Raw genomic sequence first — 57,671 nt, 5'->3', positions numbered from 1 at the left:
GTTGAACTCGATCAGCTTGCCCATGGGGTCGAGCATCGACGGCGGCATGACCAGCCAGCCCAGGCGCCAACCCGTCATGAGGAAGCTCTTGGAGAAGCTGTGCACCACCACCAGGCGGTCCTCGGGCTCGGCCAGGTCAAGGAAGCTCGGCGCGCACTGCTTGGGCGACTCGCCGTAGTACAGGCGCTCGTACACCTCGTCGGCCAGGATCCAGGTGCCGGTGCGGCGGCAGTGCTGCAGGATGGCCTCCTGCTCGGCCTGGCTGAGGGTCCAGCCCGTCGGGTTGTTCGGGGCGTTGACGATCAACAGCCGCGTGGTCGGTGTGATGGCGGCCAGCAACTCCGGCAGGTCCAGTTGCCACAGGCCCGCGCCCTCGCCGCTCAGCGTCGGCTTGAGCGCCACCGTGCGCACCACGCCACCCATGATCAGCGGCTGGGCCAGCAGGTTGGGCCAGACCGGCGTCACCGCCACCACATCGTCACCGGGTTCAACCAGGGCCTGGATGGCCAGCATCAGCGCATTCACCCCACCCGAGGTGATCGCGACGCGCTCGGGCCCCACCGGGCGGTGCAAAGCACTGGTGTAGTCGGCCACCGCCTGACGCAACTCGGGCAGGCCCAGGTTGTGGGCATAGAAGGTCTCGCCTTGGGCGATCGAATCGATGGCGGCCTGGCGCACCGCGGCGGGCGTGACTTCGTCGCTCTCGCCAAACCAGAAGGCCAGCACGTCGGGCCGCCCCAGGCCGGCATTGGCCACTTCGCGGATCAGGGAGGCTTCGAGCTGGAGGATGGCGGGTCTCATGAATCGGGTCCTGTGGGGCGCGCCGGGGCGGCGCAAATGAACAAATCAGCATGTTAGCGGAGCCTTCTAGCATGGGCTCGCCCACCAGGAGAAGCCATGACCTGCAACCCGCACCCATCGGTCCCATCGCTGCCAGGCCCGCGCCACCGGCCGCGCCTGAGCCCCTGGCTGTTGCTCGGCGCCTGGGCACTCGCGGCCACGCCCCTGGCGGAGGCGGCGGTGCCCGCGAAGGCGCCTGTGGTCTCGCACGCAGCCTCGCGCGCAGCCTGGCTCGCCGCCGGCCCCGCAGCCCGTGGGGCCACCATCACCGGGATCGCCAGGCCCGTGCCTCGCCCAGAGGGCCTGGTGTCCGGCGCAGGCCGGTTCAGCGCCCAGGCACCGGGGTTGGCAAGCCAGGCCAAGGCGGCCCCCAAAAAAGGCAAAGGCCGCTCAAAGGCCAAGCCGGCTCCGCCTTCGGGCAGTGAAGAGTCCCGCAGCGAGCGCGATCGACGCTTGCTGCGCGAATGCGCCGGACGGCCCAATGCCGGCGCCTGCGAGGGCTACACGCGCTAAGACCTGGGCGCAGCCGGTTGGCGCGCGCCAGCCGCTCAACCGCGCCCGAGCGACCTGCCCGCGAGCAGTGGCGGGGCCCCGCCCACGCCGGACCTCAGGGGCGAACCATGCGGCAGCTGGTCGCCATCTCGGCCTTGCTGGCCGGGATCTGGCGGATCACCTTGAAGCCGTAGCCCGAGCCCTCGACGTCAAAGCGCACCCCGGGGCTGCCCTGCTTGTCCATCACCCCCACCGTCAGGCCCTGCTGGAACTGGTGGTCCGAGGCGCGCATGGTGCCCGATTGCCCCGACAGCGACACCGTGCTGCCCTCGAGCTTGCTGGCCACCGCACCGGCTTCGGTGCTGCCGGCTTTCTCCAGCGCCTGCGCCAGGGCCTCGATCATGAGCTGCATGCGCATGTGCACATAGTCGTCGGCCGGCTTGGGGAAGCGCTGGCGGAACGACTGGTAGAAGGCCTCGCTCTGCGCCCCCGGCACATTGGGCAGCCAGTCGGCCACCGCCACCACGCGCCCCACGCCGGCGTCGCCGATGGCCGCCGGCGCCCCCAGGGCGTTGCCGTAGTAGGTGAAGAAGCGGCCGTCGTAACCGACTTCGCGGGCCGCCTTGATCAGCAGCGTGAGGTCATTGCCCCAGTTGCCCGTGATCACCGCCTGGGCCCCGCTGGCCTTGATCTTGACCGCATAGGGCGCAAAGTCCTTGACCCGACCCAGCGGATGCAGCTCATCGCCCACGATGTGCACGTCCGGCCGCTGCTCCGCCAACTGGCGGCGGGCCTCTTTGAGCACCGCCTGGCCAAAGCTGTAGTCCTGACCGATCAGGTAGACGCTCTTCACCGCGCGGTCCTCGCGGATCACCTCCATCAGGGCAGCCATGCGCATGTCAGCGTGGGCGTCGAAGCGGAAGTGCCAGTAGCTGCAGCGCTCGTTGGTCAGCGCCGGGTCGACGGCCGAGTAGTTGAGGAACAGCACCCGGCGCGACGGATCGCGGTCGTTGTTTTTCTGGATGGCATCCAGCAGCACGGCCGCGGTGGCCGAGGAGTTGCCTTGCAGCACCACCCGGCAGCCATCGTCGATGGCCGAACGCAGGGCCGACAGGGCTTCCTCGTTCTGGCCTTTGCTGTCGTAGCGGTCCAGTTGCAGCAGGCGGGCGCCGCCCGGCAGCTTGACCCCACCGCGCGCATTGACGCGCTCGACCGCCCACAGAATATTGCGATACACCGCCTCACCCGCGTTGGCAAACGGGCCACTGAGGCCCTCGATCAGCGCCAATCGAATCGGCCCAGTGGCATTCGCCGACTGCGCCTGGGACAACGGTGCGAGGCCGGCAGATAACGCCAGCGCCGCCGTTTTCAAGAGGGATCTGCGCAGATATTCCATGAAGAAAATTCCTTGAAAAAAAACGCAGGGATCACACCTTCGATCCATGCGGGGCTCAATTCGAGCGCCGCGCAGTGTAAAGGACCCGTCCCATGATCTTCGCGCCCGTCATCCGCCATTCCGCCTACCTGCCCGGCCTGCGCGTCACCGACCGCCACCTGGAGCGCTTTCTCGGCCAGGCACTGCAAAAAGCCCCTGCCCGCGCTGCGGAAATCCCAGCCCGTTTCGAACAAGACGAACAGCACTGCACCCTGCAACTCGACGTGCCCGGTCTGAGCCGCGAGCAATTGCAAATCGAGTTGACCCACAACACGGTGCGCATCAGCAGCGTGGCCGACGCACCGCGCCAGTACCAGGCCGCCTACGAACTGCCACAGGACATCGAGGCCAGCCAGAGCCGCGCCCGCCTGGAGAACGGCGTGCTGTCCATCACGCTGGCCAAAAAGGCCCCGCTCGACCCCGTCACGCGCTTGACCATCGAGTGAACCCAGCCTGAACCCAGCGGGTGGCCGCGGTGACCTACGGATCGCGCGCCCCGACGCGCACCGGGGCGCCCCCCAAGGCAGGTCCCCAGGCTGGCCGCAACGCAGAGGCCATCGCTGAAAGCAACGCCAAAGGCTTCAGGACAAAGGTTCGCCGAGGCCTCTTGAGCCCACCAAGGCCCACCGACCCTGCAGGGCCACCCAGCACCCAAACCGCCCAACCCAGGCCTCCGGATGGAGGCCTGCTTTTTTGGGGACCGGCCGCCGAAACCGAGGCGCCTGGGGTGAGCGCTTCACAGCGGCGGCGGCCTTGGTTCACCCAGCTCCGCCCGCCCCTTGGTGGCGCAGCAGAGGCATGCACCGAAGCCGGGCACCGGGGTGGCCACAGGGTCTTGGCCGCGTCGCCTTCAGGCCCCGACCGACCGCCCCCAGAACCAAGGGGCATGAAGGGACGGGAAGGGGCGCAAATGATAGTTATCGAAACGGCGCCGCACATTGATCAGCCCGCCAAGCCCCGCTGCGACCAAGATGAAAAAAGACGCAAAAAACCCCGGCCGCGCAAGCGCCGCCGGGGTTCGGTGACAGGCGTATCAAAACGGGCCTCAAGAACGGGCCACACCCGCGGGCCCGGGGGGCGCCACAGCCTGGCGCCCACAAGCCGTTGAGCGCCCTCAGACGGTGGTGTCGCCCAGGGCCGCGCTGGTGTGCGCGCCGTCGTCGTCGTTGAGCAAACGGTTCAACAGCTTGGGCAGGTCCGTCACCAGATTGGGCTTGTAGACCAGCGGGATGTCGCGCAAGGCGAACGCATAGGGGCGCCGCTGCTCTTCATCGAGCGAGGTGACAACCACCAACTGGCTGCGGTTGAGTTCGGGGTGGGCCCGCAAGCTGGTCAGCAAGGTGGCGCCATCGATGCCCGGCAACAGCAGGTCCAGCAGCAAGACATCGGGCTGCAACTGGCCGTACATCGCCAGGCCCACGATGCCGTCGTCGGCCAGGTGCAGGGCCACTTCGGGGAAGTGCTGCTGCATCATCAGCGACACCAGGTTCTGGTAATGCGCAGAGTCTTCAATGAACAGGACGCGGCGCGGGTTGGCCGGGCTGCCGCGCTGAGCACCGCGGCGACCGGCGCGGCGATTGGCCAGCCATCGGTCCACCGAAATGCGCGATATACGCCTGTGCCCACCGGGGGTTTTCCAGGCCTCCAACTCACCCCGGTCCACCATCATTTGGACCGAACGGACCGCCATGCCCAATTCACGAGCCACCTCGATCGTGGTGCAGTGCTCGCCTGGGGGAGGCGCTGGGGAAAATGTGTTTTCGGAGCTCATGAATCAATTCTACCGAATTTGCCAATTAAATTGTCAAGTTCAACAAAGTGATAGTTGAAAAAATTAGTTTTTCACTATGACATGCCAAATGGCAAAAGATTCAATGGGCTCAGCGGTTTCAAATCAAACCCCAACGGCTTCAAATCAAGAGACGCCGATGCCACCCCGCGCACCGAAACGCCCAAAGCGACACGCCCGCCGCCCCAAGGCCCCAAGGCCCCAAGGCCACGAGGCCGGCCCGACCAAGGGCCGCCGGGGCGCGGTGGGGCCAGCGCCTCAGCCGCTTGAGCCCCGTCAGCGTCACGTGTCGATCGCGTCCAACGGCCAGCGCGGCCGCACATCAAAGCTGTAGCGGTGGTCGGCCACCGCGTGGCCCGACTGCAGGCGCATGGCGGCGGCCATGGCGATCATGGCGCCGTTGTCGGTGCACAGGTGCAACTCGGGGTAGTGCACCCGCACGCGCGCCGCCGCGCACGCGGCGTTCAGCTGCCGGCGCAGCTCGCGGTTGGCGCCCACGCCCCCGGCCACCACCAGCCGGCGCAGGCCCGTCTCACGCAGCGCGCTCATCGACTTCTTGAGCAGCACCTCGACGATGGCCGCCTGCGTGCTCGCCGCCAAGTCGGCCTGGCGCGCCGCCAGATCGTCGCCGAGCTTGCGCGCCTGGGTCAGCACGGCGGTCTTGAGGCCCGCAAAGGAGAAGTCCAGGTCGCCGCTGTGCAACAGCGGTCGGGGCAGCTTGAAAGCCGTGGCGTCGCCCTGCTCCGCCAGGCGCGACAGCGCGGGCCCACCGGGGTAACCCAGGCCCAGCAGCTTGGCCGATTTGTCAAAGGCCTCGCCCGCTGCATCGTCGATGGTCTCGCCCAGGATGCGGTAGTCGCCCACCGCATCGACACGCATCAATTGGGTGTGCCCACCCGACACCAACAAGGCGACAAAGGGGAACTCGGGCGGGTCGGCGCTGAGGAAAGGGCTCAGCAAATGCCCCTCCAAATGGTGCACACCCAACACCGGCTTGCCCAGCGCAGCGGCCAGCGCACAGGCCACGCCCGAGCCCACGAGCAAAGCGCCCGCCAGGCCCGGCCCGCGGGTGTAGGCCACCACATCCACCTCGTCCAGGCGGCGGCCGGCCTCGGCCAACACCTGGCGTGCCAGCGGCAACACCCGTCGAATGTGGTCGCGGCTGGCCAGCTCAGGCACCACACCACCGTAGGCCTGGTGCATCTCGATCTGGCTGTGCAGCGCGTGGGCCTCCAGGCGTGGCACGCCCGTGCCGTCGGCATGGACCAGGGCCACGCCCGTTTCATCGCAGGAGGACTCGATGCCCAGCACCAAACCAGGGGCGCGGGCAGCTTCGACAGGGGTTAACAAGGGCTTCGTCATCGGGCATGAAGTGTAGCCAGTGCCCTGCGCAGCAGCGCCCGAGGGGGCAACGCCCCCTCGGCCATCAGGCCCGCCAGGGGCCGGACGCCCGACCGACCGCCCCGCGCCGAGCCAGGCCAACGCCCCGCCCAGCGGGCGGGATCTTGCACAATAGCGCCATGACCGAATCACTGCGCATCGTGGTGGTCGCGCCGGACTTGGCGGTCGAAGACCCCGGTGATGAGCACGCCATCTCACAGGCTGAGCGATCGCGCAGCCTGCGCATCGGCTTGCTCGAAAACGGCTTCAACCTGGTGGCCACCCTGCCCGCCGATGTGTTCCTGGCCGAGCGCCTGGGCCAGCTGCAACCCGACCTGATCATTGTCGACGCCGAAAGTGAAGCGCGCGACGCACTGGAACATGTGGTGATGGCCACGCGCGAAGCGCGGCGTCCGATCGTCATGTTCACCAACGACAGCGACACCTCGCATGTGCACGACGCGGTGGCCGCCGGGGTCACGGCTTACATCGTGGCGGGTTTGTCGGCGCAGCGCATCCGCCCCATCCTGGACGTGGCCATGGCCCGCTTTCGGCATGAGGAGCACCTGCGTCGCGCCCTGGCCGACGCCCAGTCCGAATTGCGGGAGCGCAAGGTCATTGACCGGGCCAAGGGCCTGCTGATGGCGCGCCAGCAACTCACCGAGCAAGCCGCTTACGACAAGCTGCGCCGGGCCGCGATGGACAAAGGCCTGCGGGTGGCCGAGGTGGCGCAGCGCATGCTTGACGTGGCCGACCTGCTGGGCTGACCCCGGCGCGGGCGCTGGCCCACCCGGGCGCCCGCCCCAGGCGACACAGTGCAGCGCACAATTCAGGTGCACCCCAGGCGCAATGCTGGTGCGCCGCGCGCGCCACCCACCCCCTTCGCCCTGAAACCAGCGTCGCCAGGCCCTGCCAAGACCTGGCACAAGGTTTGCATAACAGGGTGCAATGACCAACGATGGTCACCAGTTCATTCAGGTCCAATGGCGGGCCAGAGTGGTCTGAAGGACAAAGGCGTCCCCACCCCGTGCTGTGCCCTTTCGGCGGCTGACAGCGCGGGCGTGAGGACGCCTTTTTTGCTTTTCTGTTCTGCCCTAAGGAGTGCCCCATGACCCAAGTGTTGAAAACCAGCCTGAGCCGACGCGCTGTCCTGCAAACCGCTGCCGTGGGTGCAGCGGGCCTGACCCCTGCCCTGCGCGCCCTGGTGCACGCGGCCGGTTCGGACAAGCCTGAAAAGGAAGAAGTCAAGATCGGCTTCATCCCGCTGACCGACTGCGCCAGCGTGGTCATGGCCTCGGTGCTGGGCTTCGACAAGAAGTACGGCGTCAAGATCGTGCTCAGCAAGGAAGCCAGCTGGGCCGGGGTGCGCGACAAGCTGGTCAACGGTGAACTGGACTTTGCCCACGTGCTGTATGGCCTGATCTACGGCGTGCACCTGGGGCTGGGGGGCCCCAAGAAGGACATGGCCAACCTGATGACGCTGAACAACAACGGCCAGGCCATCACCCTGTCCAAGAAGCTGGCCGACAAAGGCGCAGTGGACGGCGCCAGCCTGGCCAAGCTGATGGGCAGCGAAAAGCGCGAATACACCTTTGCCCAGACCTTCCCCACCGGCACCCACGCCATGTGGCTGTACTACTGGCTGGCCAGCGTGGGCATCAACCCCATGAAGGATGCCAAGGTCATCACCGTGCCGCCGCCGCAAATGGTGGCCAACATGCGCGTGGGCAACATGGACGGCTATTGCGTGGGCGAGCCCTGGGGCCACCGCGCCATCATGGACGGCATCGGCATCACCGCCGTCACCACCCAGGACATCTGGAAGGACCACCCCGAGAAGGTGCTGGGCACCACGGGCGACTTCGTCAAGAAGAACCCCAACACCTGCCGCGCCGTGATGATGGCGGTGCTCGAGGCCAGCCAGTGGATCGACGCCAGCCTGCAGAACAAGCTCAAGATGGCCGAGACCATCGCTGACAAGTCCTACGTCAACACCGGCGTTGACGCCATCAACCAACGCATCCTGGGCCGCTACCAGAACGGCCTGGGCAAGACCTGGGACGACCCCAACCACATGAAGTTCTTCAACGACGGCGCGGTGAACTTCCCGTACCTGTCGGATGGCATGTGGTTCCTGACCCAGCACAAGCGCTGGGGCCTGCTCAAGGACCACCCCGACTACCTGGCCGTGGCCAAGCAGATCAACCAAATCGACCTCTACAAGCAGGCCGCCAGCGGCCTCAAGATCAGCGTGCCGAAGGACGCGATGCGCAGCAGTAAGCTGATCGATGGCGTGGTCTGGGACGCCAAGGACCCGAAGAAGTACGCCGAGTCCTTCAAGGTCAACGCCTAACCCCCGCCCGCAGGAGATCGCCATGGTCAGCGCCGTGTTCCACCACCCCGTCGAGACCGCCACCCCGGTGGTGGTCAGCCCCAGTCCAACCGCCAGCGCCAGTGCGCCGAAAGAAGCCCGCCCCATGAGTCCCACCCCAAGCATGCCCTACGACTGGCGCGGCTTCTGGCTGCGCGTGCTGCCGCCCGTGATGGGCCTGGGCCTGCTGATCGGCCTGTGGGCGATCGTGTCGATCTCCACCGCCAGCGCGATCCCCTCGCCGCTGGAAACCTTCAAGCAAGCGGTCGACGTGTTCAGCGACCCGTTCTACCGCAAAGGCCCGAACGACCAGGGCGTGGGCTGGAACGTGCTGTTCTCGCTGCAACGCGTGGCGCTGGGCTTTGGCCTGGCCGCGGCCGTGGGCATCCCGGCAGGCTTCCTGATCGGGCGCTTCGAGTTCCTGTCGCGCATGTTCAACCCGCTGATCAGCCTGCTGCGCCCAGTCTCGCCGCTGGCCTGGCTGCCCATCGGCCTGCTGGTGTTCAAGGGCGCCAACCCGGCCGCCATCTGGACCATCTTCATCTGCTCGATCTGGCCCATGATCATCAACACGGCGGTGGGCGTGCAACGCGTGCCGCAGGACTACATGAACGTGGCCCGCGTGCTCAAGCTGTCGGAATGGAAGATCTTCACCAAGATCCTGTTCCCCTCGGTGCTGCCCTACATGCTGACCGGTGTGCGCCTCGCCGTGGGCACGGCCTGGCTGGTGATCGTGGCGGCCGAGATGCTGACCGGCGGCGTCGGCATCGGCTTCTGGGTCTGGGACGAGTGGAACAACCTCAACGTCAAGAACATCATCATCGCGATCTTCGTGATCGGCATCGTGGGCCTGCTGCTCGAGTACGCCCTGGTCAAGATTGCCACCGCCTTCACGTTTGACGAAGTGAAGAGCTGACCCCCACCCCACCGGAGACCGGCCATGAACACCAGCAAGTACATCGAAATCCAGGGCGTGGAACAAACCTTCCGCACCCCCAAGGGCGCCTTCCCGGCGCTGCGCAACATCGACCTGAACATCGCCAAGGGCGAGTTCGTGGCCTTGATCGGCCACTCGGGGTGCGGCAAGTCCACCCTGCTCAACCTGATCGCGGGCCTGACGCAGCCCACCCAGGGCGTGCTGCTGTGCGCCAACCGCGAAATCAAAGGCCCAGGCCCCGAACGCGCCGTGGTGTTCCAGAACCACTCGCTGCTGCCCTGGCTGACCTGCTACGAAAACATCTTCCTCGCGGTGGAACGCGTGTTTGGCGGCAAGGAGAACAAGGCCCAGCTCAAGGCCCGCACCGAAGCGGCCCTGGCCCTGGTGGGCCTGACCCCGGCCGCACAAAAGCGCCCCGGCGAGATTTCTGGCGGCATGAAGCAACGCGTGGGCATTGCGCGCGCGCTGTCGATGGAGCCCCAGGTGCTGCTGATGGACGAGCCCTTCGGCGCCCTGGACGCATTGACCCGGGCCAAGCTGCAGGACGAGCTGCTGGAGATCGTCGCCAAGACCCAGGCCACCGTGGTCATGGTGACCCACGATGTGGACGAAGCCGTGCTGCTGTCCGACAAGATCGTGATGATGACCAACGGCCCGGCCGCCACCATCGGCGAGGTGCTGTCGGTCGAGCTGGAGCGCCCGCGCTCGCGCGTGGCCCTGGCCGAAAGCGCCCAGTACCTGGGCTACCGCAAGGCGGTGATCGACTTCCTCTACACGCGCCAGGCCCACGTCGAAAAGACCGCCGCCTGAGCCACCCCAGCGCTGGCCCAGGGCCCAGCGCCCAGCACGTCGGCGCCCCCGCGGCATGGCGCGTCTGGCGAGCACGCCTCACCGCGCGCCGAGTGCCCCTCGCCCCACGCCGCCCTCGAGGCCGCAGCGCCGGCGCCTGCCCCAGGCAGGCCGGGCCTGCGGCCTTTGATTTGGCGGTGGCCCGAGGGGGCCGGGCGGCCACGCCGCCATGGCGCGACCGCACCAGCCCATGGCCCCAGCGCATGGCCAGCCTACCCCACCACCCGCCCCCTCACCCCCTTCTCCCATCACCCCCGTCTGCCCCGCACCAAGCTGAGCGGGCGCGGCGCCTGCCCCCTCCCACCCTCCGGCCCCCGCGTCGGCCTCGAGCCGGCCCCGTCGTTTTGGTGCACCCCCATGGCCACGCCTTGTTTTGGTGCATCAACGGCCCCCAGCCGCGCCATTCAACCCACCGCCAGGGGGCCGCGCGGCCGGTGCGTCTGGCACAGGCATTGCTTAAACCCCTGCACGGCCAAAGGCGGCCGGGTGTTCCAAAGGGGCGATGAGGCTGCTTTGGGACCAAGGACGAAGGCGTCCCCACTTGTTCTGGCCCCCGGGCCGGGCACGGTGAGGGCGCCTTTTTTGTTTTCCGAACCGCCTGCGGGTGGTTCCTGCGACGGAGGCTCACGATGAGCAAGCTGAAACTGGTGATGGTGGGCAACGGCATGGCCGGTGTGCGCACGCTGGAGGAACTCCTCCAACTCGCCCCAGACCGCTACGACATCACCGTGTTCGGGGCCGAGCCCCACCCCAACTACAACCGCATCATGCTGTCGCCCGTGCTGGCCGGCGAACAGACGCTGGACCAAATCGTGCTGAACCCGCTGAGCTGGTACCAGCAACACCACATCACCCTGCATGTGGGCAAAAGGGTGGTGTCGGTGGACCGGGCCACGCGCACGGTGCGCGCCGACGACGGCACCGAAGCCCGCTACGACCGCCTGCTGCTGTGCACCGGCTCCAAGCCCTTCATGCTGCCCGTGCCGGGCCACACGCTGAAGGGGGTCATGGCCTACCGCGACATCGCCGACACCCAGGCCCTGATCGAGGCCGCCGCCCGGCCCGGGCGCGCCGTGGTGATTGGCGGTGGCCTGCTCGGCCTGGAGGCCGCCAACGGCCTGCGCCAACGCGGCATGGACGTCACCGTGGTCCATGTGGGCCCGTGGCTGCTGGACCGCCAGCTCGACGAGGCCGCCGGCCGCCTGCTGCAAGGGGCGCTCGAAGCGCGTGGCCTGCGCTTTTGCCTGCAGGCCCACACCGAAGCCCTGCTGGGCGATGCCGAGGACCGGGTGCGGGCGCTGCGCTTCCAGGACGGCCGGGAGATCCCCGCCGACCTGGTGGTGATGGCGGTCGGTATCCGCCCCAACACCGAACTCGCCGAGCAGATGGGCCTGTTGGTGCAGCGCGGCATTGTGGTGCACGACACCCTGCAAACCGTCACCGACGCCCGCATCTACTCGGTCGGCGAATGCGCGGCCCACCGCGGCACCGCCTACGGCCTGGTGGCGCCGCTCTACGAACAGGCCAAGGTGGCGGCCAACCACCTGGCCGAATGGGGCATGGCGCGCTATGCCGGCTCGCAAACCTCGACCAAGCTCAAGGTGACCGGCATTGACCTGTTCTCAGCGGGCGACTTCATGGGGGGCGAGCACAGCGAAGCCATCGTGCTCAACGACCCCTACCGCGGCATCTACAAAAAGCTCGTGATCCGCGGCGACAAGCTGGTGGGGGCCTGCCTCTACGGTGACACCGGCGACGGCAGCTGGTATTTCGAGCTGCTGCGCGAAGGCCACCCCCTGGGCCCCTTGCGCGACCAGCTGATGTTCGGCCCTCCGGCCGCCGCCCTGACCGCGGCGCACTGAGCCGCCCCCTGCGCCCCAGCCCCTCCCGCACCGACCCCACCGCCCTTCACGGCCCCTCACTGCTCACGCAAACCGCCCCACCATGCCGCTTCGCCCCAGCCCCCCCGGTTTCCTGCTGACCCGCCGCCTTGGCCTTGGGCTGGCGCTGGGCCTCGCCCTGCCCGCCCAGGCCCAGATCGCTGACCTCGCGGAGGCCATCAACCTTGCGGGCCGCCAGCGCATGCTGTCGCAACGCCTCAGCAAGGCCTGGCTGGCCCGCGCCCAGCCCAACGCCCACCCGCAGGCGTTGCCGGTGCTGCAGCGCTCGATCGAGCAGTTTGAGCGCCAACTCAACGACCTGCAGGGCTACGCCCCCAACGCGGCCATCCGCCAGACCTACGCCGACCTGGACAGCGCCTGGAACGCGTTTCGCCAGCAGCTGCAAGAGGCCCCCGCGGCCCGCCCGGCCGCGCAGGCCCTGCTGCAAGCCGATGCGCGGGTGCTGACGCTGGCCCACCAAGGCACCCAGCAGCTCGAAGCGCTGGCCACGCGTCCCACCGGGCGTTGGGTCAACGTGGCCGGGCGCCAGCGCATGCTGTCCCAGCGCATGGCCAACTTCTATTTCGCCGCGGCCTGGCAGCTCGAGGTGGCCAGCGCCCGCGAGGAGATCAAGTTGGCGCGGCAGGAGTTCCTCAGCGCCGCCAGCGCGCTGCGCCAGGCGCCAGAAACCAGCCCACGCATCGCCGACGAACTGGCCCTGGCCGAGGGCCAATGGGTCTTCTTCGACGCCGCGCTGAAGGCCGAGGGCAACAGCCCCAAACAACTACACGAGGTCTTTGTCAGCAGCGAAAACCTGCTTGCGGTGATGGACCGCGTGACCCGCCTCTACGCGGCCCAAAAGGCCTGAGCCTCCCCCTCTGCGAGACCGCCCATGAACCTCAACGACGCACCCCGCGAAACCCGCTCCACCTGCCCCTACTGCGGCGTTGGCTGCGGCGTCATCATCGAGTCGCGCGGCGACGCCATCACCGGCGTGCGCGGCGACCCGGCCCACCCGGCCAACCTGGGGCGCCTGTGCACCAAGGGCTCGACCCTGCACCTGACGGCCAGCCCCCAGGTCAACCAGCAGACCCGCCTGCTGCAGCCCCTGCGCCGCCTGCAGCGCGGTGGCCCGGCGCAGGCCCTGGCCTGGGACCAGGCCCTCGATCTGGCAGGCCAGAAGCTGGCCGACACGGTGCAGCAACACGGCCCCAATGCACTGGGCTTTTACCTGTCCGGCCAATTGCTGACCGAGGACTACTACGTCTTCAACAAGCTGGTCAAAGGCCTGCTGGGCAGCAACAACCTGGACACCAACTCGCGCCTGTGCATGAGCAGCGCCGTGGCCGGCTACAAGGCCACCCTGGGCGCCGACGCGCCGCCGGCCAGTTACACCGATGTGGACCACGCGCACTGCCTGTTCATCACCGGCAGCAACACCGCCTGGGCACACCCGATCCTGTTCCGACGCATCGAAGACGCCAAACGCGCCCGCCCCGAGATGAAGATCGTGGTGGTCGACCCGCGCCGCACCGACACGGTGGAACTGGCCGACCTGCACCTGGCGCTGCAACCCGGCACCGACGTCATGCTCTACCACGGCATGCTGCACCTGATGCTGCGCGAGGGCTGGACCCAGCCCGCCTACATCGCGGCCCACACCACGGGTTTTGAGGCCCTGGTCGAGCTGGTGCGTGACTGCACGCCCGAGCGCACCGCCGAGGTCTGCGGCCTGCGGGTCGAAGACCTGTGCGAAGCGACCCGCCTGTTCGCCACCTCCCCGGCCACACTGAGCCTCTACTGCCAGGGCCTGAACCAATCCAGCAGTGGCACCAGCAAGAACGCCGCGCTGATCAACCTGCACCTGGCCACCGGCCAGATCGGCCGCCCGGGGGCGGCCCCGTTCTCGCTGACAGGCCAACCCAACGCCATGGGCGGGCGCGAGGTGGGCGGCCTGTCCAACCTGCTCAGCGCCCACCGCGACATGGGCAACCCAGCCCACCGGGCCGAGGTGGCCGCCCTGTGGGGCGTGGCCGACGTGCCGGCGGTGCCCGGCAAATCGGCCATCGAGATGTTCCAGGCCGCGGCCGACGGCGAGATCAAGGCCTTGTGGATCGCCTGCACCAACCCGGCGCAGTCGCTGCCCGACCAGGCCACCGTGCGACGCGCACTGGAGCGCGCCGAGTTCGTGGTGGTGCAAGAGGCCTTTGCCACCACCGCCACCACCGCCTATGCCGACCTGCTGCTGCCCGCCACCCCCTGGGGTGAAAAAACCGGCACCGTGACCAACAGCGAACGCCGCATCAGCCGCGTGCGGGCCGCGCTGCCGCCGCGCGGCGAGGCACGCCACGACTGGGCCATCGGCGTGGCGCTGGCGCAGCGCCTCGAAGCCCGGCTGCGCCCGGGCCAGCCCACGCTGTTCCCTTACGACACCCAGGACGCGCTGCTCGGCACCGAGGCCATCTGGCTCGAGCACCGCGAGTCCACGCGCGGCCGCGACCTCGACATCACCGGGCTCAGCTACGCCCTGCTCGACACCCTGGGCCCCCAGCAATGGCCCTGGCCCGAGGGCGCCCGCGCAGGCCGGGTGCGGCTGTACGAAGACGGCGTTTTTCCGACCCCGGACGGGCGCGCCCGCTTCCACAGCGCCGCGTTCCGGCCGGTGGCCGAGGCCACCGACCGCGAGCACCCCTACGCCCTGAACACCGGCCGCCTGCGCGACCAATGGCACGGCATGAGCCGCACCGGCACCCTGGGCCGCCTGTTCGGCCACGCGGCCGAGCCCGCGCTGCAAATGAACCCCCAGGACCTGGCCCGTGAAGGCTGGGCAGAGGGCAGCCTGGTGCGGGTGCAATCGCGGCGCGGCAGCGTGGTGCTGCCCGTGCAGGCCTGCGCCGAGCAGGCGCCCCAGCAGGTCTTCATCCCCATGCACTGGGGGCAGGAGTTTGTCAGCGGGCGCGACGCCGACGGCCAGCCGCACCTGGGCGTCAACGCCCTGATGCCCTCGACCTTTTGCCCCCAGTCCAAGCAGCCCGAGCTCAAGCACGCGGCCGTGCGGCTCAGCGCCGCCAAGCTGCCCTGGACCCTGGTGGCCATGGCCTGGCTGCCCGCGGGGCAGGTGCTGAGCACGCGGGAGGCCCTCAAGGCGCTGATGGGCGAGTTCGCCTTCAGCAGTTGCGTGCCCTTCAGCGACCGCACGCCGCTCGAACAGGCCGACCAGCAGGCCACCGGGCTGCTGTTCCGCGCCGCCGCCCACCAGGCGCCGCCCGCCGCCCAGTTGCTGGCGCTGGAACAAGCGCTGGGGCTGGACCCGCAGCAGTGCCTGCATTACGCCGACCCGCAGCGCGGGCAGCGCCGGACCATTCGGGTGCAAACCCTGGGCGGGGCGCGTTGCGTGACGGGCTGGTTACTGGCGGGCGACACCCGTGCCCAGGCCTGGCTGCGGCCCCTGCTGCAAGACGCCCAGCCAGTGAGCGTCGACGGCCAGCGCCTGCTCAGCCCCGGCGCCGAGCCCCCTCTGGCCCAGGCGCCCCGCAGCCCGCTGGTGTGCAGCTGCTTCGGGGTGACCGAGCAAGCCATCCGCGGTCAACTGGCCCAATGCGCCGGAACCGAGGACGAGCGGCTCAAACAATTGCAGGGGGCGCTGAAATGTGGCACGAATTGTGGTTCATGTGTGCCGGAGCTCAAGCGACTGGTCCGGTGGGTCCGGCCCAGCACCGAGGCGGCTGAATTGGCCTTATAGCCAGAAGTCAGTTAGCTTCAGTGACAATCCGCGGCTCTGCTTCAAAGACAAGAACACAGACAAGTCCATGGCAATCAGTCAATACATCAAGGAAATCGGTCGCGGCAAGGAGGGGGCGCGTGCGCTCAGCCGCGAACAAGCCGCCGATCTCATGGGACAGGTGCTCGATGGCAGCGTGACCGACCTCGAAGTGGGGGCCTTCTGCCTGGCCATGCGCATCAAGGGTGAAACCCCTGCCGAGATGGCGGGTTTCCTCGATGCCACCCATGCCCGCATCGCGCGCGTGCCGACCACCCTCAAGCCGGTGGTCGTGCTGCCCAGCTACAACGGTGCGCGCAAGCTGCCCGTGCTGACGCCCCTGCTGGCCCTGCTGCTGGCACGCGAAGGCGCTAGCGTGCTGGTGCACGGCACGCCCACCGAGGCCAGCCGCATCACGGCGGCGTCGGTGCTGTCGGTGCTCGGCACGCCCTCGCTGGTGGCCATGCGCCCGCTGCACGCCGGTGAAGTGGTGTTTGCGCCCACCGGTCTGCTGCTGCCCGGCCTCAAGCGCCTGCTTGAAGTGCGTCGCGTGGTCGGCCTGCGCAACCCGGCCCACAGCCTGGTCAAGCTCATGAGCCCTTGCGAAGGGCCCAGTGTGCTGGTCAGCAGCTACACCCACCCCGAATACGCCGACTCGATGGCCGCCACCCTGGCACTGACCGGACAACGCGCGCTGCTGCTGCGCGGCACCGAAGGCGAGGTGGTGGCCGACGCGCGACGCACCCCGGAGATGACGGGCTACCTGCACGGCCAGACCCTGGCGCTGCAGCCGGCCCAGGCCGGCCCGCTGGCCCAACTGCCCGAACTGCCACGCGACATCAGCGCCGAGTCCACCGCCAGCTACATCCAGCTGGTGCTGGCTGGCAAACTGCCCGTCCCGGCGCCGATTGCGCGCCAGGTCCAACACATCCTGCACCTCGTCGAACAACCATGACCCACGCCCTGTCCCAACCCGGCCAATGCACCCTGGTGGGCGCCGGCCCGGGCGACCCCGAACTGCTGACCCTCAAGGCGGTCAAGGCGATCCAGGCCGCCACCGTGCTGCTGGTCGATGACCTGGTCAGCGACGACATCGTGGCGCTGGCCGCGCCCACGGCCCGCATCGTGCATGTCGGCAAACGCGGCGGCTGCAAATCAACCCCGCAGGCCTTCATTGAGAAACTCATGATCGCCGCCGTTCAGGACGGCGACAACGTGGTGCGCCTCAAAGGCGGTGACCCCTTCATCTTTGGCCGCGGCGGTGAAGAAGTCGAACACCTGCGTGCCGCCGGCATCGAGGTGCGGGTCATCAACGGCATCACCGCCGGCCTGGCCGCCGTGACCTCGCTGGGCGTGCCACTGACCCACCGCGAACACGCCCACGGCGTGGTGTTTGTCACCGGCCACGCCAAGCCCGGCGACCACGGCACCGACTGGCGAGCCCTCGCCGCCACCGCCCACAGCGCCAAACTGACCCTGGTCATCTACATGGGGGTCAGCGACGCACAGCACATCCAGGCTGAACTGCTGCAAGGCCTGCCCGGCCAAACCCCGGTCGCCATCGTCCAGCGCGCCAGCCTGCCCAGCCAGCGTCAGGCCGTCACCACCCTGGCCGAGCTGTCCGAAACGCTGCAGCGCGAAGGCCTGGGCAGCCCGTCGGTGATCGTGGTGGGCGATGTCATCCAGGGGGTCCAGGCGGCCCGGTTGGCGCCTTCCGAAGCGCGGCGACACGGCACGGTCTGAGCCCCGGCGAGCGCTGCGCCACCGCCCCCGGCGGCCGGCCCCTCACCCGGGCGCACGCCCAGGCAAGCCCCGGCGTTCAGACCGCCGAGCCACCCTGCCCAAGGGCCCTGGCTGGCGCGGCAATTGCTTGATGTCAAGGGTGTTCACAAGGGATAGAAAGACCAAGATGACTGCTCCGACGCTGCACGGCACTTCGGCCTTCCACCCCCGTGCCTCGGCACCCCAGCCTGGCAGCGCGACCGCCGCCAAAGCCCCGGCCGCGGGGGAGATTTCGCTGGTCAACCTGGCGGCCCGCCAGCGCATGCTGTCGCAGCGCATGATCCTCCAGACCGTGCTGGCCTCGCAGGGGCGTGCCGCCCAACTGGCGGCCGCGCGCCAGTCCTTCAACCTGTTCAAGACCAGCCAGCAGAAGCTGCGCCAAACCGGCCGCGAGTTGCCCCCGGAGCTGGCCCAGATCGTCCAGAAAGCCTACGAAGGCCCCCAGGGCGCCGGCCCGGTGGTGGACGACTTCATCCAGCGGCTGGAACAAACGCTCGAACAGATCGAGCGCCAGGACCGCCGCCTGCCCGACACCCTGGCCCAGTTGGTGGAAAGCACCGACACCGTGCTCGATGCCCTGAACCGCGCCACCACCGCCTTCGACCAGGTCACCAGCGCCCAGTCGCAGGCCATGATGCGCGAGCTGACCGGCATCGTGAACGCCATCCAGACGGTGGCCCGTGAGGCCAAGGTGGTCAGCTTCAACGCCCAGGTGATGGCCGCGCGCGCCGGCCAGCACGGGCGCGAGTTCGCGGTGGTGGCCAACGTGCTGTCGGGCATCACGGCCGAGATCGACAACCTGTCGCTCAAAGCCATCACGCTGGCGGGCCCCAAGAAAACCGGCACCTGAGCCTGCCGTCCCCTGAGCCCGCCCCCCCCGCGCCAGCCCCCACCGAAAGCTGCCCGCCGGACCGCGCAGACCGACCCTGGCGATAATCGAGCGCCGCGGCCCGCCTGCGCCCTGCCCAACGCCGCCCGCCGGCCCCTGGGTGCGGAGCCGACGCGGGGCCCGCCTTGGTGCCCATGCACCAAGCCAGTGCGTTTGGCTTTTTCTCCAGGAACCGTGTTGTGAATGTTGATGTTGTGATTGTGGGCGCCGGTGCGGCCGGCCTGTTTTGTGCCGGGGTGGCCGGGCAACTGGGCTTGAAGGTGCTGCTGCTGGACCACGCGCCCAAGGTGGCCGAGAAAATCCGCATCTCGGGCGGCGGGCGCTGCAACTTCACCAACCGCGACGCCACACCGGCCCAGTACCTCAGCGCCAACCCGCACTTCTGCCGCAGCGCCCTGAGCCGCTACACGCCGCAGGACTTCATTGCGCTGGTGCAACGCCATGGGGTGGCGTACCACGAGAAGCACAAAGGCCAGTTGTTCTGTGACCGCTCGGCCGAGGACATCATCGACCTGCTGCTCAAGGAATGCGCCGCGGGCGCCGCCGGCGGCAGCGTGACCCGCTGGCAACCGTGCGCGGTGCGGCAGATCCGCTACCACGATGGCGCCGCCGCCCCCGACGCGGCCACGCCCGCTGCAGGCCGCTACGAAGTCGACACCGACCAAGGCACCGTGCACTGCCACAGCCTGGTGGTGGCCACCGGCGGGCTGTCGATCCCCAAGATCGGCGCCACCGATTTTGGCTACCGGGTGGCGCGCCAGTTCGACCTGCGCCTGGTCGAACAGCGCCCGGGCCTGGTACCGCTGACCTTCGACGGCGCCGCCTGGGCGCCCTACGCGCAGTTGGCCGGCCTGGCCCTGCCCGTGGCCATGGAAACCGGCAGCAAAAAGGCCAAGGGCCTGTTCCTCGAAGACCTGCTGTTCACCCACCGTGGCCTGTCGGGCCCCGCGGTGCTGCAGATTTCGAGCTACTGGCAACCGGGCACCCCGATCCGCATCAACCTGGCCCCCGAGCATGACCTGCCGGCCCTGCTGGCGCGCGCCAAGGCCACCTCGCGCAAGTTGCTGGGCAATGAGCTGGGGCAGCATGTGCCCTCGCGCCTGGCCGAGGCCTGGGTGCAGCAGGACGCTGCCTGGCAGCGCCCGTGCAGCGATGTCACCGACAAGGCCCTGGGTGCCTTGGCGGAGCGCCTGTCGCGCTGGGAACTGGTACCCACCGGCACCGAGGGCTACAAAAAGGCCGAGGTCACCCTCGGCGGGGTCGACACCCGCGACCTGTCGCAGCAAACCCTGGAATCACGCCAGCCAGGCCTGTTCTTCATCGGTGAGGTGGTCGACGTGACGGGTTGGCTGGGCGGCTACAACTTTCAGTGGGCCTGGGCCAGCGCCCACGCCTGCGCCCAGGGGCTGGCCGCCCGTCAGGGCAAGCTGTGACCGCCCAGGGCGCTGGCGCCCGGCCCTGCGATGGCCAGGCCAGGGCGGCCAAGGCGCTGCGCCGGCGGGCCCGGATGCACAAAAATCTTGTTTGCGCAAGCGTTAACGCTATAATCGCAGGCTTTGCTGGCAAATGCCCCGCCGGCCGATAATTTTCAAGGCGGGGAACCTTAGCTTGTGGGCCCGATCTTCCCCAGGCACCTCATTGGAAAACATTACGTAATGACCACCATCCGTGTTAAAGAAAACGAGCCCTTCGACGTCGCTCTGCGTCGTTTCAAGCGCACCATCGAAAAACTGGGTCTGCTGACCGACCTGCGCGCCCGCGAGTTCTACGAAAAGCCGACCGCTGAGCGCAAGCGCAAGAAGGCCGCTGCCGTCAAGCGCCACTACAAGCGCGTGCGCAGCATGCAGCTGCCCAAGAAGCTGTACTGATCGCAGCCGGACTGCTGGCCTCCAGCAGCCCCAACAACCCGCGCTCGGGACGCCAGGCGCGGGTTTTTTGCTTTTTGAACACCGATTTCAACCGGAGAACACCATGTCCCTCAAGGAACAGATCACCGAAGACATGAAGGCCGCCATGCGCGCCAAGGACTCGGAAAAGCTGGGCACCATCCGTCTGCTGCAAGCGGCCATGAAGCAGCGCGAAGTGGACGAGCGCATCACGCTGGACGACGCCGCCATCGTGGCCATCGTCGACAAGCTGATCAAGCAGCGCAAAGATTCGATCGCCGCCTTCGAACAGGCCGGTCGCCAGGACCTGGCCGACAAGGAAGCGTCGGAACTGGTGGTGCTGCAGGCCTACCTGCCGGTGCGCCTGAGCGCCGACGAGATCAGCGCCGAGGTCAAGGCCATCGTGGCCGAACTGGGCGCCAGCGGCCCCGGCGACATGGGCAAGGTCATGGGCGCGGTCAAGACCCGCCTGGCAGGCAAGGCCGACATGGGCCTGGTCTCGGCCGCCGTGAAGGCCGCGCTGGCCGGCTGAGCCCCAGCCCCTCCAAGCCCCTCCAAGCCCCTCCCAGTCCCCCCACCACCCAGCGCCCTCTGGCGCTGTGCCCGCCCGGTGCCGTCCGGGCACAACGGACACTGCGGGCACTGCGGGGATCGCACCTTCCAAAGCCCCCAAACCGCCCGCAACCCCACCCGGCCCGGGCGGTTTTTTCAGCCCGGGTCCACGCCTCGCCCTGCCAACCCGCCATCGGGCGCCGGTGCTTGTGGCCTTTTTGGCCGTGTCGTGCGTTGAGTCAGGACAGCTCTGCGAAACCACCATGCCCGTGCCCTGCCCCCCCCCGCAACCAGCCGCCCTGGCCAGCCCTTGGTGCGCCCCCCTGCGACGGCCCCTGCCACGGGCGTCAGCGGCACCGGCCCCCTCGGCTTCTGGAGCCCCCTCAGCCCCGACGGCCCGCGGGTCGGGCGGGGGCAGGCCTGGCCAGGGGCAGGCCCGCCGGGTCGTGCAGGGGCTGCTCCTGCTGCTGGCCACGCTGTGGGCCCTGCTGGCGGAGGCCCAGGAAGGCCCAGGGCGGGTCGCCTACCCCAGCCTGGTCGAGGGCTCGGTGCTGCTCAGCGATGCGGCCCAACCCGATGGGCGCCACCTGCCCCCCAACCAGCCCCTGGCGCCCGGCAGCCGACTCCAGCTCAGCCCGGGGGCGCGGCTCGAACTGAGCCAGGGCAGCAGCAGCTGGCGCGCCGAAGGGCCGGCCCAGATCGAACTCAGCGCACTGGACGACCTCAGCAGCCAGACCCAGTTGCGGCGCGGCCGGCTCGATGTGCGCGTGCGCCGCTTCGAGGCCGGCGAGCGCCTGGAGATCGACACCCCCAACTTGGCAGTGCTGGTGCAACAGGCCGGTGCCTACCGCTTTGACGTGGACCCCGACAGCGGCCAAACCCGCGTCACCGTGACCCTGGGCAGCCTGGTGGCCTATGGCGAGCAAGGACAGGCGCTGACGCTGCCGGCGGGGCTGCAATGGACGTTCCAGGGCCGACAGCTGGGCCAGACTGGCCGGCCCGTGGTGCCGCGCATCGACGCCTTCGACCAGTGGACCCAAGGCCGCCAGCAACTCGAGGACCAGTCGCTGAGCGCCCGCTACGTGCCGCGCGACCTGATTGGCTACCAGCAACTCGACGGCTGGGGTGAGTGGCACAACGACCCCAGCCTGGGCCCCGTGTGGTATCCCCAACTCAACAACCCCGACTGGGCCCCGTACCGCTACGGCCAGTGGCAGTGGATTGAGCCCTGGGGCTGGACCTGGGTGGATGAGGCACCGTGGGGTTTTGCGCCCTTCCACTACGGTCGCTGGGTGGTGTCCAGCCGCGGTTGGGGCTGGGTGCCGGGTCGCTACGAACGGCGCCCCAGCTACTCGCCCGCGCTGGTGGGCTTCATCGGCCAGCCGCAACGGGGCGGGCCGGGCCACCACCGGCAGCCCGGCGTGCCCTGGGTGCCGCTGGCCCCGGGCGAGCACGGGCGCCCGGGCACGCCGGTGGGCCCGCGCCCGGGCTCAACGCCCCCCGGACGCGACCGCCCGGGCACCGACTCGGGCTACGCCCACCAGAACCGCCCCGGCGGCATGACCCAGCAGCCCCAAAGCGGCGGCCCGGGCTGGCAACGCCCCAGCGGCAGCGTGAACGACCCGATCCCGATGCCCAAGCCCTTCATCCAGGTGCAACCGGGGCAGGCGGGTCAGGCGAGCCCGTCCCCCACGCGCCCTTCGGTGGGCTCGGAGGGCGGCGGACCGTCGCTGGCGCCCCAGCCCGCGCTGAGCCCCCCGGCCCAGCCTTGGCCGCGGCCCAACACCAGCGGTCAGGTCACGGCCGTGCCCAACACCGCGCCCCGCACCGAACAGGAGCGGCAGGAGCGCGCCCAGGCCCAACAGCGCGAGCAATTGCAGCGCCTGCAGCCCAACGCGGTGCTGCTCGAGCGCCAGCGGCAGGAACAACAACAGTGGCAACAGCACCAGTGGCAACTGCAGCAACAACAACAGCTCTTGCAACAGCAACAGCAACAGCAACAGCAACAACAGCAGTGGCAATGGCAGCGCCAGCAGCAGGCCGAACAGGAGCGGCAACGCCAGGAGGCCCAACAGCGGGAGCAGTGGCAACGCGAGCAGGCGCAGCGTGAACAGCAATTGCAGGTGCAGCAGCAGTTGCAGCGCCAACAGCAGGAGCGCGCGCAGTTCGAGCGGCAGCAGCAAGAACGGCTTCAACAGGAGCGCCAGCACCAAGCGCAGCAAGCCCCTCAGCTGATCACCCAGCCCCCCACGTTCCAGCAACTGCGGGCCCCCGGTGCAGGCCGCGAAGGCGGCCCCGGCCTGCGACCGCAGCAGGGCCCGGGCTCAGCCCCGGTCGGCACCCCGGTGGGGCCACGGCCCACCCCCTCAGCGCCCAACACGCAGTGAGCGGTGGGGCCCTGGCGCCATCGCCAGAGGTCGGGTCGGACGGCACCCGGTTGCACAGGGCCGGGGCGGGCCCTTGCGGCCAGACGGTCCGGCGGCCTCAGCTGCCGGCGACCTTCATGCGCCCGATCAGCACCGAACCCACGGTCTTGGAGCCGTAGGTGTAGGTGTCGGCGCCCACGGCCTCGATGGCCTTGAACATGTCTTTGAGGTTGCCCGCGATGGTGATTTCTTCCACCGGGTAGGCGATCTGGCCGTTTTCGACCCAGAAACCGCTGGCCCCGCGCGAGTAGTCGCCGGTGACGTAGTTGACACCCTGGCCCATCAGCTCGGTCACGAACAGCCCCGTGCCCAGCTTTTGGAGCATGGCGTCGAGGTCGTCGCCCGCCTGGGTCAGGCGCGAGGTGAGGCTCAGGTTGTGCGATCCGCCGGCGTGGCCGGTGGTCTTCATGCCCAGCTTGCGGGCCGAGTAACTGGTCAGGAAATACCCCTCGACGCGGCCGGCATCGACCACGGTGCGGGCCCGTGTGCGCACGCCTTCCTCGTCAAACGCCGAGCTGCCCTTGCCGCGCCGCACGAAGGGGTCTTCGCGCACGTCGATGTGCTTGGGGAAGATGCGCTTGCCCAGCGAGTCGACCAGGAAGGTGCTCTTGCGGTAGAGCGCGCCGCCACTCACGGCCTGCACAAAACTGCCCAGCAGGCCCGCCGCCAGCGGCGACTCGAACAGCACCGGGCACTGGGTGGTGGCGATCTTGCGCGACTTGAGGCGGCTCAGCGCGCGCTGGGCCGCATAACGGCCCACCGCCTCGGGGCTGGCCAGCTCATCGGCGCAACGCATCGAGCTGTACCAGGCGTCGCGCTGCATGTCGGCGCCCTTGCCCGGCAACGAGGCGATCGGCGCCACCGACAGGCTGTGGCGCGAGCTCGCGTAGCCGCCGCGGAAACCATGGGTGTGGGCGCTGAAGAAATGCGACTGCTGGGCCGACACGCCAGCGCCTTCGCTGTTGGTGATGCGGCGGCTGGTCTTGAGCGCTGCGGCCTCACAGGCCCGCGCCAGGTCGGCGGCCTGTTCGCTGGTGATGGCCCAGGGGTGGAACAGGTCCAGGTCGGGCTGCTCGGTGGCGATGTCGGCCTCATCGGGCAGACCGGCCACCGGGTCTTCGGCGGTGAAGCGGGCGATGTCATAGGCCGCCTGCACGGTTTGCAGGATGGCGGGCTCGGAGAAGTCGGAGGTGCTCGCATTGCCGCGGCGGTGACCGATGTAGACGGTCACGCCCAAGGACTTGTCGCGGTTGCGTTCCACGTTCTCCAACTCGCCCTTGCGCACGCTGACACTCAGGCCGCAGCCCTCGGAGGCCTCGGCGCCAGCGTCGGTGGCACCGATCTTTTTGGCATGCGCCAAGGCGGTGTCCACCAGGTGTTCGAAGGTTTCGCGGGAGTAGCTGAAGCCGTTGCCGGCCGGTGTCTGGGGTTTCTTCATAGCGGGAGCTATGATACTTGCCGCTTAGGGCCCCCTGTGGTCCTCGTCCCGGATACCCCCAACATGTCACGCAAACCCAAAAAAGGCTACTACGTCCGTGGTCAGTTCGTTGCCGAAGGCAGCGAGCTCGACCTGCAGCTCAAAGCCGAGCTCAAGGGCACCGATGAAGCCAGCAAAACCGATCTGAAACGCGAGAGCGCCGCCCTGCAAAAGCTGGGGGAGGACCTGCTCACGCTGCGCGCCGACCTCATGGCCAAGCTGCCGCTGTCCGACAAGCTGGTCGAAGCGCTGGCCGAGGCCAAGCGCATCACCAACTTCGAAGGCAAGCGCCGCCAGATGCAGTTTGTCGGCAAGCTGATGCGCCTGCTCGATGAAGACACCGTCGAGGCCGTCAAGGCCGCCCTCGAAGTGCAACGCAAGGGCTCGGCCGCCGACACCGCGGCCCTGCACCAGGCCGAGCTGTGGCGCGACCGCCTGATTGGCGTCGAAGACGCCCTGGCCCAGTGGCTGGAGGCCTACCCCGACACCGACACCCAGCAGTTGCGCGCCCTGATCCGCCAGGCCCGCAAGGACGCGGTGCCCACCGACCGCGCGGCCGTGTCGCAGGGTCTGGCCCCGCGCCAGAGCCGTGCCTACCGCGAGCTGTTCCGTTTCATCAAGCAACAGATGAACCCGGACGCGGTCGACGAGGCCGAGGACGACGCCAGCGATGACTGAGGCCGCCGCCCTGCCCCCCCCCGAGCCGGTGCGCATTGGCATCGTCTCGATCAGCGACCGCGCCTCCAGTGGCGTGTACGAAGACAAGGGCCTGCCGGCGCTGCAGGACTGGCTGAGCCGCGCGCTGCACAACCCGATCGAGTTCGTGCCTCGCCTGATCCCGGACGAACAGGCGGGCATCAGCGCCACCCTGATCGACCTGGTGGATCAGGCCGCCTGCTCACTGGTGCTGACCACCGGCGGCACCGGGCCTGCGCTGCGCGATGTCACGCCCGAAGCCACGCTGGCCGTGGCGCACAAGGAAATGCCCGGCTTTGGCGAGCAAATGCGCCAAATCAGCCTGCGCTTTGTGCCGACCGCCATCCTGTCGCGCCAGGTCGCGGTGATCCGGCACCAAAGCCTGATCATCAACCTGCCCGGCCAGCCCAAGGCGATTCAGGAGACCCTCGAAGGCCTCAAGGCCAGCGACGGCAGCGCCCTGGTGCCTGGCATTTTTGCCGCCGTGCCCTACTGCGTGGATCTGATTGGCGGCCCCTACCTGGAGACCCGCGACGAGGTCTGCAAGGCTTTTCGGCCCAAGACCGCGCAGCGCCCGGCGCGCTGAGCCCCCCCCCCCCCCGCTCAGCCGGCACCGGCCTGAAAACAAGCCGACAAGCGATCCGAAAAGCGACCTGGTCCCCAGGTCGCTTTTTCATTTGCCGACCAGGTCGTTGAGTTTGCCGGCCTCGAAGCAGCCCTCGCGCTGCGCTTCCTTGGGCACGCAATTGCCGTCCGGCGCACGTGCGGCGAGTTGCTCGATGGCCTGCCAGAGCAGCGCGATCTGGTGCTCCTGCGACGACGCGCTGCTGATCAGACCCTTGAGGGCCTGACCCACCGGGTCGTCTTCCAGCGTCACGCCGTAGGCCGAGAACTTGTTGGCCTCCGGGGTGGCGTCGGCGCTGGCGCCCTGCTTGGACGGCAGGATGCGCGCCGGGATGCCCACCGCGGTAGCGCCCGCCGGCACCGGCTTGATGACCACCGCATTGCTGCCAATCTTGGCGCCGTCACCGACCACAAAACCGCCCAGCACCTTGGCCCCGGCGCTGACCACCACGTCCTTGCCCAGGGTGGGGTGGCGCTTGGTGCCCTTGTAGAGCGAGGTGCCGCCCAGCGTCACGCCTTGGTAGATGGTGCAGCCGTCACCGATCTCGGCGGTTTCGCCCACCACCACGCCCATCGCGTGGTCAAAGAACACGCGCTCGCCGAGCTTGGCGCCCGGGTGGATCTCGATGCCCGTGAGCCAGCGCGAGACATGCGAGATGAAGCGCCCCAGCCACTTGAATCCATGCGTCCAGCACCAGTGCGCGGGCCGGTGCAGCACCACCGCGTGCAGCCCCGGATAACACGTGATCACCTCCCACGTGCTGCGCGCGGCAGGATCGCGGTCGAGGATGCACTGGATGTCGGATCGCAAGCGGGAGAACATGGATTTTGGAAATATTTTTATGGCTGCACAGTCTATCGGTTCGCGCGTTCGGCCGTTTCGATCATGGCTTTGGCAACACCTCGGAGGATGTGGATTTCTTCCTGGCTCAAGTCAGCGCGGTTGAACAACTGGTTCAGGCGCGGCATCAGCTTCTTGGGCGCGGCCGGGTCGAGGAAACCGATGTCGACCAGGGCACGCTCCCAGTGGCCCAACATGCCTGCCACCTGCTGGGCGTCGGCGGGGCGCACCGGCGCGGTGGCCGACTGCACCGCAAAGCCCCCCAGGGCCTGGCGCCACTCGTAAGCAATCACCTGGATCGCTGCGCCCAGGTTGAGCGAGCCAAAACCCGGGTTGGTCGGGATGCTCAGGCAGGTGTGGCAGCGGTACACGTCCTCGTTCTGCATGCCAAAGCGCTCCGAGCCAAACAGGAAGGCCACCGAGTGATCGGTCTGTGCCAGCGGGCCAAAGTGTTCGCGCGGGCTCTTGACGGGCGGGCCAAAGTCGCGCGGCGTCATGGCCGTGGCGCACAGGTGGCTGATGCCGTCCAGCGCCTCGTCGAGGGTGTCCACAATGCGGGCCTTCTCCAGCACGTCCAGCGCACCGCTGGCGCGCTGGATGGTCTCTTCGCGCTTGAGCACATTGGGCCAGCGCGGGGCCACCAGCACCAGCTCGTCAAAGCCCATCACTTTGAGGGCCCGGGCGGCGGCGCCCACATTGCCGGCATGGCTGGTCTGGATCAGAACAAAACGGGTTTTCATGGGGGTTTGGGACAGGGTCTGGCGCAAAACGCGCAACGGCGGGTAAAATCTCGCCCTATTGTCGCCTGCCGCATCGCCGGACAGGTCCGTTTGCCGTCCCAGGCGCCTGTTGGCGCTGCTTTTTGGGGCGCACCAGCTCTTCCTCACAATTCATGTCATCCAACCTGCACCCCATGCTTAACGTGGCCATCAAGGCCGCTCGCGCCGCTGGCGCCATCATCAACCGCGCCGCCCTGGACGTCGAATCCGTTCGGGTGTCTCAAAAGCAGGTGAATGACTTTGTGACGGAAGTCGATCAAGCGGCTGAGAACGCCATCATCGACACCCTCCTGACCGCCTACCCGGGCCACGGTATCCTGGCCGAGGAATCGGGCCAAACCCACGGCGCCAAAGACTCCGAGTTCGTCTGGATCATCGATCCCCTGGACGGCACCACCAACTTCATCCACGGTTTCCCCGTGTACTGCGTCAGCATCGCGCTGGCGGTGCGCGGCAAGATCGAGCAAGCCGTCGTCTACGACCCGAGCCGCAACGACCTGTTCACCGCCACCAAGGGCCGCGGCGCCTACATGAACGACCGCCGCATCCGCGTGAGCAAGCGCACCCGCCTGGGCGAGTCGCTGATCTCCACCGGCTTCCCGTTCCGCCCGGGTGACAACTTCAAGGCCTACATGGCCATGATGGGTGACGTGATGCAGCGCACCGCCGGCCTGCGCCGCCCCGGCGCTGCCGCGCTGGACCTGGCCTATGTGGCCGCGGGCTTCACCGACGGCTTCTTTGAAACCGGCCTGCAACCCTGGGACATCGCCGCCGGCTCGCTGCTGGTGACCGAAGCCGGTGGCCTGGTGGGCAACTTCACCGGCGAAGCCGACTTCCTGGACCAACAGGAATGCCTGGCCGGCAACCCGCGCGTCTACGGCCAGTTGGTCGGTCTGCTGGGCAAGTACAGCAAGTTCGCCGGCGCCGGTGACAAAGCCGCCGTGCGCCAGGCCCTGGGCCAAGACAGCGCCGCCGCCACCGACCTGACGGCGGACAGTGCGGCCGACGACAGCGCTGACGCCGAAGCACCGGCCGCTGCCGCCACCGCCAGCGACAAGCCCGCCGCCCTGCCCGACGCCCCGTTCTGAGGCCCAGGCGCCCTGGCCGGGTCCGCCCGGCCGGAGGACGACCAGCCCGCCCGTGTTCGCACCGGCGGGCTTTTTCATGCGCGCTCAACCGCGCGTGGGGGGCGGTGCTGGTGGGCGCGGTAGGTGCCGCACCCACCAGATCGGGTGGTGGTGGGGCTGGGCGTGGCGGGGTTGGGGTGTGGCGGGGTTGGGGGGTGGCCCCGCCCCCGCTCAGTCGGCGTAGCGGATCGCGATGGCGCGAAAGTCGTCGGCAATCTCGATGAAGGCGTCGACGATGTCCGGGTCGAAATGCTGGCCCCGGCCCTGCACCACGATCTGACAGGCCTGTTCGTGGGTGAACGCGGGTTTGTAGACGCGCTTGCTGATCAGGGCGTCGTACACGTCGGCCACCGCCATCAGCCGCGCCGACAGGGGAATGGCGTCGCCAGCCAGGCCTTCGGGGTAGCCCGAGCCGTCCCATTTTTCCTGGTGGCTGTAGGCGATTTCCTTGGAGAAGGTCAGGAACTTCACCTTGATGCCCAGGCGACGCTCGGCGTCCTGGATGGCGTCGCGGCCGATCGCCGGGTGGCGCTTCATGACCTCAAACTCCTCCACCGTCAGCTTGCCGGGCTTGAGCAGGATGCTGTCGGGGATGCCCACCTTGCCAATGTCGTGCAGCGGGGCCGACTTGTAGAGCAGCTCGATGTTGCGTTCGGTCAGCACCGACTCGAAACGCGGGTGGTGGCGCAGGCGCACCGCCAGTGCCTTGACGTACAACTGGGTGCGGCGGATGTGGTTGCCGGTGTCGTTGTCGCGCGTCTCGGCCAGCGTTGCCAACACCATGATCGTCACGTCCTGGATGGCCTGCACCTCCAGCGTGCGCATGGCCACTTCCTGCTGCAGGTAGTCGCTCTTGCTGCGCAGGAAATCGGAGCTGGCCTTGAGCGTCAGGTGGGTTTGCACCCGCGCCAGCAAGATGGGCGGGCTGATGGGCTTGGTGATGTAGTCCACCGCGCCCAGCGCCAGGCCCTGCTCCTCGTCGGCGACCTCGGCGCGGGCAGTCAGGAACATCACGGGGATGTGCTGCGTGCGGGGGTCGGCCTTGAGGCGGCGGCAAACTTCGTAGCCATCCAGCCCCGGCATCATGATGTCGAGCAGGATCAGGTCAGGCGCCGGATCCTGGGCGGCGATCTTGAGGGCCTTCTCGCCGTTGTTGGCCACCTTGACGCGGTAGTGGTCCTTGAGCAGCGAGCTCATCAGACTGAGGTTGTCCGCGGTGTCGTCAACCACCAGCACCGTGGCGATCGGCTTTTCCACCAGAGGCGACGCCTCGGAACCCACTGCATTCATCACCATCGAGTCACCCTGTTAAAAGCTTGGGCGAGAGATATCAGGACAGCTGTTCCCGCAGGGGGTTGGCCGCCTCCAGTTCCTCAAGCGCTTGCTCAAATTCAAAGGCAAGCGCCTTCTGCTCTACGGCATTGAAGGCTGGTCCCAAGGCGCTCAGCAGCATAGCGGCATTTTCCCGGAGCACATCAAGCGCTGCCGAGTCGTTGTCAGCAAACAACGTCCGCAGGCGCTCCAGCACCTGCGCCAGCGAGGGGTTGAGCGCATTGGCGCCGGCCTCCGCTGAGTCCAACGGGCGCGGCGCCTGCTGGGCCAGCCAGGTTTTGAGGTCGCCCAGCAGCAGGTCCAGCGCGGCCAGCAGCGGGATGCTCAGGCGCTGCAAACGGTCTGGGCTTTGCTGGCCCGTCAGGGCCAGTTCCAGCTCGGTGCAGGCCTGCTGCAGGCCGCTGGCCCCCAGGTTGCCCGCCAGGCCCTTGAGGGTGTGCGCCAGCCGCTCGGCCATCATCCAGTCGCCCTGGGCCAGCGCCTGCGGCAGGCTTTCCAGGGTGCCGCTCTGGCTGGCCACAAAGCGCTCCAGCATGGACCGGTACAGGCTGCGCTTGCCCATCACCCGCTTCAGGCCCAGGGCCACGTCGAGCCCGGCGATGTCGGTGGGCAGGCTGATGGCGCTGGGCGGCGCGCGCAGCGGCGTCACCTGCCGCCCTGGTGTGGCTTGCGGCGCCAGCCAACGGGCCAGCGCCAGCCACAGGTCGTCGGGGTTGACCGGCTTGGCCAGGTGGTCGTTCATGCCAGCGGCCAGACAACGCTCGCGGTCGGCGTCCATGGCGTTGGCGGTCATGGCAATCACCGGCAGGTGGCGGGTGTCGGGCTGGGCCCGGATGGCCCGGGTGGCTTCGAGCCCATCCATCACCGGCATCTGCATGTCCATCAGCACCAGGTCCACCGGCTGCTGGCGCAGTTTGTCCAGCGCCTCGCGGCCATTGGAGGCCAGTTCGACCACAAAGCCCGCGTCGGTCAACAGCTCGGCCGCCACTTGCTGGTTGAGTTCGTTGTCCTCAACGACCAGCAGGCGCGCGCCCAGCAGCGGCTGCAGCAGGTCCTGCGGCGAGCCCCCGGGCGCCGGCTCGGCGCTGCGCGCCTGCGGCTGACCCATCAAGCGCATCAGGGCATCGAACATCTGCGAGGGGTTGACCGGCTTGACCAGCACCTCGGCAATGCCCAGGGCGCGCGCGCCATCGAGCAAATCGTCGCGCCCGTGGCCGGTGACCATCACCGACAACGGGGGTTGCGCCAGGTTCAAGGCCGGCAGGCGGCGCGCCACCTCGAGGCCATCCATGTCGGGCATCTGCCAGTCCAGCACCAGCACCTCGACCGGCGCCCCGCGGTCCTGCGCCTGCGTCAGGTGCTGCAGGGCCTCGGGGCCCGAATGCACCACCGAGACCTCAAAGCTCATGCCGCGCAGCAGGTCGGCCAGCACCGCGGCCGCGTGCAGGTTGTCGTCCACCACCAGGGCGCGGCGACCGCGCAGGTCGGGCTCGGGCATCAGCAGGCGCGGCTGTGCGCTGCCGGCCTGCAGCAGCGCAGTGAACCAGAACACCGACCCCTCGCCGACCCCGCTTTGCACCCCCACCTCGCCCCCCATGAGCTGGGCCAGGCTCTTGCAGATCGACAGGCCCAAACCCGTGCCGCCGTAGCGGCGCGTGATGGTCGCGTCGGCCTGCTGGAAGCTCTGGAACAGGCGCTCCATCTGCGCCTCGGTCAGCCCAATGCCGGTGTCGCGCACCTCGAAGCGCAGCTTCAGCGCCCCGTCCGCGAGGGGCACGCGGCGCACCACGATCTCGATGTCGCCGCGCTCGGTGAACTTGATCGCGTTGTTCAGGTAGTTGATCAGGATCTGGCCCAGCCGCAGCGGATCGCCCACCAGGCTGGCGGGCACGTCGGGGGCCACGTCACAAATCAGCTCCAGGCCCTTTTCGGTCGCCTTGTGGGCCACCACATCGGCGACGCTCTCCAGCACCTTGTCGAGCTGGAAGGTGGTGTTCTCCAGGGTCAGGCGACCGGCTTCGATCTTGGACACATCGAGGATGTCGTTGATCACGCCCAGCAGGTGTGCACCGGCCTGCTGGATCTTGGACAGGTAACCGCGCTGCTGCGGTGACAGCGGGGTGCGCAAGGCCAGGTGGGCCATGCCGATGATGGCGTTCATCGGGGTGCGGATCTCGTGGCTCATGTTGGCCAGGAAGTGGCTCTTGACCTCGGTCGCTTCCTCGGCCATTTCCTTGGCGCGGCGCAATTCGCGCTGGGCCAGCTTCTGCTCGGTGATATCCACAAAGGTCCCGATCAGCCCCCCGGGCGAGCCGTCGCTGCGCCGGAAGCCGTGCACCCAGTACAACACGTCGTGCAGGGCCTGGTCAGCGAAGCGCAGGCGCACGTCCTTGTGCAGTGCCGCGGCCTCGCGGATGACCAGGCGGCTGTCGGCGTCAAACTGCACCCGGTCCACCTCGCGGATGTAGTCCAGTTCCATCACGGTCTTGCCGATCAGGTCCTGCCGGCGCACCCCGAACGCCTGCTCGTAGGCGCGGTTGAAGCCCAGGTAGCGCCCATCCGGCCCCTTGTAGAACAGCGGCACGGGGATGGTGTCCACCAACACCTCCTGGAACAGCAACTGCTCGGCCAGGCGCTGCTCGAGCAGCTTCTGGTCGTGGATGTCGATGTTCACGCCCACCACCCGCACCGGTCGGCCCTCGGCGTCGCGGAAGATGCGGCCCGCATTGAGAATCCAGCGCACCTCGCCATCGGGACGCACGATGCGCCACGAGTCCCGGTACTGGTCGGCCCCGTTGGCCAGCTGGGCGTCGAAGTGGGCCAGCGCCTGCGGCGCGTCATCGGGGTGCATCAGGCTGGCCCACAGCGCCCGGTCGATGCGCTCCACCGGCCCGTCGAGGCCGTAGATGCGCTGCAACTGGGGCGTCCAGACTGATTTGCCGCCCACCAGGTCCAGATCAAAGATGCCGATGTGGCCCGCGTCCTGCGCGATCTCCAGGCGTTGGTGGGCCTGACGCAGCGCCTTCTCGGCGCGCTGGGCCTCGGACAGGTCCTCGATGACCCAGATGGAGGCCCGCTCGTGGCCCTCCATCTGCACCCGGCGGCCCGAGAAACGCACATCAAACGAGTCCTCAGGGCCGCGGTACAGCGTCCAGTTCAAATGCACCTGCGGACTGGCCTGCATGGCCTGGCTGGCCATGGCCATGAAGTCCTTGTAGCGCTCGGGGGTGCCGAACAGGCTGCTGACCGAGCGCCCCTCCAGGTCCTTGGGGGCCAGGCGCAAGAGCTTGGCAAAGGCGGGGTTGAACTGCAGGATCTGGCCGCTGCTGACCAGCACGATCGGCGGCGCATTGTCGAAGATGGCCTTTTGCTGGTCCAGCACCGCGCTCAGGCTGCGCTCGCGCCGCGCCAGCTCCTCTTGTTCGCGCATGCGCTGGGTCACGTCCTCGTGCAAGCCGACAAAGCCGATGCAACGCCCGTCGTCGTCCACCACGGGCGACAGCGAGGCCTGGTCGTGGTAGATGCTGCCGTCGCGGCGCTGGTTGATGAAATGCCCCGACCACGGGCGCCCTGCCAGCAGGTGGCTCCACATGTCGTGGTAGGTGCTCAGCGGCGTGAGCCCGCTGGAGACCAAGGAGGGCTTCTTGCCCACCACCTCGGCCAGCGAATAGCCGGTGTTGCGTTGGTACTGCGGGTTGACCCACATGATCTGTCCCGCCAGGTCGGTGATGATGACCGACACCGGGCTGACCTCCAGCGCCGTGCCCAAGATGTGAAACCGCGCCCGGGTCGCGCGGGCCTGCGCGCGCTGCAGCCACAGCCCGTGGCCCGCCAGGCCCAGGGCCGACAGAAAGACAAACAACAGGCCCCCGACCAGCCACTGGTCGGCCAGGCTCATCAGTTTGTCGACGTTTTGCAGCATGACCAGGCGCCAGGCGCCGCCGGGGTCATTCCATTCCAGCGCGTGCCTGGCCACCAGGTGCTGGCCGCCGTCAAACGTCACCTGGGCTTGGTCAGGCAGGAAAGGCAGGCGCGAGGTCACGCCATTGACAAACTGCAGGCCAAACTGCTGTCGCCGGGCCAGCCCCTGTACCCGGTCCTGGGTCACCTCGCCCAGCAGCGCAAACACCCACTCGGGCCGGGTGGCGGCAAAGGCCACGCCTTCGGGGCTGATCAACACCACGTCATGGCCGCCCAGGGCCATCGCGTCCTCGGCCGCGGTGAACGGCTGGCGGAAGACCACCGCGCCGGTGACCGGGGCGCTGCGGTCCTCGCCGGCGTAAATCGGGGCGGCCAGGTAGAGCCAGCGCTCCGGCCCTTGCAGGTCGACGCCCGCGTGGGCATTGACCACGCCCTTGAGTGCTTGTTGCACAAACACCTGGGCGCTGAGGTCCAGCCCCAGCGGCGGTTGGCCCAGGCCTTCATGGGCCACCACGCGGCCCTGGGCGTTGAGGATGAAGATGCTGTCCAGCGCAAAGCGGGCCCGGGGCACGCGCAGGCGCGCCGACACGGCGTCCAGCCGCACGGTGCTGGCACTGGCGCTGGGGGCCACCAGGGCCTTGAGCGTGGGTTCGTTGAGGCCCAGCATCATCAGGGCGCCGACCGACTCGCCGCGCAGGGTCAGCGACTGCAGCGTGGACTCCATCTGCGCCAGCGACAGGGTCATGCGCTCGCGCTCGCCCTCGCTGCGGCGGCTCAACAGCACCTGGTCGGCCGACCAGGCCAGGACCGCGGAGACCAGCAGGATCAGCAGCACCGGCCGCCAGTTGGACGGCCGCCACAGCGGCGACTCATGCCACCACAGGCCGGGGCGCACCAGACGGACCGGTGCCATCAAGCGGGCCCAGGCTGCACATCAGCCGAGGTCAAAACGACCGCCCCCGGCCGGCACAGCAGCAGGGGCGCAACAGCAAGCCAACACGGGACAGCAGGCAACACGGGCAGATCTCCTGAACCAGAGGCCCCATGCTAAGGGATACCCGGTGGGTGACCAGGATGAACGGACATTTCGCAGCCCCGTCAGGGACACCGCCCCCCCGGGCAGCGGGTGACGCGAGCCCCCCTGACCGCACCGGATCAGGCGCAGGCCCCGCCCAGGTTCACCACCTTGTGTTCGAGCTCGGCCAGGCGCTGCTCCAGACGGCGCTCGGCGGATATGTCCATGATGATGCCGTACCAGCGCACCACCTGGCCCTGTTCGTCCAGGTGGGGAAAGCCCTGGCTGCGCACCCAACGCCAGGTGTTGTCGGGCCACAGGATGCGGAATTCGGTCTTGAAGGGCCGCGGCGTCGGCAGGTGGGCCAGCCACTCGCGGTGCACGCGCTCGCGGTCGTCGGGGTCCATGCGCTCACGCCAACGCTCGTAGCGCTCGCGGGCCGAGCTCAGGGGCGTCCATTCGAACGCGGGGCCCATGTAGTCCACCACGCCATCGGCGGCGGCCCCCCAGGCGATGTTGGGGCCCAGTTCGATGGAACGCCGGAAATGCTCCTCGCTCTGCTGCAAAGCCTGCTCGGCCTTGACCCGCTCCGAAATATCGATCACCACCAGGGAGATGCCCAGGCATTCGCCCAGCGGGTTGCTGACCCGCTGGTGGGCCACCAGGTAGGTCGAATCGGTGCCCTCATGGCTGTATTGGGTGGGGGGCAACACGGCACCGACACGAACCGCCTCGAGGGCCGACAGCAGGCCCTGCGCCAGGGGCTGGTTGAGCACCTGCGCCACGGGCCGCCCCCGCAGGTCGCGCCCGGACAGCCCCAGGTAGCGCAGCACCTTGGGGTTGGCGCTGACCACGCGCATCTCGGTGTCGATGAAGCACAGCCCCACCGGGGCATCGAGGTAGAGCGTCTCCAGCTGGTGCAGACGTTGGAACGGCGAGGCGTCGAGCGGGCGGTCGTGGTCGCCATGGCAGCCCGCCTGGATCAAATGCGCCAGGGCCTGCTCGGCAGGCCCGGGCCGCCCCAGGCCGAAGCCCTGACCAAAGGCACAACCCAAGCGGGTCAACAGCTCGGCCTGACCGGTGGTCTCAATGCCCTCGGCGATCACATGCACGCCCAGGCTCTGCCCCAAGCCCAGCACCGCGGTGACGATCTTGAGGCTGTGCGAATCCGACTCCAGACCGCGCACAAAGCTGGCGTCGATCTTGATCTCGTCAAAGGGCAGCGACTGCAGCCGTGTCAGGCTGGAATGCCCGGTGCCGAAGTCGTCCAGCGACAGGCTGGCCCCCGCCCGCTTGAAGGCCTCGATGCTCTGACGGGCCACCTGGTTGTCGTGGAACAGCGCGTTTTCGGTGATCTCGACGCGCACGCGCTGCATGAAAAACCCGGCCTGCTCCACCGTGGCCTGCACCTGGTCTGCCAGGTCGGGCCGCAAGAACTGGCTCGGGGCGAGGTTGAAGGCCAGGTAGAACGTCCCCGGCCAGTCGCGCACCTGGCGGCAGGCTTGCTCGATCAGGGTCAGGCTGAGCCCGTGGAGCCAGCCCATGCGGTCGGCCAAGGGGATGAAATCCGCCGGCGACACGGGGCCCAGTTCGGGGGAGGTCCAGCGGGCCAAGACCTCGAAACCGGCCACCTGGCGGCTGCCCAAATGCACCAGGGGCTGGAAGGCCGGCCAGATTTCGCCCGTTTGCAGCGCCCCCTGAAGGCAGCGGGTCAGGGGCTCGGGCGGGTTGTGAAGGCTCATGCGTCAGGGTGCCTCGTCAGGGTCAGACCATGGGTCCCCGTCGTGCGCTCGCCCCGGGCACCCCCCGCCGCAGTGTACGGCAAGCGAACCAAATGACCACCGGGTCCGGGCCTGCGCCGGGGGGCGGATCAATCCCGGCCTGGCACGCGCCCCCCGCGCACGGCCCTGTGCTCCCAGGCCCCGGTCACCTTCGCCTGAAGGCCGGATCAGCGCCGGATCAACGCCCCATCGACTTCGCGCCACCACCCCTCAGCGCCCGGCCCCCGCGCAGGCCGGATAATCCCCCCATCACGCCCCGCTTCCGGGGCGCGCCCGGCGCCGACGCGCAGCCCGCTGTCCCTGACGAGCGCTGGCCGCGCCCCACCGCCCGGCCCCTGTTCCCCTTTGTTTGCCCATGACCCAAGACACCCCCAGCAGCGCCGCCGTCGGCTTGGCCGACCTGCCCGGCCACACGCCGATGATGGTGCAGTACTTCGCGCTCAAGAAGGACCACCCCGACACCCTGTTGTTCTACCGCATGGGTGACTTCTACGAGCTGTTCTACGACGACGCCGAGAAAGCCGCGCGCCTGCTCGACATCACCCTGACCCGGCGTGGCCAGTCGGCTGGCCAGCCGGTGGTCATGGCCGGCGTGCCCTTTCATGCGATGGAGAATTACCTCGCGCGCCTGATCCGCCACGGCGAGTCGGTGGCCATCTGCGAGCAGGTGGGCGAGGTCGGCGCCGCCAAGGGCCCGGTGGAACGCAAGGTGGTGCGCGTGGTCACCCCCGGCACCCTGACCGACGCCGAGCTGCTGGGCGAAAAGTCCGACTCCATCCTGCTGTCGGTGCACCAGGGGCCGCGCAACCAGTGCGGCCTGGCCTGGCTCAGCGTGACGCAGGACGACATCCACTTGGCCGAGTGCAGCGCCGACGAGCTGGACAGTTGGCTGTCGCGCGTGGCCCCCAGCGAGCTGATCTACAGCGCCGACGTGACCCCGGCGTTTGAGCAGCGCCTGCGCCAGACCCGCGCCAGCGCGGGCCTGCCCATGAGCCAGCGCCCCGAATGGCAATTTGACCCGGCACTGGGCCAACGCAAGCTGCTCGAGCAGCTGCAGGTGGCCAGCCTCAGCACCTGGCATGCCGACGGCCTGCCACTGGCCCACGCCGCCAGCGCGGCCTTGCTCAACTACGCCGAACACACCCAGGGCCGCAGCCTGCCGCATTTGCGCGCACTGCGGGTGCAGCGCAGCGGCGAACTGATCGAGCTGCCGGTCACCACCCGGCGCAACCTGGAGCTGGTCAAAACCCTGCGCGGCGAGGACTCGCCCACCGTCTACTCACTGCTCGACACCTGCATGACCGGCATGGGCAGCCGCCTGCTCAAGACCTGGCTGCTCGAACCGCCACGCGACCGCAGCCTGGCCCAGGCCCGGCTGGACGCGATCGCCGCGCTCAAGGGGGAGAACGGCGCCGGCCCTTGGCACGCACTGCGCCAGCAACTCAAGGGCACCAGCGACGTGGAACGCATCAGCGCCCGCATCGCGCTGCGCCAGGTGCGCCCGCGCGAGCTGGTGGCCCTGCTCCACTCGCTGCAAAAAGCCGAGCAGCTGACCCTGGGTGGCGCCTGGCCAGCCGGCACCCTGGCGCAGATCGCCAGCGAGCTGGTGCCGCCGCCCGACACCGCCGTGCTGCTGCAGCGCGCCATCCTGCCCGAGCCCGCGGCCCTGGTGCGCGACGGCGGGGTCATCGCCGAAGGCTTTGACGCCGAACTCGACGAGCTGCGCCACATCCAGACCCACGCCGACAGCTTCCTGGTCGACCTCGAAGTGCGCGAACGCGAGCGCACCGGCATCGCCAACCTGCGCGTGCAATACAACAAGGTGCACGGCTTCTACATCGAGATCACGCAGGGCCAGCTCGACAAGGTGCCGGCCGACTACCGCCGCCGCCAGACCCTGAAGAACGCCGAGCGCTTCATCACCCCAGAGCTCAAGGCCTTCGAGGACAAGGCCCTGTCGGCCCAGGAGCGCGCCCTGGCTCGCGAGAAATGGCTTTACGAACAGGTGCTGGACGCGCTGCAGGCGCATGTGCCCACGCTCAGCCGGGTGGCCCGCGCGCTGGCCACGCTGGACGTGCTGTGCACGCTGACCGAACGCGCCCTGACCCTGAACTGGACCGCGCCGGTCTACGCCAAAGAGCCCTGCATCGAGATCACGCGTGGCCGCCACCCGGTGGTCGAGGCGCGGCTGGCCGAGACCTCGGGCGGCAGCTTCATCGCCAACGACACCCAACTGGGGCTCAAGCAACGCCTGCAGGTCATCACCGGCCCCAACATGGGCGGTAAATCGACCTACATGCGCCAAGTGGCATTGATCGTGCTTCTGGCCAGCATGGGCAGCCATGTGCCCGCCGATGCGTGCCGGATCGGCCCCATCGATGCCATCCACACCCGCATCGGTGCGGCCGACGACCTGGCCAATGCCCAATCGACCTTCATGCTGGAGATGACCGAAGCCGCTCAAATTCTGCACAGCGCCACGCCGCACAGCCTGGTGCTGATGGACGAGATCGGCCGGGGCACCTCGACCTTTGACGGTCTGGCGCTGGCCGCAGGCATTGCCACCCACCTGCACGACAAGACCCAGGCCTTCACGCTGTTTGCCACCCACTACTTTGAGTTGACCGAGTTCCCGGTCAAACACCACCAGGCGGTGAACGTGCACGTCAGCGCCACCGAGGCCGGCTCGGACATCGTGTTCCTGCACGAGATCCAGCCCGGCCCGGCCAGCCGCAGCTACGGCATCCAGGTGGCCCGCCTCGCGGGCATGCCCGGCCCCGTGCTGAGCCACGCGCGCCACACCCTGCAAACGCTGGAGGAACGGGCCACCGAAGCCCAGGCCCAGGTGGACTTGTTTGCAGCCCCGCCAGCTATCGAAAAAATAGCACCGAGCGCCTTAGAATCAAGGTTTGCCGAGATCGACCCCGACACCCTGAGTCCGCGCGAAGCGCTGGACCTGATCTACTCACTCAAAAAACTAGCGTCTTCCTCATGACTTACTGCGTCGCCATCAAACTCAATGCGGGCCTGGTGTTCCTGTCCGACTCCCGCACCAATGCCGGTCTGGACCAGATCAGCACCTTCCGCAAGATGATCGTCTATGAGAAGGCCGACGACCGCTTCATGGTGCTGCTGTCGGCGGGCAACCTGAGCATCTCGCAGTCGGTGCGCGAGATCCTGCAGGTCGAGCAGCTCAAGGAGCACGAGGACAGCGAACCCATCACCATCTGGAACGCCAAGAGCATGTTCGACGCCTGCCGCGTGCTGGGGTCGGCGGTGCGCCGCGTCTACGAACGTGACGCGGCGTCGCTGCGCCAGGCCGGGGTCGAGTTCAACGTCTCGCTGATCCTCGGCGGCCAGATCAAGGGCGAAGGCATGCGCCTGTTCCAGGTCTACTCGGCGGGCAACTTCATCGAAGCCACGCCCGAGACGCCGTACTTCCAGGTGGGCGAATCCAAGTACGGCAAGCCCGTGCTGGACCGCGTGATCTCGCCCGAAACCCCGCTGGACGAGGCCGCCAAGTGCGCGCTGGTGTCGATGGATTCGACCCTCAAGTCCAACCTGTCGGTGGGCCTGCCGCTGGACCTGGTGGTCTACGAAGCCAACCAGTACCAGACCGACAAGGTGATCTGCATCGACGAGAACAACCCGTACTTCCGCATGGTGCGCGGCAGCTGGGGCGAGAAACTGCGCCAGGTCTTCGACAGCATCGAGGACCCGATGTGGGGCGGCGGTCAAACCGACGTGCCGCTGATGGTGCACTCGCCGCGCAGCAAGCCCCTGCGCAAGATTGCCACCCCCAACGAGAAGCTGATTTGAGGCAGTCCCCGGCCCCAGAGGGCGCGCCATGTCACTGATCATTTTTTCGCACGCCAACAGCTTTCCGGCGGGCACCTACCGGCTGCTGTTCGAACAACTGCGCCAGCGTGGCTTCCGGGTGCGCGCCGTGGACCAGTTCGGTCACGACCCGCGTTACCCGGTGACCAGCAACTGGCCCCACCTGGTGCAGCAACTGACGGATTTCGCCCAGGCCGAGATCGAACAGGCCGGTGAACCTGCGTTCTTGGTCGGCCACTCGCTGGGGGGCTTCCTCAGCGTGATGGCCGCGGCCCAGCACCCCAAATTGGGCGGGCATGGCGTCAAAGGCGTGTTGCTGCTGGACTCACCGCTGCTGGGCGGCTGGCGCGCCACCACGGTGGGCGTCATGAAGCAGACCCAGCTGGTCGGCTCGGTGTCGCCGGGCAAGATCAGCCTGCGCCGCCGCAACAGCTGGGCCAGTGCCGACGAGGCGCTGGCGCATTTCGAGCACAAGAAAGCATTTGCCCGCTGGGACCCGCAGGTGCTGCGCGACTACATTGCGCACGGCACCCACGATGAGCTGGGCGCCCACGGCCCGCGCCGGGTGCTGAGTTTCACGCGCGAGGTCGAGACCGCCATCTACAACACCCTGCCGCACAACCTGGACCGCCTGCTGGCGCGCCACCCGCTCAAATGCCCGGCCGCCTTCATTGGCGGTCGCGCGTCCAAGGAAATGCAACAGGTGGGCATGGCGATGACCGAGAAGGTGGTCAAGGGCCGGGTCATGATGCTCGATGGCAGCCACCTGTTCCCGATGGAAAAGCCCATCGCCACGGCGGCGGCCATCGAGGCCGCGCTGCTGAACCTCGACACCGCCAAGCCCTGAACGCCTGACGCACGCGCCCGCACGCGCCCCGGGCGAAAAAAAACCGCTGTCCCTGGACAGCGGTTGAGCGGCGTTGAGGCCACGGTTCAGGCGGCCGGCTCAAGGCATTCTGCTCACAGCGCGGGCGGCCAAACGCCCCGACGCCTCCAACACTTCGAATGCCTCAAATGCCTCAAATGCGCAAGGGGTCAGGCGGCCCAGCGCACGGCACCGGTCCAGGCGGTGACCAGCACCACGATGCCGAAGGCAATGCGGTACCAGGCGAACACCACAAAGCTGTGCGTGCTGATGTAGCGCAGCAACCAGCGCACGCAGATCCATGCACTGACGAACGAGAACAGCAGGCCCACCAGGAACACCGGCAGGTCGGCCATCGACAGCAGGGCCCGCTCTTTGTAGAGGCTGTAGGCGCCTGCGCCAATCAGGGTCGGGATGGCCAGGAAGAATGAAAAGTCGGTGGCGGCCTTGCGGCTCAGGCCCAGCAACATGCCGCCGATGATGGTGGCCCCGCTGCGGCTGGTGCCCGGCACCATGGCCAAGCACTGCACCAGACCGACCTTGAGCGCGTCCAGCGGGGTCATGCTGTCCACGTTCTGGATGTGGGCGTCGCTTTGCGGCCGGCGCTCGGCCCACAAGATGACAAAGCCGCCCAGGATGAAGGTGCTGGCCACCACCTCCGGCGTGAACAGGTGGGCCTTGATGAACTTGCCAAACAGCAGGCCCAGCACCACGGCCGGCAAAAAGCCGACCAGTACATTGAAGGCAAAGCGTCGCGCGCGCGGGTGGGTCGGCAGGGCCACCACGGTATCGCGGATCTTTTGCCAGTACACCAGCACCACCGCGAAGATGGCGCCGGTCTGGATCGCGATGTCAAACACCTTGGCCTTGTCGTCGTCGAAGCCCAGCAGGGCCCCCGCCAAGATCAGGTGCCCGGTTGACGAAATGGGCAAGAACTCGGTCAAGCCCTCGACCACGCCCATGAGGGCCGCTTTGACCAGCAACACGATATCCACACGCACTCCCTAAGTAACTGCAGCGATTATCGCCGCAGTGCAGCATAAGCGGGTGCGGCGGGCCCCCTCTGGGGCCTGTGAAACGGAGCGGCCAAGTCGACATGTCAACGCTGGAGGGGCCCCGGCACGCGGCGTGGTCGCCGCTGCGCCCAGGCCAGCCAAGGCATCAGGCCGATCAAGCCCAGCATGGCCCACTCGCCCAGGGTCGGCACGGCGGTCACCCCGTTCGGCGACGGTGCCGGCGCCAACGCCAGGTTCACAAAGTTGGCGTTCACCCACCCATTGGTGGGCACGCCGACCGCCACACCGCCCTCCGTGGCCTGCACGGGGTAGACCCCAGCCACGGTGGCGCGCCAGGTCACGCTGCAGGTGCCAGCCCCCGCGCCACTGGTCGCGGTGCTGCAACTGGCTGCACTCAGGAAGGCCCCCGCGCCCGCGTTGCTGAAGTTGAAAATCGTGGGGGCATCGGTCTTCAGGTTGCCTTGTGCGTCCCGCGCCGTGGCGGTCAGGGTGTAAAACGCTTGCCCATCGGCCAGCTTGGGACCGCTGTCCAGGCTGATCGAGGAGGTGGCTGCGCTCACCGGACCGGGCATGAACTGCGCCGCCACCTGCCCGCCCACGGCCTGGGCCAGGGGCACGCCAGTCAAGCTGGTCTGTACCACCGTCCAACCGGCTTGCACCGAGCGCAAGGTGATCGAACAAGTGCCTGCCGCCGGGCCGGTGACGGTCGTGGTGCACTGGTTGGCACTGAGGGTGGAGCCGGAAAGCGCCGGGTTGTTGCGCAAGCGGGTTTCGCTTAGCACACGGGAGGTCAGGCCCACCCCTTGCACCACAAACTCAAAGGTCTGGGGCTGCCATTGGTTGAGGTTGCCCATCGCATCCATGGCGGTGGCGGTGATGGTGTAGCTGTCACTGCCGTTGGCGTAATGCACCCCGCCACTCAAATCAATGGTGACCATCGAACGCGCGGCCGAGGCCCCCTGGGCCACAAACACCCCACTGACGGGGTTGCTGCCCCCCAGCGGCACGCCGCCCAGGCGCGCCGTGACGGCATGACTGCCCGCGACCGTGGCCGTCAGATTGACCGTGCAGCTGCCCGCCCCCGGCCCCGTCAGGGCGGTCACGCATTGGGTGGCACTCAGGGTGACGCCCGTGCCAGGCACGCTGAAGGCAAAAGTGACCGCCGGGCTGACGGCCAGATTGCCCTGCGCATCCAGGGCCGTGACGGTGATGACGTGGCTGTCCACGCCATTGGCCATGCGGGGCCCCGCCGTGATGCTGAGCTGCGAGCTGGCCGCGCTGGCCAAGCCCGCCACGAACGCCGCCGTGACCGGGTTGCTGCCCCCCACCAACACGCCACCGGTGCGCGCCGTGATCGGGTAGTTGCCCGCCACGGTGGCCGTGACGGTGATGCTGCAGGTGCCCGTGGTGCCTGTGCTGCAGGTAGCGGCGCGCAAGGAGGCCCCGGCGCCGGAAAGGGCAAAGCTGAAATCGGTCGAGGTGGCGGTGTTCAGGTTGCCTTGGGCGTCGTAGGCGCTGGCACTCAGGGTGTAGTCATCACTGCCATTGGCCGTCTTGGGCCCGCTGCTGAGGCTGATGCGTGAGCTGGCGGCCGTGGCAGCCCCCGCGACAAACACGCCCGTGACCGGGCTGTTGGCCACCGGGCTGGCCAGGCCGGTGCCGTCCAGACGCACCTGGACCGGGTAAGCGGCGGCGCTGGTGGCCACCAGGGTGACGCTGCAGCGCCCCGCATCGGGCCCGGTGGTGGGGGTGACGCAGCTGGCTGCACTCAGACTGGCGGCACTGGGCGTGTTGACCAGGGCAAAGGTGAAGGTCACAGGGTTGAGGGTGACGGCGTTGCCCTGGGCGTCGTAGGCCACAGCGCTCACGGTGTAGGCATCGACCCCATTGGCCAGCTTGGGGCCGGTGCTGATCAGGGCCTGGGACTGCGCCGCCGTGGCCACCCCGGCCTGGAAGGTGGCGGTGACCGGGTTGGTGCCGCCCAGTGCGGTGCCCCCCAGGGTGGCGGAGGCCTGGTAGCTGCCCACCACGGTGGCCGTGAGCTGCACCGTGCACGCCCCGGTGCTGGTGGTGCAGCTGTTGGCGCTCAGGGTGGCGCCTGCGGCCGGGCTGCTGAAGACAAAGGTTTGACTCACACCGGTGACCAAGTTGCCCTGGGCATCGTAGGCACTGGCGGTGATGGCATAGGCGTCCGAGCCATTGGCCGCCCGGGGCCCGCCCGGTGAAATCGACAGCCGCGAGCTGCCCGCCACAGCAGGACCGGCCACAAACACCGCCGAGGCGGGGTTGCTGCCCCCGATGTTCTGGCCGGCCAAGCTGGCCGTGACCGCATGGGTGCCGGCCACGGTGGACCTCAGCGTGACACTGCACACGCCCGCCGTGGTGTTGCAACTGTTGGCGCTGAGGGTGGCGCCAGCGCTGCCCAGGCTGAAGTTGAAGCTGCTGTTGGCCGTGACCAGGTTGCCCTGGGCATCCCGGGCGGTGACGGTGAGGGTGTAGGCCTCCACACCATTCGCGGTCTTGGGGCCGCTGTCGATGGCCAGGGTGCTGCTGCCCGCCACCACCGAGCCGGCCACAAACACCGCCGTGACCGGGTTGCTGCCACCCACGGCGGTGCCGCCTGCGCTGGCGGTGATGGCATAACTGCCCGCCACCGTGGCTGTGACCGTGACCGCACAAGTGCCGGCCTGGGCGCCGGTGGTGGCCGTGGTGCAACTGCCGGCGCTCAGGCTGACCCCGCCCCCGGGGCTGCTGAACGCCACCGTCATGGCCGCGCTGGTGTTGAGGTTGCCGTTGGCGTCCATCGCCCGGGCGGTCAGGGTGTAAGCGTCGGTCCCGTTGGCGATCTTGGGTCCGCTGCTCAAACTGACCCGCGCGCTGGCCGCGGTGCTGGGCCCCGCCTCAAAGCTGCCCGTCAACGGGTTGGTGCCGCCCAGGGCCTCGCCCCCGAGGCTGACGCTGATCGCGTAGCTGCCCACCACCGTGGCGCTGAGCGTGACCGTGCAAGTGCCCGCGGTGGGGCCGGTCGTGGGGGTGCTGCAGCTGGCGGCGCTGAGGCTGGCCCCGGCCGCTGGCGGGCTGAAGTTGAAGGTGTAGACCCGGCTGCTGTCCAGGTTACCAAAGGCGTCGCTGGCACGGGCGGTCAGAGTGTAGGCGTCGCTGCCGTTGGCTTGCTTGGGGCCGGCATCGATGCTCGCCCGGGCGGTGGCGGCCACCGCCTCACCCGCCACAAAACGGGCGCTGACCGGGTTGCTGCCGCCCAAGGGCGTCCCGCCCAGGCTGGCACTGATGCTGTAGATCGCGGCCACGGTGGCGCTCAGGGTGACGGTACAGGTGCCGGCCTGCGGCCCGCTGGTGGCGGTGCGGCAGGTGGTGGCACTCAAACTGCCGCCTGCGGCGGGCGGGCTGAAGCTGAAGTCCAGGGCCGAGCCGGTCTGCAGGTTGCCTTGGGCGTCCTGGGCCCGCACGGTCAGGGTGTAGCTGGCCACGCCATTGGCGGTCAAAGGCCCCGGCGGGTCGATGCTGACCCGCGAGCCGTCGGCCGTGGCGGCGCCCGCCACAAACACCCCGGTCACCGGATTGGTCCCCCCCAGCGGCGTGCCGCCCAGGCTGGCGGTGATGGGGTAGCTGCCGGCCACGGTGGCCGTCAGGCTGACCGTGCAGGTGCCCGCGCCGGCCCCACTGGTGGCTGTGGTGCAGCTGTTGGCGCTCAGGCTGGCGCCCGCGCCAGGGCTGCTGAAGGTCACCGTGGTCGCGCTGGCGGTGTTGAGGTTGCCATTGGCGTCGCTGGCGCTGGCGGTCAGGGTGTAAGCCGACACCCCATCGGCCACCAGCGGCCCCGTGCTGATCGCCACCCGAGCGCTGGCCGCCGTCGGGTTGCCCGCCACAAACACGCCGGTGACGGGGTTCGTCCCCCCCACGGCGGTACCGCCCAGGCTGGCCGTGATGGCGTAGCTGCCGGCCACGGTGGCCGTCAAGGTCACCGAACAGCTGCCGGCCCCCGCCCCCGTCGTGGCGGTGCTGCAACTGAGCGCGCTCAGGTTCGCCCCGGCCGCTGCCGGGCTGAAACTGAAGGTCGTGGATTGACCGGTGTACAGATTGCCCTGGGCGTCCAAAGCGCGAACCGTCAAGGTGTAGCTGTCGTTGCCATCGGCCATGCGCGGGCCGGCGCTGATGTCCACCCGCGAGCTCGCCGCCGTGGGTGGCCCGGCCACAAAAACCGCTTGCGCGGGGTTGCTGCCCCCGATCAACACGCCGTCCAGGCGGGCGCTCACCGAATAGTTGCCCGCCACGGTGGCGCTGAGGCTGACACTGCAACGCCCGGCCTGGGGGCCGGTGGTGGCGGTGGTGCACGTGCCGGCGCTCAAGGTGGCCCCGCTGCTGGGCTGCAAGGCGTCAAAACTGTAGGTGCTGGCCGTGCTGGTGTTGAGGTTGCCCTGGGCGTCGTAGGCGGTGACGGTGAGGGTGTAGGCCTCGGCCCCGTTGGCGGTTTTGGGCCCGGCGTCAATCGCCAAACTGGAGGCCGATGCCACCGGCTGGCCGGCCACAAACACCCCTGTCACCGGGTTGGTCCCGCCCACCGCCGTGCCGCCCAGGCTGACGGTGATGGGGTAACTGCCGGCGATGGTGGCCCGCAAGCTGACCGAGCACGTGCCCGTGGTGCTGGTGCAGGTGCTGGCACTCAAGCTGGCGCCCGCCGCTGGCGCACTGAAGCTGAAGGTGTTGCTGGCCCCGTTGACCACATTGCCCTGGGCGTCATAGGCCGTCACGGTCAGCGTGTAGGCCGCCACACCGTCGGCCGTCAAAGGCCCATTGCTGATCGCCACGCGCGAGGCCGCAGCCGTGGCGGCCCCTGCCCCAAAGACGCCGGTGACCGGGTTGGTGCCGCCCACCGCCATGCCACCCAAGCTGGCGGTGATGGGGTAACTGCCCGCGGTCGTCGCCGTCAGCGTGACCGAGCAAGTGCCCGTGGTGCTGGTGCAAGTGCTGGCACTCAGCGCAGCCCCCGCGCCCGGCGCGCTGAAACTGAAGGTGTTGCTGGCATTGCTGGCCAGGTTGCCATTGGCGTCGTAGGCGGTGGCCGTGATCGTGTACGCATCGCTGCCGTTGGCCGCTTTGGGCCCGCTGCTGATGCTGACCCGCGAGGCCGCAGCCGTGGCGGCCCCGGCCCCAAAGACGCCGGTGACCGGGTTGGTGCCGCCCACCGCCATGCCACCCAAGCTGGCGGTGATGGGGTAACTGCCTGCGGTCGTCGCCGTCAGCGTGACCGAGCAAGTGCCCGTGGTGCTGGTGCAAGTGCTGGCACTCAGCGCAGCCCCCGCGCCCGGCGCGCTGAAACTGAAGGTGTTGCTGGCATTGCTGGCCAGGTTGCCATTGGCGTCGTAGGCCGTGGCCGTGATCGTGTACGCATCGCTGCCGTTGGCCGCTTTGGGCCCGCTGCTGATGCTGACCCGCGAGGCCGCAGCCGTGGCAGCCCCGGCCACAAAGACAGCGGTGACCGGGTTGGTGCCGCCCACCGCCGTGCCGCCCAGGCTGGCGGTGATGGGGTAACTGCCCGCGGTCGTCGCCGTCAGCGTGACCGAGCAAGTGCCCGTGGTGCTGGTGCAAGTGCTGGCACTCAGCGCAGCCCCCGCGCCCGGCGCGCTGAAACTGAAGGTGTTGCTGGCATTGCTGGCCAGGTTGCCATTGGCGTCGTAGGCGGTGGCCGTGATCGTGTACGCATCGCTGCCGTTGGCCGCTTTGGGCCCGCTGCTGATGCTGACCCGCGAGGCCGCAGCCGTGGCGGCCCCGGCCACAAAGACAGCGCTGCCTGGGCTGCCAGCGATGGCCGCGCCGCTCAGGCTGGCGCTCACGGTGTAGCTGCCCGCCACACTGGAGCTCAAAGTGACCGAGCATGAGCCCGCACTGCCGCCGCTGGTGGCGGTGCTGCAACTGGCGGCACTGAGGCTGGCCCCGGAGCTGCTGAACTGGTAGGTGTAGGACTGGTCGGTGACCACATGGCCGGCGCTGTCGCGCGCCGTCACCGTCAGGGTGTAGCTGGCGGCGCCAGCCACCAAGGGGCCCGCCGGGGCGAGGCTGAGCTGGGACTGCGCCGCCGTGGCCGGCGCGAAGGGGCTCATGGCGGCGGCCACGGCGCAGCCGGCGGTGGGGCTGTTGTTGGCCGTGCAGCTGGACGGCGTCTGAGCCGCATTTTGGCCCGTGGAATCGATGGCGGCCTTGTTGCTGGCAGACACCCCTGCGGCGCCCGCCAAGGGCGTGGCGCTGATGCTGAAGGCAGCGGTACCGGTGCTGGCTGGCACCCCCCCTGCGGGCAAACTCACCGTGCAGGTCAACAACAAGCCGGTGCTGACCTGACCACTGCTGGCACAGCTGACCCCCGTGGGGGTGACACTGCCCGTCGCCAGCGGGGCGGCGCCGTCGTACTGGAAGTTGGCCGGCAGTTGGTCGTACACGACCAGGCTGGTGGCACTGGGGTTGGCGCCCGTGTTGCTGAGCGTGAGTTGATAGGCGCTGCTGCTGCCCACCATCAGGCTGGCGGGGTTGGCCTTGGTCAAGCCCAGCGAGACGCCATTGCCCACCGATTGCAAGGGCGTGACCGCGCAGCCTGCGGGGGTGCCGTTGGCCGTGCAGGCACTGGGCGTTTGTGCCGCATTGGTCCCCGTCGGGTCGATCTGCGCCTTGTTGCTGACACTGCTGGCCACCCCCGGCTGGGGCGTGACGTTGAGCGTGAAATTGGCCGAGCCAGTTCCCGCAGCCAATGCACCGGGTAACGTGACCGCGCAATTCAGCAGTTGACCGCTGGCCACGGTGCCACTGACCACGCTGCAGCTCACCGCGCTGGGCGTGACGGATCCGCCAGTCGCCACCGCGCCACTGTTGAAGGCCACATGGGCCGGCAGTTGCTCATACACATGGAGGGTGGTGCCGCTGGCCACCGAGCCCGTGTTGCTGACCGTGAAGCTGTAGTCACTGGCGGTGCCCACGACCAGGCTGGCCGGGTTGGTCTTGCTCAGGCTCAATTTATTCGACGAATCCACCATGGACAGGTCGTCAATGTAGAAGGTGCCATTGTTGTAGGTGCTCAGACGCAGCCAGACATAGTTCGAACTGGCATTCGCAGGCACTGAAAAGGTCGCCTGGCAACGTGACCAAACGCCGATGGCGTTGCCAGAAGGGCAAGACTGGGCGGCATAGATCGTGCCCGTACCGGCCAACACCCGACCTGAAGTGGCAGCTAAGTAGGTGTAGGAGTTGGCAGGGCACTGCGCGGTGTTGGCGCAGTATTGCCAGTAGGAAAGAGTGTAGGTGCTGCCCCGGGGCACCAAGTAATCGATGTCCAGCTGGGCGCCGCTGCTGTTGCTGCGGATCGACTTGGTGCCACTGCGGGCGAAGGTGTTCGTCACTGTGAAGCCGTTGCCGCCAAACGACGCGTTGAGGGTGCTGCCCTCAAAGCTCTCGGGGTTGCTTACATAGGTCGACGTCTGCGCCAGCGCGGCCGACGCCAGCAACAGCCACAACAGCAGCGTGAGCCCCATGGCACACCAGTGCGCCGCCTGCATGCTGCGGCCTGAAGGGTTTGACCCATCGGTCTGCAGCGTCCCCGCCGGCACGGGGACGCTTGAAAAAAGAGGTGATGTCATGCCAAGCCCTTTGCCTTCGGTCCGGCCCACCCGCACCGACATGGCACTTGGTGGGCACGATCGAAGCCTCTCTGTGCCCCAACCGCTCAGGGCTTGATCAGGCAGCAAATATCACTTCAATCAATAAAAATTACTAAATCATCGGCAATTTTGACAATAAAAATCAAATATATCAACTAAATAGTTGTAAATGCCTGTAATAAATCATTTATTAGTCATATTTATCTTTTTTGTTTGACACAGGAACCACAATGAAAGAATGCCCAAGTGTGCAAACCAGCCGCCAGAGGCATTGCAGGCCTGGGCCGGACCCAGGCACCTCGGCGACGCCTGCAGGCAACTCGCGCCGCGCCAGGGGGGTTTCGTCGCAAGCGGATCGCGCGATCTGCGGGGGGCAGGCACAGTCAGCCCATCACGAATCCACCCTCTGAGACCTGACATGCTCCTGCTCCTCCTTCAAAACACCCCGCGCTGGGTTTTTGCACTCTTCGTGGCCCTGCTCTGCCTGGGCCTGCGCCAGACCGTGACGCGCCAGATGAAGCCCAGCCGGGTGCTGCTGCCCGCCCTGGGGCTGGCGGGCTTCTCGCTGTACGGCGTGCTCAGCGCCTGGCCCACCCAGCCCCTGAGTTGGCTGTGCTGGACAGCCCTCGCTGGCGCCACAGCCACCTGGGTGGCACGCGCGCCCCTGCCTGCTGGCACCCACTACGACCCCGACCTGCGCCGTTTCACGGTGACGGGCAGCTGGGTGCCCCTGGCGGGCATGATGGGTTTGTTCCTGGCCAAGTACACCGTGGGCGCCGCCCTGGCCCTGCAAACCGCCTGGGTGCAAGATGCAGCCTTTCCCTGGGTCGGCAGCGCCGTGTTCGGTGCGTTCAGCGGTCTGTTCCTGGGGCGGGTGCTGCGCCTTTGGCGCCTGGCCCTGCACACCGACCGTGCAGCCCGGGCATGGGCCACAAGCACCATGGCGGTCTGACGCCCCTGCATCAGAGACAATGCGACCGACGCTGTCACCGCGCGCAGCCCCGACTGCCCTGAAACCGACCATGAAGTTCGCCCCCCTCCACCTGTTGCGGCACTACGTGCTGGTGCTGGCCGCCAGCGTGGTGATCTCGGTGTTGCACGCCTTGTTTGCACCGCACAAACCGTACATGGTGTCCCTGGTGTACTCACTGTGCATCGGCAGCTGCAACTGGGCACTGATCGACCTGGGCCGCTTTGTCGTGGGGGTGGACCCCAAAACCCAATGGCCGCGCGGCTGGCGCGGCCCCGCCTTGGTGGCGAGCGGCATCGTGCTCGGGTACCTGACGGGCACCGCCCTGGCTGACGCCTGGTTTGGCTGGTCCTCGTGGGAAGGGCAAAGCGCACGCCAGTTGCAGGCCTCGCTGGCCATCACGCTGGTGGCGGGCATGGTGATCAGCGGCTACTTCTATTTGATGGGCAAGGGCCAGGTGCTGCAGCGCCACATGGAAGAGGCCCGCAACCAGGCCACCGAAGCCCAGTTGCGCCTGCTGCTGACCCAGTTGGAGCCCCACATGCTGTTCAACACCCTGGCCAATCTGCGGGTGTTGGTGGGCATCGACCCCGAACGCGCCCAGCACATGCTGGACCACCTGATCGCTTACCTGCGGGCCACGCTGAGCGCCTCGCGCGTCACCGAGCACAGCCTGCAAGCCGAATTTGACCGCCTGCGCGACTACCTCGAGCTGATGGCCGTGCGCATGGGCCCGCGCCTGCGCTACCAGCTGGACTTGCCCGAGGACCTGCGCCAGGCCGCGGTGCCACCGCTGCTGCTGCAGGCCCTGGTCGAAAACAGCATCCGCCATGGGCTGGAGCCCAAGGTCGAAGGCGGGCAGATCACCCTGCGCGCCGAACTCGACCCCAGCGCCCCGGACCACGCCCCCCAACTGCGAATCACCGTGCAGGACAGCGGGGTCGGCCTCCGCCCTGCGTCCCCGGACACGGCCCGGCCGGACCCGGGACGCGGTTTTGGGCTGACCCAGGTGCGCGAGCGCCTGCGCACCCTGTACGGCCCCGAAGCCCGGCTCAGCATCGGCCCCGCCGAACCCGGGCCAGGCACCACGGTGCAGCTGCGCTTTCGCTACCAGCGCCTGAGCGAACCCGCCTTTTCTTCTCCTGATTCACCGCCCCATGTCTGACCCCTTGAACCGGCCGACCGGCCCGACCGCCCTGATCGCCGAAGACGAACCCCTGCTGGCCCTGGCCTTGCAGGCCGAGCTGCGCCACACCTGGCCCGAACTGACCGTGCACCCACCGGTGGGCGATGGCTTGAGCGCCGTGCGTGAGGCCCTGCGCCTGCAACCGGACGTGGTGTTCCTGGACATCCGCATGCCAGGTCAGACCGGCATTGAAGCCGCCGCCGAATTGGCGGAGCAATGGCCGATCGGGGACGGCAACCGCCCTTTCCCAGCCCTGGTGTTTGTCACCGCCTACGACCAGTACGCCGTGCAGGCCTTTGAAGCGCAGGCGGTGGACTACGTGCTCAAACCCGTGCAACGGCCACGCCTGCTCAAAACGGTGCAGCGCCTGCAGGCCCTGCTGGCACAGCGCCAGCCCAGCGCCCCGACCACCGGGGCAGCCGAAGCCGCCCTGCTGGAGCCGGCGCTGAACCAATTGCGCGCCCTGCTCGGCCAGCAGGGACTGGACAGCGCCCTGCCCCGCCCCGGGGCGCCAGCCCCGGCCGCGGCCCCGTTGAAGATCATCCAGGCCAGCCTCAGTGGCGCCCAGGGGCAAACCATTCGCCTGGTGCCGGTCGAGGAGGTGCTGTACTTCGAAGCCGCCGACAAATACGTGCGCGTGCTGACCGCCGAGCAGGAATACCTGATCCGCACCCCCTTGAAAGAACTGATCGCCCAACTCGATCCGCAGACGTTCTGGCAGATCCACCGCGGCACCCTGGTGCGGGCCAGCGCCATCCACACGGTGCAGCGCGACGAAGCCGGCAAACTGCGCCTGAACCTGCAAGGGCGCCCGGAGGCACTGGCGGTGAGCCGGCTCTACGCCCACCTGTTCAAGGCGATGTGAAGCGCGCCCGGGCATCTGATAGAAGCCGACTTCATCAGAGAAAATAATCACTTATTCAGCCTCGCCTGGCCCGGTAAAAGCCGAAATGTGGTGTGGTTATTGCTGTGCATGGCGTTCCTGATCAGCCCCCCACCCCGCACGCATGTCCACACCGCCCTTGTCCCTGCCCGCGCCTGCGACCCCGCTCCGCCGCCCCGCCCCCATCGACAGTGTTTTCTACCCCCACGGGATCTGGGCCCCCGGGGTGAAACTGATGCGCAAGCTGGCTTTCAGCGCCAAAGCCAGCCTGATCTGCGCGATGTTCCTGATCCCCTTGGTCTGGTTGACCTGGAGCTTCTACAGCGCCAAGAGCGAGGTGGTGCGCTTTGCCGAGCGCGAGCGCCTGGGCGTGCGCTACAACCAGACCCTGTTCCCGCTGTTGGCCCTGGCCCAACAACTGCGCCGCGACAGCGCGGGTGCCGCGCTCACCGGCCAGCCGGCCACCGGGCAGGACGACCTGCAACGCCAGTTGAAAGCCGCCCAGGGGGCGCTCGAGCAAGTCCACCGCGCCGTGGGGGCCGAACTGGGGGTGCAAGAAGCCTTCGCCCAGGTGCAGACCCGGTGGCAGGCCACCAGCACGGTGCGTGGCGCCGCCGAGTTGTTTCAGGCCCACACGGCGCACATCGACGCCATCAATGCCTTGCTGGGCCAGGTGACCGACAGCTCCAACCTGACGCTGGACCCGGACCTGGACTCGTACTACCTGATGGACGCGGTGTACTTCCGCTTGCCCGACCTCAATGAGGGGGTGTCGCGGCTGCGCAGCCTGGGGGTGACCGCGCTGCGCCAGGCCGAGGCGGGCCAGAACAACAGCGAGCTCTTGCACGCCGTGGCCGATGTGTTGCCGCTGGCCGAATACCAGTGGCGCAACCTGCGCGATGGCCTGGCCAAGGCCCAGTCCCAGAACCCGGCCCTGCGCGCCCGCCTGGACGCCGAGGCCGTGCTGCGCGACAGCGAAGCGTTCCTGAAGCAAACCCGCCAGGGCGTGCTGCACAGCAGCGACGCCAGCGCCGCGCGCCAGAGCGCCTACGTCGTGGCCAGTCAGCAGGCCGTGCAAGCCCAGTACGCGCTGGCCGAGCGCCTGAACAAGGCCCTGGACGCCCTGCTGGCCCAACGCGTGGCCAACACCCGCGCCGACATGGTGCAAACCGCCGTGATCCTGGCCGTGGGCCTGCTGCTGGCCGCGTACTTTTTCTACACCTTTTTCCTGGTCACCCGTGGGGGCCTGCAACTGATCAGCGAGCACCTGCGCGAGATGGCCACCGGCAACCTGCGCCGTGGCCCCTCCCAGCCCTGGGGCCGGGACGAACCCGCGCGCGTCATCACCGACCTGCGCCAGGCCTATGAATCACTGGTGGCGCTGATCCGCAGCGTGGCCCATTCCTCGCAGGCCCTGAACCACGCGGCCCACGAGATCGCCGCCGCCAGCGACGCCCTGGCCGAACGCACCCATGCGTCGGCAGCCTCGCTGGAAGAACAGGCCGCCGCGATGGAGCAAATTGGCGCCACCGTGGCCCACTCGGCGGCCCAGGCCCAGGCGGCCGCACAGCAGTCGGGCCACAACGCGCAATTGGCGACCCGCGGCGGCGAGACCGTGAACGACGTCAGCCACACCATGGGCGAGATCCACGCGGCCTCGCTGCGCATCAGCGACATCATTGGCGTGATCGACGGCATCGCCTTCCAGACCAACATCCTGGCGCTGAACGCGGCGGTCGAAGCCGCCCGGGCCGGCGAGTCCGGCCGCGGCTTTGCCGTGGTCGCGGGCGAGGTCCGGCAACTGGCCAAGCGCAGCGCCGACGCCGCCCGCGAGATCAAGGGCCTGATCACCGGCAGCAACGAACGCATCGACGCGGGCACCCAGGTGGTGCAAGGCGCGGGCCACACCATGCAGCAACTGGTGCAGCAGGCCCAGCAGATCAACCAGTTGCTGCATGACATTGCCCAGGCCGCGCGTGAGCAGGCCAACGGCGTCGAGCAAGTGGGGCACGCGGTGCAGGACCTGGACCGCGACACCCAGCAGAACGCGGCCCTGGTGGAGAAGACCTCCTCGGCGGCACACCAGCTGGAAGCGATGTCACGCGAACTCAGTGAGGCCATCGAGGGTTTCCAGCTGCCTTGAAACAGCGCACCAAAAAGCGGACAGAAACCGCAACTTTTGGCACAAACCCAGGCCAGGGCCGCCGATTTCAGCACGCGCAGTCAACACCGACACGCGCGAGGTGCATACTGGCTTCTTTCGGAGCAGGATGGCAGCGATGACGGAAGCGACGACGATTTACCAGCACGAGAACTACGAACTGCGCTGCAGTGCCAAAGCGCTGGACAGCGGCGAGTTTGTGCCCTTGCTGGTGATCACCAAACAAGTCTGGCCCACGCGCTCGCGCGACATCGCCGTGCGCCGGGGCGACTATACCAGCGCCGAAGCGGCCATTGCCGCGGCCCACGCCCAGGGCCTGGAGTGGATCGCCAACTACGGTTGACGGCCACCGGCGGGCCAGCCCACCGGCTGGCTGGAGGGCACGCCACCACCCCGCAGTGCGGTGGCGCTGGGCGGGCGGTACCGGTCTGGCCAGCGGGACCTGGCCGGACCGCCCCCAACGCGGGGCACCTCAGGCCTGGGCGGCCAAAGGGTCCGGCAGGGGCACGCCGCACACCGGTCCGGCGGGCGCGTTGTGCGGCCAGTCGCGCTCGTTCTTGGCCTGCGCCACCGCCATGTCGCGCGGCAGCGTCACCCCGTTCTTCACGGCCAGGATCTCGGCCATCACGCTGACCGCGATCTCAGGCGGCGTCTTGCTGCCGATGTAGATGCCAATCGGACCGCGCAGGCGCGCCAGGCTGGCCTCGGTCTGGTCAAAGTGCTCGATCATGCGCGCGCGCCGCGCCTCGTTGTTGCGCCGCGAACCAATGCCGCCAACGTAGAACGCCTCGCTCTCCAGCGCTTCCAGCAGGGCCAGGTCATCGAGTTTGGGGTCGTGCGTGAGGGCCACCACGCAGCTGCGCCGGTCGGGCTTGAAGGCCCGCACCACGTCATCGGGCATGTCACTGACCACCCGGGCCCCGGCGACGCTCCAGGCCCCACGGTACTCCTCACGCGGGTCGCACACGGTGACCGCAAAACCACTGAACAAGGCCATGGTGGCCAGGTACTCGGCCAGTTGGCCTGCACCGATCAGCAGCATGCGGTACTCGGGGCCGAAGGTGTTGCAGAGGTGTTCGGTGTCCAGGCTGAGCTCGGTTGGGGCCTCGGCCACACTGAGGCTGACCTGCCCGTCGGCCAGTCGCACGCGGCGCTGCACCAACTGACCGGCCTCCAGCCGGGCGATCAGCGCCTGCAGGGCGTCCGGGGCCGGGTCGAACTCCAACAGCAGCTCCAGCGTGCCACCACAGGGCAGCCCGAAGCGGTGCGCTTCGTCGGCGCTGATGCCGTACTTGACCAGGGACGGCGGGCCACTGGGCAGGCTGTGGGCATGGCGCGCTTCGCCGGCTGGCCCCGCGTAGGCGCGGGTGTGGCGGTCGATCAAGTCGTCCTCGATGCAGCCGCCCGACACCGACCCCACCACCGAGCCCTGCTCGTTGAGCGCCATGATGGAGCCCACCGGCCGGGGCGACGAGCCCCAGGTGCGCACCACCGTCACCAGCATGGCGCGCAGCCCCGCCGCACGCCATTCGTGCAGCTTGCGCAGCACCACCACATCCAGGTTTTCCATCGTTCACCTCGTTCACAGGCGCCGCGGTCGGCCTCAGCCTCCCGCGCGCCATTGCACGCTCAGCTCAAATACAGCAGCAGGCCGGCCAACACGGCCGCGCCCGCCACCCACGCCCACACGGGCACCCCCGAGCCGGCGGACGGCGCCGCCCCGCCAGCCCCCGCCGTCGTGGGGGCTGCGCCTGCCGCGGCTGCGCCCTCGGCGGGCGCGGCTTCGGCCTCAGCCGCCACCACGTCGGGGGCGGCTTCGGGCGCCGGGTAACGGCGCTGCATCTCGTCGTCAAAGCGCTTGAAGAAATCTTCGGCCATGCCCTTGGCGGCCCCGTCGATCAAACGCTGGCCCAACTGGGCGATCTTCCCGCCCACCTGCGCCTGCACCGAATAAGCCAGCTCGCAGCCGCCGGCCTGCGGGCTGAGCTTGACCTGGGCCTGGCCCTTGCCAAAGCCGGCCACTCCGCCCTGGCCGTCGAAAGCAATGGTGTAGCTCTCGGGCGGGACGATGTCGCTGAGCGTGATCTTGCCGCTGAATTTGGCGGACACCGGGCCGATTTTCAAGGCCATGCCCACCGCGTACTGCTGCTCGCCGGTGGGCTCGACCTTGTCACAGCCGGGGATGCAGAGCTTGAGGACTTCGGGGTCGTTGAGCGCGTCCCAGGCTTGTT

At 68.4% G+C, this 57,671-nt stretch carries 40 protein-coding genes and 1 pseudogene (2 of these 41 cut by a window edge); 27 read left to right on the top strand and 14 right to left on the bottom strand.

From position 1 onward, the window contains the following. Positions 1-801, bottom strand: partial view of a pyridoxal phosphate-dependent aminotransferase gene (locus PSQ40_RS19755; protein ID WP_273953602.1) — the 5' portion only. Its footprint begins 369 nt before the window's first position; the window shows 801 of its 1,170 coding nt (coding positions 1-801); its start codon is at positions 799-801; its stop codon lies beyond the left edge, outside the window. Positions 802-897: 96 nt separating this feature from the next. On the opposite strand from PSQ40_RS19755, the gene PSQ40_RS19750 reads away from it, so the two are divergent. Continuing rightward, positions 898-1,353 carry a hypothetical protein gene (locus PSQ40_RS19750; protein ID WP_273953601.1) on the top strand — a complete coding sequence of 152 codons (456 nt, stop codon included), beginning with the start codon at positions 898-900 and terminating at the stop codon, positions 1,351-1,353. A gap of 94 nt (positions 1,354-1,447) precedes the next feature. Here the strand turns inward: PSQ40_RS19750 and PSQ40_RS19745 are convergent, their stop codons facing one another. Then, complete coding sequence (locus tag PSQ40_RS19745; protein ID WP_273953600.1) at positions 1,448-2,728, bottom strand: branched-chain amino acid ABC transporter substrate-binding protein; 1,281 nt, start codon at positions 2,726-2,728, stop codon at positions 1,448-1,450. 92 nt (positions 2,729-2,820) lie between these two features. On the opposite strand from PSQ40_RS19745, the gene PSQ40_RS19740 reads away from it, so the two are divergent. Continuing rightward, on the top strand, positions 2,821-3,213 hold the full coding sequence (locus PSQ40_RS19740) for an Hsp20/alpha crystallin family protein (RefSeq protein ID WP_273953599.1): 393 nt from the start codon (positions 2,821-2,823) through the stop codon (positions 3,211-3,213). A gap of 668 nt (positions 3,214-3,881) precedes the next feature. Here the strand turns inward: PSQ40_RS19740 and PSQ40_RS19735 are convergent. Both PSQ40_RS19735 and tsaD read right to left on the bottom strand, forming a co-directional pair. Further along, positions 3,882-4,538 carry a response regulator gene (locus PSQ40_RS19735; protein ID WP_273953598.1) on the bottom strand — a complete coding sequence of 219 codons (657 nt, stop codon included), beginning with the start codon at positions 4,536-4,538 and terminating at the stop codon, positions 3,882-3,884. Between the two features lie 300 nt (positions 4,539-4,838). Continuing rightward, the gene (tsaD, locus tag PSQ40_RS19730; RefSeq protein ID WP_273953597.1) at positions 4,839-5,906 is read right to left on the bottom strand and encodes a tRNA (adenosine(37)-N6)-threonylcarbamoyltransferase complex transferase subunit TsaD; all 1,068 of its coding nucleotides are present in this window, start codon (positions 5,904-5,906) and stop codon (positions 4,839-4,841) included. A gap of 170 nt (positions 5,907-6,076) precedes the next feature. On the opposite strand from tsaD, the gene PSQ40_RS19725 reads away from it, so the two are divergent. The 14 genes and pseudogenes from PSQ40_RS19725 (at position 6,077) to PSQ40_RS19660 (ending at position 23,229) form a co-directional block, all read left to right on the top strand. After that, positions 6,077-6,703, top strand: coding sequence for an ANTAR domain-containing response regulator (locus tag PSQ40_RS19725; protein ID WP_273953596.1), 627 nt, complete (start codon positions 6,077-6,079; stop codon positions 6,701-6,703). Positions 6,704-7,044: 341 nt separating this feature from the next. Then, positions 7,045-8,289 (top strand): CmpA/NrtA family ABC transporter substrate-binding protein, encoded by a 1,245-nt coding sequence (locus tag PSQ40_RS19720; RefSeq protein ID WP_273953595.1) that lies wholly within the window; start codon positions 7,045-7,047, stop codon positions 8,287-8,289. 22 nt (positions 8,290-8,311) lie between these two features. Further along, entirely contained in the window at positions 8,312-9,223 is a 912-nt protein-coding gene (ntrB, locus tag PSQ40_RS19715; RefSeq protein WP_273953594.1) for a nitrate ABC transporter permease, read from the top strand. A gap of 24 nt (positions 9,224-9,247) precedes the next feature. Next, positions 9,248-10,054 carry an ABC transporter ATP-binding protein gene (locus tag PSQ40_RS19710; protein ID WP_273953593.1) on the top strand — a complete coding sequence of 269 codons (807 nt, stop codon included), beginning with the start codon at positions 9,248-9,250 and terminating at the stop codon, positions 10,052-10,054. A 668-nt stretch (positions 10,055-10,722) separates the two neighbouring features. Further along, positions 10,723-11,922 (top strand): annotated as a pseudogene (locus tag PSQ40_RS19705) (NAD(P)/FAD-dependent oxidoreductase); the annotation flags it as partial. Between the two features lie 115 nt (positions 11,923-12,037). Further along, positions 12,038-12,841, top strand: a complete 804-nt coding sequence (locus tag PSQ40_RS19700) for a type IV pili methyl-accepting chemotaxis transducer N-terminal domain-containing protein (protein WP_273953592.1) — start codon at positions 12,038-12,040, stop codon at positions 12,839-12,841. Positions 12,842-12,865: 24 nt separating this feature from the next. Next, positions 12,866-15,715 (top strand): nitrate reductase, encoded by a 2,850-nt coding sequence (locus PSQ40_RS19695; protein WP_273953591.1) that lies wholly within the window; start codon positions 12,866-12,868, stop codon positions 15,713-15,715. 67 nt (positions 15,716-15,782) lie between these two features. Further along, positions 15,783-16,688, top strand: coding sequence for a DNA-binding protein YbiB (gene ybiB, locus PSQ40_RS19690; protein WP_273953590.1), 906 nt, complete (start codon positions 15,783-15,785; stop codon positions 16,686-16,688). Continuing rightward, entirely contained in the window at positions 16,685-17,476 is a 792-nt protein-coding gene (cobA, locus tag PSQ40_RS19685; RefSeq protein WP_273953589.1) for a uroporphyrinogen-III C-methyltransferase, read from the top strand. Before ybiB ends, cobA begins: the two co-directional genes overlap by 4 nt. A 166-nt stretch (positions 17,477-17,642) precedes the next feature. Continuing rightward, positions 17,643-18,365, top strand: a complete 723-nt coding sequence (locus PSQ40_RS19680) for a methyl-accepting chemotaxis protein (protein WP_409338630.1) — start codon at positions 17,643-17,645, stop codon at positions 18,363-18,365. Positions 18,366-18,583: 218 nt separating this feature from the next. After that, positions 18,584-19,837, top strand: coding sequence for a BaiN/RdsA family NAD(P)/FAD-dependent oxidoreductase (locus tag PSQ40_RS19675; RefSeq protein ID WP_409338629.1), 1,254 nt, complete (start codon positions 18,584-18,586; stop codon positions 19,835-19,837). A gap of 222 nt (positions 19,838-20,059) precedes the next feature. Continuing rightward, a complete protein-coding gene (gene rpsU / locus PSQ40_RS19670) occupies positions 20,060-20,272 on the top strand; it encodes a 30S ribosomal protein S21 (protein ID WP_007833691.1) in 213 nt (70 codons plus the stop codon). Positions 20,273-20,375: 103 nt separating this feature from the next. Continuing rightward, positions 20,376-20,822 (top strand): GatB/YqeY domain-containing protein, encoded by a 447-nt coding sequence (locus tag PSQ40_RS19665; protein ID WP_273953587.1) that lies wholly within the window; start codon positions 20,376-20,378, stop codon positions 20,820-20,822. Positions 20,823-21,288: 466 nt separating this feature from the next. Continuing rightward, on the top strand, positions 21,289-23,229 hold the full coding sequence (locus PSQ40_RS19660) for a DUF6600 domain-containing protein (protein ID WP_273953586.1): 1,941 nt from the start codon (positions 21,289-21,291) through the stop codon (positions 23,227-23,229). Between the two features lie 97 nt (positions 23,230-23,326). Here the strand turns inward: PSQ40_RS19660 and pmbA are convergent, their stop codons facing one another. Next, positions 23,327-24,706 (bottom strand): metalloprotease PmbA, encoded by a 1,380-nt coding sequence (pmbA, locus tag PSQ40_RS19655; protein ID WP_273953585.1) that lies wholly within the window; start codon positions 24,704-24,706, stop codon positions 23,327-23,329. A 63-nt stretch (positions 24,707-24,769) separates the two neighbouring features. On the opposite strand from pmbA, the gene yjgA reads away from it, so the two are divergent. Together yjgA and mog are read left to right on the top strand one after the other, a co-directional pair. Further along, positions 24,770-25,423: a ribosome biogenesis factor YjgA gene (yjgA, locus tag PSQ40_RS19650; RefSeq protein WP_273953584.1), complete on the top strand. Its 654-nt coding sequence runs from the start codon at positions 24,770-24,772 to the stop codon at positions 25,421-25,423. After that, a complete protein-coding gene (gene mog, locus PSQ40_RS19645) occupies positions 25,416-26,027 on the top strand; it encodes a molybdopterin adenylyltransferase (RefSeq protein ID WP_273953583.1) in 612 nt (203 codons plus the stop codon). Before yjgA ends, mog begins: the two co-directional genes overlap by 8 nt. An 87-nt stretch (positions 26,028-26,114) precedes the next feature. On the opposite strand, the gene cysE is transcribed toward mog, so the two are convergent. Beyond that, positions 26,115-26,888 (bottom strand): serine O-acetyltransferase, encoded by a 774-nt coding sequence (gene cysE / locus PSQ40_RS19640; protein ID WP_273953582.1) that lies wholly within the window; start codon positions 26,886-26,888, stop codon positions 26,115-26,117. Between the two features lie 32 nt (positions 26,889-26,920). Continuing rightward, positions 26,921-27,646 (bottom strand): RNA methyltransferase, encoded by a 726-nt coding sequence (locus PSQ40_RS19635; protein WP_273953581.1) that lies wholly within the window; start codon positions 27,644-27,646, stop codon positions 26,921-26,923. Between the two features lie 152 nt (positions 27,647-27,798). Between PSQ40_RS19635 and PSQ40_RS19630 the strand changes: the two genes are divergently transcribed. After that, complete coding sequence (locus PSQ40_RS19630) at positions 27,799-28,773, top strand: inositol monophosphatase family protein (protein WP_273953580.1); 975 nt, start codon at positions 27,799-27,801, stop codon at positions 28,771-28,773. Positions 28,774-28,983: 210 nt separating this feature from the next. Here the strand turns inward: PSQ40_RS19630 and PSQ40_RS19625 are convergent, their stop codons facing one another. From PSQ40_RS19625 to PSQ40_RS19615, 3 genes are all read right to left on the bottom strand, one after another. Continuing rightward, positions 28,984-30,108 carry a response regulator gene (locus PSQ40_RS19625; RefSeq protein ID WP_273953579.1) on the bottom strand — a complete coding sequence of 375 codons (1,125 nt, stop codon included), beginning with the start codon at positions 30,106-30,108 and terminating at the stop codon, positions 28,984-28,986. Positions 30,109-30,142: 34 nt separating this feature from the next. Next, positions 30,143-34,978, bottom strand: coding sequence for a response regulator (locus tag PSQ40_RS19620; RefSeq protein ID WP_273953578.1), 4,836 nt, complete (start codon positions 34,976-34,978; stop codon positions 30,143-30,145). Positions 34,979-35,220: 242 nt separating this feature from the next. After that, positions 35,221-36,822, bottom strand: coding sequence for a sensor domain-containing phosphodiesterase (locus PSQ40_RS19615; protein WP_273953577.1), 1,602 nt, complete (start codon positions 36,820-36,822; stop codon positions 35,221-35,223). A gap of 394 nt (positions 36,823-37,216) precedes the next feature. On the opposite strand from PSQ40_RS19615, the gene mutS reads away from it, so the two are divergent. Genes mutS through PSQ40_RS19600 form a run of 3 tightly spaced genes read left to right on the top strand, consistent with a single transcriptional unit; the run spans position 37,217 to position 41,545 of the window. Next, positions 37,217-39,856, top strand: a complete 2,640-nt coding sequence (gene mutS, locus PSQ40_RS19610; RefSeq protein ID WP_273953576.1) for a DNA mismatch repair protein MutS — start codon at positions 37,217-37,219, stop codon at positions 39,854-39,856. Next, a complete protein-coding gene (locus tag PSQ40_RS19605) occupies positions 39,853-40,680 on the top strand; it encodes a proteasome-type protease (protein WP_273953575.1) in 828 nt (275 codons plus the stop codon). Before mutS ends, PSQ40_RS19605 begins: the two co-directional genes overlap by 4 nt. Before the next feature lie 28 nt (positions 40,681-40,708). Beyond that, positions 40,709-41,545 (top strand): alpha/beta hydrolase, encoded by an 837-nt coding sequence (locus PSQ40_RS19600; RefSeq protein WP_273953574.1) that lies wholly within the window; start codon positions 40,709-40,711, stop codon positions 41,543-41,545. 188 nt (positions 41,546-41,733) lie between these two features. Here the strand turns inward: PSQ40_RS19600 and PSQ40_RS19595 are convergent, their stop codons facing one another. Beyond that, positions 41,734-42,558 carry an undecaprenyl-diphosphate phosphatase gene (locus tag PSQ40_RS19595; RefSeq protein WP_273953573.1) on the bottom strand — a complete coding sequence of 275 codons (825 nt, stop codon included), beginning with the start codon at positions 42,556-42,558 and terminating at the stop codon, positions 41,734-41,736. A gap of 104 nt (positions 42,559-42,662) precedes the next feature. Next, on the bottom strand, positions 42,663-50,114 hold the full coding sequence (locus PSQ40_RS19590) for an Ig-like domain-containing protein (protein ID WP_273953572.1): 7,452 nt from the start codon (positions 50,112-50,114) through the stop codon (positions 42,663-42,665). A gap of 544 nt (positions 50,115-50,658) precedes the next feature. Here PSQ40_RS19590 and PSQ40_RS19585 point away from each other — a divergent pair. The 5 genes from PSQ40_RS19585 (at position 50,659) to PSQ40_RS19565 (ending at position 55,783) form a co-directional block, all read left to right on the top strand. Beyond that, entirely contained in the window at positions 50,659-51,192 is a 534-nt protein-coding gene (locus PSQ40_RS19585) for a DUF6622 family protein (protein WP_273953571.1), read from the top strand. Positions 51,193-51,262: 70 nt separating this feature from the next. After that, entirely contained in the window at positions 51,263-52,375 is a 1,113-nt protein-coding gene (locus PSQ40_RS19580; protein WP_273953570.1) for a sensor histidine kinase, read from the top strand. After that, positions 52,368-53,261: a LytR/AlgR family response regulator transcription factor gene (locus PSQ40_RS19575; protein ID WP_273953569.1), complete on the top strand. Its 894-nt coding sequence runs from the start codon at positions 52,368-52,370 to the stop codon at positions 53,259-53,261. The genes PSQ40_RS19580 and PSQ40_RS19575 overlap by 8 nt, the downstream gene beginning before the upstream one ends. Positions 53,262-53,514: 253 nt before the next feature. Then, the gene (locus PSQ40_RS19570) at positions 53,515-55,422 is read left to right on the top strand and encodes a methyl-accepting chemotaxis protein (RefSeq protein WP_273953568.1); all 1,908 of its coding nucleotides are present in this window, start codon (positions 53,515-53,517) and stop codon (positions 55,420-55,422) included. 136 nt (positions 55,423-55,558) lie between these two features. After that, entirely contained in the window at positions 55,559-55,783 is a 225-nt protein-coding gene (locus PSQ40_RS19565) for a hypothetical protein (protein WP_273953567.1), read from the top strand. Positions 55,784-55,912: 129 nt separating this feature from the next. Here the strand turns inward: PSQ40_RS19565 and PSQ40_RS19560 are convergent, their stop codons facing one another. Continuing rightward, on the bottom strand, positions 55,913-57,010 hold the full coding sequence (locus PSQ40_RS19560; protein ID WP_273953566.1) for an XdhC family protein: 1,098 nt from the start codon (positions 57,008-57,010) through the stop codon (positions 55,913-55,915). A 59-nt stretch (positions 57,011-57,069) separates the two neighbouring features. Further along, positions 57,070-57,671, bottom strand: the 3' portion of a protein-coding gene (locus PSQ40_RS19555) for a CoxG family protein (protein ID WP_273953565.1). The gene runs 40 nt beyond the window's last position; the window shows 602 of its 642 coding nt (coding positions 41-642); its start codon lies beyond the right edge, outside the window; its stop codon occupies positions 57,070-57,072.

The sequence above is a fragment of the Curvibacter cyanobacteriorum genome (assembly GCF_028649475.1).
Taxonomy (GTDB): domain Bacteria; phylum Pseudomonadota; class Gammaproteobacteria; order Burkholderiales; family Burkholderiaceae_C; genus Curvibacter; species Curvibacter cyanobacteriorum.
This window is presented reverse-complemented; position numbering and strand designations above follow the sequence as displayed.

What these genes read in the sequence shown, in the direction of transcription:
- PSQ40_RS19750 (WP_273953601.1), top strand. Translation starts at nt 898, where the DNA reads ATGACCTGCAACCCGCACCCATCGGTCCCATCGCTGCCAGGCCCGCGC.
- PSQ40_RS19745 (WP_273953600.1), bottom strand. Translation starts at nt 2,728, where the DNA reads ATGGAATATCTGCGCAGATCCCTCTTGAAAACGGCGGCGCTGGCGTTA.
- PSQ40_RS19740 (WP_273953599.1), top strand. Translation starts at nt 2,821, where the DNA reads ATGATCTTCGCGCCCGTCATCCGCCATTCCGCCTACCTGCCCGGCCTG.
- PSQ40_RS19735 (WP_273953598.1), bottom strand. Translation starts at nt 4,538, where the DNA reads ATGAGCTCCGAAAACACATTTTCCCCAGCGCCTCCCCCAGGCGAGCAC.
- PSQ40_RS19725 (WP_273953596.1), top strand. Translation starts at nt 6,077, where the DNA reads ATGACCGAATCACTGCGCATCGTGGTGGTCGCGCCGGACTTGGCGGTC.
- PSQ40_RS19720 (WP_273953595.1), top strand. Translation starts at nt 7,045, where the DNA reads ATGACCCAAGTGTTGAAAACCAGCCTGAGCCGACGCGCTGTCCTGCAA.
- ntrB (WP_273953594.1), top strand. Translation starts at nt 8,312, where the DNA reads ATGGTCAGCGCCGTGTTCCACCACCCCGTCGAGACCGCCACCCCGGTG.
- PSQ40_RS19710 (WP_273953593.1), top strand. Translation starts at nt 9,248, where the DNA reads ATGAACACCAGCAAGTACATCGAAATCCAGGGCGTGGAACAAACCTTC.
- PSQ40_RS19700 (WP_273953592.1), top strand. Translation starts at nt 12,038, where the DNA reads ATGCCGCTTCGCCCCAGCCCCCCCGGTTTCCTGCTGACCCGCCGCCTT.
- PSQ40_RS19695 (WP_273953591.1), top strand. Translation starts at nt 12,866, where the DNA reads ATGAACCTCAACGACGCACCCCGCGAAACCCGCTCCACCTGCCCCTAC.
- ybiB (WP_273953590.1), top strand. Translation starts at nt 15,783, where the DNA reads ATGGCAATCAGTCAATACATCAAGGAAATCGGTCGCGGCAAGGAGGGG.
- cobA (WP_273953589.1), top strand. Translation starts at nt 16,685, where the DNA reads ATGACCCACGCCCTGTCCCAACCCGGCCAATGCACCCTGGTGGGCGCC.
- PSQ40_RS19680 (WP_409338630.1), top strand. Translation starts at nt 17,643, where the DNA reads ATGACTGCTCCGACGCTGCACGGCACTTCGGCCTTCCACCCCCGTGCC.
- rpsU (WP_007833691.1), top strand. Translation starts at nt 20,060, where the DNA reads ATGACCACCATCCGTGTTAAAGAAAACGAGCCCTTCGACGTCGCTCTG.
- PSQ40_RS19665 (WP_273953587.1), top strand. Translation starts at nt 20,376, where the DNA reads ATGTCCCTCAAGGAACAGATCACCGAAGACATGAAGGCCGCCATGCGC.
- pmbA (WP_273953585.1), bottom strand. Translation starts at nt 24,706, where the DNA reads ATGAAGAAACCCCAGACACCGGCCGGCAACGGCTTCAGCTACTCCCGC.
- yjgA (WP_273953584.1), top strand. Translation starts at nt 24,770, where the DNA reads ATGTCACGCAAACCCAAAAAAGGCTACTACGTCCGTGGTCAGTTCGTT.
- mog (WP_273953583.1), top strand. Translation starts at nt 25,416, where the DNA reads ATGACTGAGGCCGCCGCCCTGCCCCCCCCCGAGCCGGTGCGCATTGGC.
- cysE (WP_273953582.1), bottom strand. Translation starts at nt 26,888, where the DNA reads ATGTTCTCCCGCTTGCGATCCGACATCCAGTGCATCCTCGACCGCGAT.
- PSQ40_RS19635 (WP_273953581.1), bottom strand. Translation starts at nt 27,646, where the DNA reads ATGAAAACCCGTTTTGTTCTGATCCAGACCAGCCATGCCGGCAATGTG.
- PSQ40_RS19630 (WP_273953580.1), top strand. Translation starts at nt 27,799, where the DNA reads ATGTCATCCAACCTGCACCCCATGCTTAACGTGGCCATCAAGGCCGCT.
- PSQ40_RS19625 (WP_273953579.1), bottom strand. Translation starts at nt 30,108, where the DNA reads ATGGTGATGAATGCAGTGGGTTCCGAGGCGTCGCCTCTGGTGGAAAAG.
- PSQ40_RS19620 (WP_273953578.1), bottom strand. Translation starts at nt 34,978, where the DNA reads ATGGCACCGGTCCGTCTGGTGCGCCCCGGCCTGTGGTGGCATGAGTCG.
- PSQ40_RS19615 (WP_273953577.1), bottom strand. Translation starts at nt 36,822, where the DNA reads ATGAGCCTTCACAACCCGCCCGAGCCCCTGACCCGCTGCCTTCAGGGG.
- mutS (WP_273953576.1), top strand. Translation starts at nt 37,217, where the DNA reads ATGACCCAAGACACCCCCAGCAGCGCCGCCGTCGGCTTGGCCGACCTG.
- PSQ40_RS19605 (WP_273953575.1), top strand. Translation starts at nt 39,853, where the DNA reads ATGACTTACTGCGTCGCCATCAAACTCAATGCGGGCCTGGTGTTCCTG.
- PSQ40_RS19600 (WP_273953574.1), top strand. Translation starts at nt 40,709, where the DNA reads ATGTCACTGATCATTTTTTCGCACGCCAACAGCTTTCCGGCGGGCACC.
- PSQ40_RS19590 (WP_273953572.1), bottom strand. Translation starts at nt 50,114, where the DNA reads ATGGGGCTCACGCTGCTGTTGTGGCTGTTGCTGGCGTCGGCCGCGCTG.
- PSQ40_RS19585 (WP_273953571.1), top strand. Translation starts at nt 50,659, where the DNA reads ATGCTCCTGCTCCTCCTTCAAAACACCCCGCGCTGGGTTTTTGCACTC.
- PSQ40_RS19580 (WP_273953570.1), top strand. Translation starts at nt 51,263, where the DNA reads ATGAAGTTCGCCCCCCTCCACCTGTTGCGGCACTACGTGCTGGTGCTG.
- PSQ40_RS19575 (WP_273953569.1), top strand. Translation starts at nt 52,368, where the DNA reads ATGTCTGACCCCTTGAACCGGCCGACCGGCCCGACCGCCCTGATCGCC.
- PSQ40_RS19570 (WP_273953568.1), top strand. Translation starts at nt 53,515, where the DNA reads ATGCGCAAGCTGGCTTTCAGCGCCAAAGCCAGCCTGATCTGCGCGATG.
- PSQ40_RS19565 (WP_273953567.1), top strand. Translation starts at nt 55,559, where the DNA reads ATGACGGAAGCGACGACGATTTACCAGCACGAGAACTACGAACTGCGC.
- PSQ40_RS19560 (WP_273953566.1), bottom strand. Translation starts at nt 57,010, where the DNA reads ATGGAAAACCTGGATGTGGTGGTGCTGCGCAAGCTGCACGAATGGCGT.